The organism is Kitasatospora sp. NPDC001660 (genome assembly GCF_053596725.1).
In genome coordinates, this window is record NZ_JBSFGU010000028.1 from 1 (window position 1) to 54304 (window position 54304).

Here is a 54304-nt window from a genome sequence, read left to right on the forward strand (position 1 = left end):
ACCGGTACCCGGTCGGCGACGACACCGTGATCATCACGCGGGGCGACCGCGATCACTTCAGCCTGCTCGTCGTCCCCCCGCAGGCGAGCCAGGAGACGGCCCTGGCCGCGATGGCCCGCGCGGTCGAGGCCGGCGGAACCGACTCGGCACGGCAGATCCTCATCGCCACCGGCATCGGTCCCCAGCCGCCGGCCGAAGCGTCCTGAGGGACGGCCTCGTGGGCAGGGCTCCTCGGGCAGACAGGAAGGCAGGACGGAGAGATGTCCGTCTACGTGAAACTCTCGGCCGACGCCCGGGCGCCGGCGGAGCCGTCGAAGGGGCCGCTGGACCTGCAGTACGAGGACGGCACGGACGACGGCGTCACCTTCGAGTACGACCTGCATCCGAGTGGCGCGCTGCGCGTCCTGCGGGTCTTCGAGGACACGCCGCACCGGATCGAGGCGTGCTTCAGTGCCGGGGCGTGGCTCCAGGTCGTGGGCACCTACCTGCGAAGCGGCTCCGAGTACTGACGGCGATCCGCGGCTGCGGGCGAACCGAAGGCCCTCGGCGGCGGTTGCCCCGGTCGCTCAGCGGTGCGCGGACCGGCCTCCGTGCCGGAACCGGACGGCGGAGAGGGCCAGTGCGACGGCCAGTACGACGATGCCGATGAACAGCAGGTAGAGCAGGCCCTTGGCGACGACGCCGACCAGCCGAGCATGATCGCCACGATGATCAGGAAGAGCACGATCTTCTGCCGCCACAGCGCCATCTCCAGCGCGTCCAGCGGCGGGTCGGCGCGCATGTGGGTGGCAATCTGCCAGCCCACGATCCGGCGCGAGTACGCGTCCAGGGCGAACGCAACGTAGACCCAGCCCGACCAGGTCCGGATGTAGGTCAGGTCGGCCAGCAACAGCTGGTGCGGGCGCTCGGCGGCGAACCGCCGGTTGACCAGGTCCGGCGGGCGCGGGGCCGCCGGCTCGGGGACGGTGGTGCGGCGGCGCTGTCCGCGGCCGACGCCCTCGATGCCAATCTCGCGCACCAGCCGCTCGACGGCGCACCGCGCGACCTGGTGGCCGGCCCGGATCAGGGCGCGGGTGACGCGGCGGGCGCCGTAGGTGCGGCCGGAGTCCTCCCACGCCGCTGTGACCAGCGGGATCAGCTCCTCGTCGCGGAGCCGGCGGTGAGGCGGTCGTCCCGCCCTCCGGCGTCGGCCTCGGCCTCGGCCTGGCGGGCCCAGGGCCGCAGAGCATCGTTGTGGATGCCGAGGTCACGGGCCACGTGAGCGACAGGCCGGCCGGTCGGCCGGACCCGCACACGGCACGCTCACGGAGCCCATCCGGGTACATACGTGGTGCCGGCACTGCTCGTGGTTCTCCCTACGCCTGGATCGCAACAAACCCAGACATCAGGGACTCCATGAAAGCCAGAGCAGCTCAGCCCGGATGCCGCGCATGAACTCCATCATGGAGCGCTGGATACAGACCTGCCGGCGCGAACTGCTGGACAGCGCCCTCATCCGGGACCAGCGCCACCTGCTCCACACCCTGCGCAAGTTCGAGTCCTTCTACAACGGGCACCGACCGCACCGGGCCCTGAGCCAAACCGCCCCGCCCCCATCCACCACCCGAACCCATCACCGAAGCGGGGCAGATCAGACACCTGGAGATCCACCGACGAGACCGACTCGGCGGCACCCTCCACAAGTATCAACATGCAGCCTGAGCTGGGAGGGTGATCAATCGACACCCACAGCCTCATCACCGCCCGACTCATCCGGTGTTTGAGCAGCCGCAGGATCTGTCGGCGCGCACTTGATCGATGGCAAAAGCGTCAAATGCAAACCCACCAGCCAAAATCTGCGATCCCGGCGAACAACCATTGAACCCCTGCAGTGATCGACAGATCGGACATATATGCAGGACGGGCGCATAAAGCCACCAGCCCACGACGCCGATCAGCCTCCGGCCACGGCGTCGAACCACGAAACCGTGAGACGAATGTGAGAGGCAGGTCCGGAGCACGCCGAAGGCCGCTTCCTCGTGAACGAGAAAACGGCCTCTGACCTACGACTTTGGAGCGAACTCCAGTCGGGACGACAGGATTTGAACCTGCGACCCCTTGACCCCCAGCAGGAAGGGTTCTCCTTTTCCTGCCTGAAATGCGCTCGCACGCACGTCGTGCGTGTGCAGATTAGTGCGTTTCGCGCACCTCACGCGCCAGCGCGCATGACGCGTGGCCCCCAGCTGGTCCCCAGGTCAGGGGCTTGACGGAGGGTCCGAGTGGCGTTCATGTCTCCAGAGTAGCGCCACTCCGAGCGAGGATCCAGCGATTCCCGAGATCGCCCAGAACTCATCGAACAGGGGCCCTGAACTGCCGGGAGAAATCAATCCGATCCGGGCCGAACGCCAGCCAGAAATTAGCCACCGAAAATCCCGGACTCACCCATTCCCTGCGGGCTCGCGGAATTCTCGGCGTTGCGTATTCCGGGGACCGGTCCGAGGCTCGGCGCCATCACACCGCGCCTGCTCCGGGTTGTACGAGCCCAACAACCCACGGCCGACGGGCAGACGCCTTCTCCCGGCACGCGGCCACTCTTCCGAGCAGCGACCCCGTGCGGGCCGATGCTGCGCGATCAAGCTGCCCTACCCACCGAACGTGCGCCGTGATCACCCTCGCGGCGTGTCGCCAGCGCGTGTCCCGGCCAGTCGATCTTGCCTGTGCTCCACGCCCCGCCCCGCGCGCTCTGCCGCCACACCCACCGCTACCGCAACTCTGGAAACGCCATCACCACTTGGTTCAAGGAGGAGCCCATGGCGCAGCGTCCCAAGCGAGGCAGGGTGTACCGGCGGTGCGGGTGCAAGGACGGCAACAGCGGGAAGCAGTTGGGTTCGTGGTGCCCGCGGCTGGCCGCCGACACCACGCATGGCCGGTGGACGTACGCGGTGGACCTGGCGCTGCAGGACGGCAAGCGCAGAACCCGGCGGCGGGGCGGGTTCGCCAGCCGGGCGGAGGCGGCCCGGGAGATGGCGCGGGTGCTGGATGCCGAGTACCGGGGCGTGTACGAGGACCGCACGCTGCGCGTCGGGCTGTTCCTGTACGAGTGGCTGGAAGCGAAGCGCCCGGCGCTGGCCCCGAACACCTGGGCGGGCTACCGGGCGTGCATCGAGCGCGACCTGGTCCCCGCGTTCGGCGGCATGCTGCTCGTCGACCTGCGGCCCAAGCACATCGACGCCTGGGTGAGTACGCAGCTCGCCGCCGGCCGCGGGCGCACCACCGTTCACCACGCGGTGGCCATGCTGCGCAACGCCCTGAACCACGCGGTGCGCACGTGGCGGCTGCGCTACAACCCGGCCAAACACTCCGTACCGCCCAAGCCCCGCGCCGCCGAGCGCACCTGCTGGACCCCCGATGAGGCCGCGGCCTTCCTGCGGCACAACACTGAGCACTACGCCGACCGGCTCACCGACCTGTTCGAGGTCATGCTCGGCACCGGCATGCGCCGCGGTGAGATCCTCGCCCTGCACTGGTCCGACGTCCATCTCATGGACCGCCAGCTCTACGTCCGCTGGACCCTGACGGCCGTGAACAACGGGAAGATCCACCTCGGCGAACCCAAGACCGAAGCCAGCCGCGCCTGGGTGAGCCTCTCCCCCAGAGCCATGGCAGCCCTCCACCGCCAGGCCGCCCTCCAGATTGCCGCCCACCCCGACGACCGCCTCGAAGGCCTGGTCTTCGCCCGCCCGGACGGCGAGCCCCTTCGGCCCCAGTGGGTCCTCGACCAACTCCGCAAACGCACCGCCGAACTCGACCTGCCGAAGATCGGTCTGCACGACCTGCGCCACACTGCGGCCAGCATCATGATCGCCGCGGGCATCCCCCTCGCCGTCGTCTCCAAGACCCTCCGTCACTCCAACCTCGCCATCACCGTCGACCTCTACGGCCACCTCCTCAAGGACTCCGCCGACGCCGCCGTCAAGGCACTCGCCTCCGCACTCGACCAGGCAGACGCCGAGGTGGCCGGAAAGACCGATCCCGCTGTCGATCACGGCTTCGGACAGGCGGCGTGAGCGGGCCGATCCTTCTCGCATCAGGCAGCAACTGAGCCGTCCATCGGCACCTGGCGCTGGTGGGTCGTGCGTCCGGTCTGGTTCGCCGTCCTGACCGCGGTACTCGTTGCACCGACACTGTCCGCGCAGTGGGCGCGGCGACCGCTGTCAGGGGGGCGCAGTCGCGGCAGACCAACCCGCCCTGGCTGTCTGTGTGGGCGATCTGGCTGCGGTGGTGGACCATGTAGCAGGTCGCGCAGACGAACTCGTCCGGCTGCTCCGGCAGGACCTTGATGGTCAGATCCTCCCCGGAGAGGTCGGCTCCGGGGAGCTCCACGGTCTCGACCTCTTCGGTCCCGTCCAGGCCGGCCGCGCCGGGTCGCCGCTCCTCACGGCGGGACTTCAGCTCTTCGAGGCTCTCCTCGTTGTCGTCCTCGGTGCGCCGTGGGGCGTCGTAGTCCGTTGCCATAGTGATCGCTCCTCGCGTGGGTCGCAGAAGTCACCCGGTGAGGCCGGGTCGGCAGGGGCTCAAGCGGATGGGGCGCGGTCGGAGCCGTCATCCCGCGCGTCGGCGGCGATGGCGGGCCGCGCCGACGATCGTCGATGCCCGGTGCCCCGGGCGGGGGGTGTCGACGGGAGGATTGCTCCCGTCGAGCCTGGTGACGGTGGTGTCGCAGACCGGGCAGGCGTGTCGGTGCCAGCGCGGCGGCCACCAGGAGTCCCCCGATGCGTCGGGGTGTTGTGAGTCGGGTTGCGTGCCGCGGGTCGACAGCCCGCAGAGGGTGAACTGCGCCGGGGCGGGCGTACGGGCGGCGGCGTGGACCCGGACGACGGGTGCCTTCGGCCTGGCGGGCTGCTTGTCGGCTGTGAGGAGCCGTATGTTCGCCGACCCGTCCAGCTCCAGCAGTGCGATGAGATCCATATCCCCACCGTGACCCGCCCGGGCACCGTGTGCATCCGGTCGTTGGCGCGCGGGAGCACTGGGTAGGCGTGAGCATGCCAGGCTCGACCCCGCCGAAGCCGCCGAGCGCGCAGCTCCTGCCGGTCCTGGTGCCAGGGGACGTGGGTCAGGCCGCCGTTGCCCTCTGCGCCACCCATCGGCCCCAGCGCTCCAGCCCGGACGGGCCACCTGGACCACGCCGATGTCAGCTCACCCTACGAATCTCCGGGTACGGCCACCAAGGAAGGTACGACTCGCGCGGCGGAGACAAAGAGGTGCCCCGCACACGGATCCGTGCGGGGCACCCGCTCATGTCTGGAGGTCAGGCGGGGCGGATGTGCTCCGCCTGCGGGCCCTTCTGGCCCTGCACGACGTCGAAGGTCACCTTCTGGCCCTCCTGGAGCTCACGGAAGCCCTGAGCGTCGATGTTGGAGTAGTGGGCGAACACGTCGGGGCCGCCGCCGTCCTGCTCGATGAAGCCGAAGCCCTTCTCGGCGTTGAACCACTTCACGGTGCCGGTCGCCATGCGCTTGCCCTTCGTGGGAACTGGTCGCGCCCACTGGTGCGGGCCCGGAGGTGATCGCCGTGGTCCGGAGAGGCGTCGAACAGCAAGAACGCCCACGGCATGTGACCGCGGGCGAGATCTTCGGAACCACGACTGCTTGATCGAAACGTTACACCGCGGGGGGTTCCGCGGCCAGGGAGGCGAGCCGGACACCGAGCGGCGTGGCTGCGGCACCCGTAGGCGCCTCGGTCGGTGCCGAGCCGCCGGCGGGCACGAACGGGGGCGAGACCACCGCGCCGAACAGGTGCGGGAGGCCTGGCGCCGGCAGACCCTGGGAGAGGGGCCGACCTCGAAGGAGTGCGATGACCGGTACCAGTGCCTCACGGGAACCGAGCGCCATGGTGCACATGTCGATCTCCGGTGCGCCACGTGCGGCGAACGTGATCGCCGACACGGTGGCGCAGTCATTCAAGGTGATCACTGTCCCTGGTCCTGGCACAGCGAGGGACTACGTCTCACCCGCCGATCAGGTGGCCCACACTCGCTGGCAGGTCGACACGTCAGCGCCGATCGCAGAAGCCGCCGCACGGCCGGTTGCCCGCGCAGGTACCGGTGCCGGCCCGGTGAAAGTGGAACTCGGCGGCCGAGCCGATGCCGTGGCCGAGGTCGATGCACTGATCCGCAACCGATTCCGCGCTGGACCGCCGGCGGGGTTCTCCCAGGCGTTCGAAGTGTGGCCGGAGAGTCCGCCGGACGCCACAGTCCAGCCATGACCGACGTGGCATGCGTCTGGCGCGGCCGACGAATTGCGCACGATCGGCATGGTCTGGGAGCGCGAGCTGATCCGCTTCGCGCGCAACCACGCGGATCCTCTCCAGCTTCGTGCAGCCGATCGTCTTTCTGTCCGTCCTCGGCTACGGCATGTCCTCGCTGATCGGCACGCCCCGCGGCTTCGACCGCGGCGTGCTGGTGATCGTACGGCGGCCGCCTGTCATCACCGTCCTCCAGCAGCGGCTGCCCTCCCCGTGGCGCGGGCTCGTCCCGCAGCGCGGCGATGTCCGCGCGACCGGGTAGCCGGTAGACCTGCTCGGCGCCGAGCACGCTCACCTTCGCCACGGACAGCCTCATCGCCGGTCGGCCGTCGTAGGCGACCATCTTGTACGCCGAGTCCAGGTACGGGGCGTCTGCCGACACCCCGACCAGGGCGCCCACCGCGAACACGTCGTCGGCCAGCACGGTCCGCCCCTCCGGCACCACCCGCACCCCGCCAGGAGCCGCGAACTGCGCAGCAGGTCGACCGCACCCGCCACTTCGCGTGCCTCAGCACGTGTGGCCCGGTCGGCCTCCGCAGCAAGGGGTGGCCGGCCACTTCCCTACCGCGCCTGTGAGCAGTGCCATGGAAAGCGCTGGGGGACGTCCGTGTGCTGCCCAGAGCCTGTCGACCCACTCAACTCGGCGAGGCAGTGCCCCTCCCAGGGAGCACGATGGCGCCTCTCCCCCCAGCGGCCCGCTACTGCGGCCACCCAGCATGCCCCTCGGGGCGCCCCTGTCCGTCCGGCTCCCAGACATCGGCAACAACACGCACGGCACGCGTCGGCCCCGCATCTTCCTGGCCTTGCTTCAGAGCCCTGCCGACCAGGAAGTCGGCGTACTCCTGAGCGGACCCATCGAAATGGTCCGTGTACGGCAGAGCCGGCTGCGTGACCGTTTCGTTGCCCTCTGCCGAGAGCACGCGCACTCGCCATCTGTATCTCGCCATGGCGGCCTCCGTCGGATTCATGCCTCATCTCGACCGTATGACAATCGCGCCGAGGTGGCTCGGCGGGTGCCGGCGATGGCAGGTGCCCACCAATCCCCCACCATGCCGCCTCGTAAGGGCGCCAGCGGGGTGAAGTAGTCGACCTCCGGTTTCGAGCCGGTCCAGCAACGAATCGGGGGCCTTCGGCAGCTTGCCGCTCCCAACGGCCCCGTTCAGTGCCTCTCCGAAAACGTGCGTGCCCGGGCGGCCCCTGAGCATCATCCGCATCGCGCTCCCTCAGCCCGGTGAAGCACGTACAGCCAGCACTTCGTCCCCTCGCCGCCGGCCCATCCCGAGGATGTCGCGGTGCCCCTCGACGGTCACGGCCATCACGACGTAGACCGGCCGGCCGGCGACCTGCCCGTCACAGATCTTGACGTTGACAGCGTCCGCGAACACCAGCCGGAGCGCAGATCGAGTTCGCCACGTCGAATGTGGACGCTGCGAGGGCGGGTTCCGCAGCGAGCCAGCGACAGTCGAATACGCAGCCACCAGCCCCAAGGCACAGCCGACGCCCGACGGTGAGCCTCATCACCTGACACGTGGTCCAGGGTTCGCGGCAACGCTGCCCGCCCTGGTACGCGATGGGATGACAGGCCGGCGATCACGATGCAGCCGCCGAAGCGCAGTGGTATGACGGAGCCGAGCTGGAGGTTCTCTGCCATGACCCGCTACTGCGTCGACCCCGCCTGCCGTGAACTCATCGCCACCTGGGGGACCGGCGAGGGCGACCTCGCCACCCGGATCGCCACCGCCCCGGCAGACACCGACCCTGCCGCGCTGTCACGCCTGGCCCGCGCGCTCACCCAGCTGTCCACGGCAGCCTGGCGCACCTACACCCACCCGGCCAGTGCCGCCGACTCCCTCGAGGTGAACAGCGAGGGCTGGCGGTGGGAGCAGGAACGCGAGGCGTTCGAGGAGGTCGCAGGTGCCGTGGCAGCGCCGAACCTCCCCGAAGGCGGCATGCTCACCGTGTCCTACACCCCGGTGCTGGAATCCGCTCACCGCGTCGGACGCGCCCTGCACGCCCTGAACAACCCCGACCTAACACAAGCCGTCCGCACCGAAACCGCCACGGAGCTGGCCGCGGTCGAGAGCGCCGAACTCGGCGACCTCACCGACCGGGCCCAGCAGGCCGTGCTGCTCAGCCGCGAGGACGCCTCCCCAGTGCAGGTCGCCGCCGCCGACCGGCTGTTCGAGGAGGATCCGTTCGGCTCGCCCGCCCTGTTCACCGATGTCGATCCGACCGCCGCAGCGGTGGCCGCGGCGCACTGGCTGCACGCCGCGGCCGAAGTCGCCTCCGCAGCCTCCGGCGCCACGCTCACCACAGTGGTCCAAGCCGCCGACGACATCGAGGCGCTCGCCCACGAGACGCCCACGATCGTCCTGGAACTGCTCGACGAGGGCGCCTCCCCACACGAGGCCGTCACCTCCCTGGTACGCGACGCCCTGCAGGTGGCGGACGGCATCCTGCCCGAACCCGACACCTTCCGCGAACAGCTCGACCAGACACAGGAAATGCTCACCGAGTACGGCGACGATGCCGAGCTGGAACTGTCCGGGCTGCGCTTGACACCGCTGGACCCGCAGCGGCCAGCCCTCGACCTCCTCGAAGACCTGGTGGCCGGCATCCACGGCTGCTGGCTCATCCACGACGAATACACCGAGACCGCCGACCACGAGGGCGACGACCTGGCGGCCCCCAGCGACAAGGAGTGGGACGAGGAGGCCGCCGAGGAACTGCACCGCCAACGCAGCCGCGGGCAGTTCGCCACCCTCGTCCGCGCCACCGCCGTACGCAACCACGACCGCCTCACCTGACCGATCGCCCCTCACCTCGAACGACAGTCCGCACCGAGCCGGCCACGACCCCAGCCCCCTCCGGAACGGGAAGCGGCCAGCGCCGCAGTGGCCGTCCGTTCCTCTCCTCATCTCCAGGCTGCGCTTCGACCCCACCCGCGATTAACTACACAGCGTGACAAATGGGCTCTGGGTCTCGCGATCAACCAGCAGAGCCCAGCCGCATCAAACGATCACCGCGAGGATCCGAGAACCGCCCAACCCTCCCGCCTACGACCACATGAGCCCGATCACCGTGGCTCACCTCGGAGCACCGTTCGGCCTCCCCACGGCTCGGCCTGCCGGACGTAAGCGCGGCTGGCGCGACCGCCCGCGCCACACCCTCTACAGGACGCCGCTGCGCGGGGGGCAGCAGTATCGATCACCGGCCGGCACCCGGCGAACCCCTACTGAACCCGAGCCGGCCCGTTCCGTGACCTCCTCGCCGGCATCCACGGCTGCTGGCCCCTCCACGACGAGTACACCGAGCCCGACGACCAGGACGACGAAGAGACGACCGAACGGCACCAGCACCACAGCCGCGCGCAGTTCGCTGCGACCGTCCGCACCACCGCCGCACAGAACCGCGACCGGCTCATGCAACAGTCTCCGGCCCCGGATCCGCCCACAGAACACGCGCCCCTCACGCCCGCACCTTGTCGTCACTCACCGCCCGCCCCCGGAAATTCTCCGGGTAACTCCCGGTGATCACTTCCCGCCGTGGCGCGCAGCAGTCGAAAACTCCAGCCGCCAGTCCAGTCCTCAACCATCCGACATGCAGATGAAAATGAAAAATGGTCACAAGCTGTCGTCTCCCTGCTTTTCGCCCTAATTCCTTCGCCGCCCCCAGATTCGACACTCCGCACCTCCGATAATCACCCCCGAATGGCCGCTACCGACCCCTTGTGCACTTTCCAAGGGGATCACCACAGCTCACAGGCCCAGATGGTCGCCCGATTCGCCTCCCCCACGCCATGATCCGCCCCCTGCCACGCCAGGCCGCTCCGCTGTGAAGCTGGGCTCAGCCCGATCGCACAAGGAGTCGAATCCCATGAACCTGACCGATCCTCAGCGCGGACGCGTCTACCGGCGCTGCGGCTGCCGTGACACCGCCGGCCGCCAGTACGGCGCCCGCTGCCCGAAACTGAACACCCAACCAGGCCACGGCAGCTGGGCCTACGCCGTGGATCTGCCCTCCCTGTCCGGCAGGCGTGAGACCCGACGCCGCGGTGGCTTCCCCGACCAGAGCGCGGCCCTCGCCGCCCTGCAGAACCTCCTGCTGACCGAGCGCACCGGCATCACGGTGGACGAGACCCTGACCGTCGCCGACTACCTGGCCGAATGGCTGCTCTCCAAGCGGGAGATCCTCAAGGCCACGACCTACGCCGGCTATCACCGCCACGTCCACCACGACCTCATACCGGCCTTCGGTCCGCTCCCGCTGACCGACCTCCGCGACCGGCACGTCACCGCCTGGTCCCGCCGCCAACTGGCCGCTGGCCGCGGACGGCCCACGGTCCACCGCTGCTGCTCCATCCTCTCCAGCGCCATGAACACCGCCGTCAGTGCCGACGTACTGGCCCGCAATCCCGCCCGCAACGCCGCGCTCAAGCGCCCCGCCGCACCCGAGCGGCTGTGCTGGACCCCGCAACAGGCCTCCGCCTTCCTGCACCACAACGCCGAAACCTACAACGACGTCTACGCCGACATCTTCGAGGTCATCCTCGGCACCGGCATGCGCCGCGGCGAGGCCCTGGGCCTGCACTGGCCTGACATCCACTTCCAGCAACGCGTCCTGTTCGTGCGCTGGACCCTGGCCTCGCTGAACAACGCCCGCCTGCACCTGCAAGCACCCAAGACCCGCGCCAGCCGCAACTGGGTCAGCCTCTCCCCCCGCGTCAGCGCCGCACTACGCCGCCAAGCCGCCCGCCACCGCGGCACCCACCCCGACCAACCCCGCCTCCAAGGCATGGTCTTCACCCGCCCCGACGGCAAACCCATCAACCCCGAGCGCCTCCTGCACACCCTGCGCCAGCGCTCAGCTGAGATCGGCCTACCCAAGATCGGCCTTCACGACCTCAGACACACCGCCGCCACCATCATGATCAGCTCCCAGGTGCCACTCGCCGTCGTCTCCAAGACCCTGCGGCACTCCACCTTGGCCACCACCGTCAACATCTACGGCCACCTGCTCCCCCAAGCCGCCCGCGAAGCCGTCACCGCCCTCGCCGACGCACTCGACCACGCAGACCTCCCCCGCGAGATCAACTGACAGGGCATCAGGTGGTGCGATCACCTCGCGCCCACCCCGCCCGCAAACTGCCAGGTCAGAGCGCCGGACGCGACCACCCTGCGACCACACGCCCTCCGGAAACGAGCGAGAGCGGGCACCTGGATTCCCAAGTACCCGCTCTCACAACCGACTTCACAGTCGGGACGACAGGATTTGAACCTGCGACCCCTTGACCCCCAGAAATGCGCTCGCACGCACGTCGTGCGCGTGCAGATGAGTGCGTTTCGCGCACCTCGTGCGGCAGCGCGCATGACGTGTGGTCCCCAGCTGGTCCCCAGGTCAGGGGCTTGACGGAGGGTCCGGGTGGCGTTCATGTCTCCAGGGTAGCGCCACTCAGACCGTGGATCCAGCGATTCCCGCGGATCGCCCAGAAAGTCACCGGGCAGGGAGTCCGTCACCACCGAACGAAATCAATCCGACCTGACCGAAGGGCAGCCAGAGAATAGCCATCACAAATCCCGGCATCCCCCATTCCCTGCGGGCTCACGGAAATTCTCGGCGCTCACCGTGACGCATTCCAAAGACCGATCCGAGGCTCGCCACCACCGCACCGCGCATGCTCCGGGTTGTACGAGCCCAACAACCCACGGCCGACCGGCAGACGCCTTCTCCCCCTCCGCGGCCACTCTTCCGAGCAGCGAGCCCGTGCCGGCCGACGCTGCGCGATCAAGCTGCCCTACCCACCGAACGTGCCCCGTGATCACCCTCGCGGCGTGTCGCCAGCGCGTGTCCCGGCCAGTCGATCTTGCCGTGCTCCACGCCCCGCCCCGCACGCTCTGCCGCCACACCCACCACACCCGCAACTCTGAACACGCCATCACCACTTGGTTCAAGGAGGAGCCCATGGCGCAGCGTCCCAAGCGGGGCAGGGTGTATCGGCGGTGCGGGTGCAAGGACGGGAGCAGCGGGAAGCAGTTGGGTTCGTGGTGTCCGCGGTTGGCCGCCGACAGCACGCATGGCCGGTGGACGTATGCGGTGGATCTGGCCCGGGAGGAGGGCAAGCGCCGGACTCGGCGGCGGGGCGGGTTCGCCAGTCGGGCGGAGGCGGCCCGCGAGATGGCGCGGGTGCTGGATGCCGAGTGCCGGGGTGTGTACGAGGACCGCACGCTGCGCGTCGGGCTGTTCCTGTACGAGTGGCTGGAGGCGAAGCGGCCGGCGCTGGCCCCGAACACCTGGGCGGGTTATCGGGCGTGTATCGAGCGTGACCTGGTCCCGGCGTTCGGCGGCATGCTGCTCGTCGACCTGCGGCCCAAGCACATCGACGCCTGGGTGAGCGCTCAGCTCTCCGCCGGCCGGGGCCGTACCACCGTTCACCACGCGGTGGCCATGCTTCGCAACGCCCTGAACCACGCGGTCCGGACGTGGCGGCTGCGCTACAACCCCGCCAAGCACTCCGTACCCGCCAAGCCCCGCGCCGCCGTTCGCGTCTGCTGGACCCCTGACCAGGCTGCGGCGTTCCTGCGGCACAACACGGAGCACTACGCCGACCGGCTCACCGACCTGTTCGAGGTCATGCTCGGCACCGGCATGCGCCGCGGCGAGATCCTCGCCCTCCACTGGTCCGACGTCCACCTCATGGACCGCAAGCTCTACGTCCGCTGGACACTGACGGCCGTGAACAACGGGAAGATCCACCTCGGTGAGCCCAAGACCGAGACCAGCCGGGCCTGGGTCAGCCTCTCCCCCAGAGCCATGGCCGCCCTCCACCGCCAAGCCGCCCTCCAGATGGCCGCCCACCCCGACGGCCGCCTCGAAGGCCTCGTCTTCGCCCGCCCGGACGGCGAGCCCCTGCGCCCGCAGTGGGTCCTCGACCAACTCCGCAAGCGCACCGCCGAACTCGACCTGCCCAAGATCGGCCTGCATGACCTGCGCCACACCGCCGCCAGCATCATGATCGCCGCCGGCATCCCCCTCGCCATCGTCTCCAAAACCCTGCGCCACTCCCACCTCGCTATCACCGCCGACCTGTACGGCCACCTCCTCAAGAACTCCGCCGACGAAGCCGTCCTCGCCCTGGCCAAAGCCCTCGACCACGCAGACGCCCTCCACGCAGACAACACCTCTACGGTCATCCCGAACGCCTGCCTGGCCGCGTAGATCTGGCCACCAGGAACCCGGCAGCACAGAACGAAGGTCTTCAACCTCTTCCGCATCCGACCGACCTCGGGCCTGGCCCCGCATCCGGCCGCCAGGGCAGACAGATCGGCAGTACGTCCCCGCCCGCGCCGGGAGGATCTTTGTCAGTTATCAGGAAGGCCTTCGGGATCAGGGGCGACATCGCGGAAGAGGAACTTGGTCTCGCAGATGCGGCCCGGTGCTGCTCGACGAAGGTGGGTGGCGGCCACCCCGAAGGGCGACCGGCACCCGTCGTCCCCGAACCATCCTGCTACACCGGGGAGTTATGGTGCTCAGCCGCCCCGGGAGAGTGACCACTGCTCTCGTACCCACGCCCGGTCACACAGGCGTACCCGCTGTTGCGATCCTCAGCCGCCCCAGAGGGCAAGCGTCACGGAGCGCCTGGCGCCGGCGCTCGGGGTCGAGAGCGCGTTGCGATCCTCGGCCGGCTCGAGTTCGATGCGGGGACGGCGGCTCTTGCCTCCAACGTCAGGGGATTGGCTGGATCATCGTGATCCCGTGTAGCCCGGCTGCGGCGAGCCCGGCGCTCAGCATTCCGCTCGCGGCGGTGGGGGTCATCTGGATGATGTCGTAGCGGGCCGCACCGGCGCGGACGAAGGGATCGGTCCGGGTGATCTTCTTGATGGTGTCCAGATCGTCGCCGATCGCCAGGATCACGCCGCCGGTTCGGGGAACCTGCCGTCCGGAGAGCAGGAACGTGCCTTCGCGGTAGTGCCGTTCCAGGTATTGCCAGTGTTCTGGCATCAGATCGTCAATCTCGTCGAGGTCCTTGAGATAGGTGACAGTGAGGATGAACATGGTTGTCCTCGGGGGTGGTTGGCCATCGGTGAGAATGCGGGTCGCCTCGCCACGCCGATGGGAACCTGGCACGGGCCGCCGCCTCGGCCGTGATGGTTGGTACCGGTCGACCGGGTCGGGCTCTTCGCGCTTGGCTCGCCGTGTCGGGTGTGCCGGTGGCTGACGGCCGGCGCGTATCGGCGGGTAGCCATGGCCGGCGTCACTGCACGGTGGTCCGGAGGTAGCCGGCCGGGTTGCGCAGGAAGGCCAAGGTCCGGTTCCAGGCGTCACGACTGGCCTCGGCGTGCTTGTCGTCATGGCTGACGTCGAAGAAACTGTGCGGGGCGTCGGGGTAGCTGACCAGGTGGTGGGGTGTCCCGGAGGCGGTGAGAGCGCTGTCGAAGGCGCCCACTTCGCCCGGCGGGATGTACGGGTCGGCACCGCCGAAGATGCCCAGGATCGGGGCGGTCAGTTCGGAGGCCCGCTGGGTGGGCCCGGGCCCGTACGGTCCGGCGATGCCGGGGACGCCGTAGAACCCGACCGCGGCTGCCAGGCCGTGGGCAGGCGCTGCGGAGAGGAAGGCGTGGCGTCCGCCGAAGCAGAAGCCGACGGAGGCCACGCCGGCCATGGCCGGTCCGCCGAGGGTGCGCAGGTGGTCGGCCGCCGCGCGCAGGTCGGCCTGGACGGTGGCCTCGCTGGTGCGCACGGCATGGTCCATGAACGGGAAGTCGTCGCCGCGGGTGCCGATGCCGGCGGTCCTGCCGTAGTAGTCGATGACCGCGGACGGGTGTCCGTGGTGCGCCAGGGCGATGGCCAACTGCTGGTAGAACCCGTACAGGCCGCGGACGTCCGGCAGCACCACTACCCCCAGGGCGTCGGTGGGCCTTGCTCGGAGGTTGCCGGGCTGGCGGTGAAGGCGGCGAATCGAGTCCCGTCGGCTGATGTCAGGGCGGTGAGTTCGGTGAGGATCTCGGTGTCTGTGGGGCAGTCCGCGAGGACGGGCGGCATGGAGTCGGGTTCGAAGCACATGAGGCGGATTTCCTTGTTTCGTCCGGGGATCGGGGCACGCGCACGCATGCGGCGAGCGCTGATTTCGTCTGCGCTGACGGGGATCGGATCTCCGGTGGGAGCGAGGCAGTGGCCGCGCCGAAGGTTCACCTCGGGCGGGTAACCGGGTGGAGGCTGGTCGGCTCGCCTTGGCGCGGTCCGGCGGGCCTGCGGGCCTGCGGGCCGGCCGACCGTGAACGTCCCCGCAGGCCTGCGCTCGTCGCGCAGCAGGCTGGGAAGCGGCCGGTCCGCCAGGCGTGCCTTGTCCGGCGGTTCAGCGAGGGGGTGTGGAGGAGTCGTTGCTCGCAGGACTGTCCGGCCCGGTCAGTGGTCCTGCCCCAGCAGGCGGTATGCCACCCGGGGGTAGTGGTCGTAGCGGACGGCGATCTCTCGGGACAGCAGGGTCATGCGCTCGATCACCCGGTTGTTGCGCAGCGCGCCGCCGTCCAGGACCCGGAACGGCAGAGGGTCGAGCAGTTGCATGACGGCGGCCTTGGCCGCTTCGTCGTCGCCGGTGACCAGGAGGTCGCTGAGGCCCTCGGGGAACTGTGGCTGGTCGAAGACCACCCAGAAGATGTTCTTGAACGCGCCGACGACGTGGGCCGTGGGGGTCAGCTCGGCGAGCTGTTCCGCGGCCGAGGTGTCGTAGGCGGTGGTGAAGTCGGTGAAGTCCGGTGTGAAGGGATTCGCGAGCTGGACGAGGATCTTGCCGTCGAGGAGTCCGCGATGGCGGTCGACCAGTTCCTTCTCGTCCTGGTGCCATATCGCCAGGAAGATGATGTCGGCCTGCTTGATGGCATCTGCGTGGTCTGCCGGTTGGACGCGGTCGTCAAGACCGAGGCGTCGGATGGCGTCGGCCGCGCGGCGCTCGTCCCGACTCGCCCACAGGACGTCCCGGTGGTGGTGGGAGAGTGCGCCGGCAAGTGCCGTTCCCATACGGCCGGTTCCGATGACGGCGAGACGGGGTGAGGTGTTGGGGATGGACAAGGGGATCTCCGGTGCGAGGTGCTCGATGCTGGGCGTTCAGCGGACAAAGCCGGTGACCACGTCGGTGAATTCGACCTGCGGCTCACCGGCCAGGAGCTCCGGGAAGCGCGCCAGCAGACCGGTCACGTAGGAGGCGGCGAAGTGGACGTCGCACGCCGCGCGGTCGGCGTACCGCTCCGAGACCAGGAACCGGCCGCCCTCCTGGCGGCCGACCGTGTAGGCCACCGCCCCCTGCTCCTCCCGGGAGCGCTCCGCCACCTCTCGCAGGGCCGCCTCGAGGACGTCCTCCTGCCCGGGCCTGGCCTGCAGGATCGCCACCACCATGGTCATCGCAACTGCCCTTTCTCTCGGTCAGTGCCCAGCCTGACCGGGACCGCGCAGCCGCTCATAGTAGAAACGCGACAGGCCCTGGCCCAGCAGTGCGGTCGGGCGCTGGCCGGTGAAGTGTCGGAACTCACGGATGAAGTGGTTCTGGTCGTAGTAGCCCGCTTCCAACGCGCTCGGCAGGTACCGGCGTTGATCCGACAGCAGCAGGGTGCGGGTGAGCTTCTGGAACCTGGCCAGGCGCTGGAACCCTTTCGGGCCCACCCCCACCGCCGATGGGAACGCTCGCTGCAGCCGCCGGGGGCCGACCCCGAACTGCTCGGCGAGTGAGTCCACCCGGATGCCGCCGGGGCGGCGGTAGACGAGGCGCACTGCGGCGTCCATCCATGGGTCGGCCCGGTGGTGGCCGGCGAGCAGCCCGGTGAGGAACCTGTTGAGGACGTCCGTGCGCGCGCCCGGATCGGTGGCCAGGCGCACTTCTTCGGTCATCCGCCGGCCGTCCGGGCCCCACAGGTCTGTGGCGCTCACCACCTGGTCGGCCACGTCGTCGACCCCTCTCGTGAGGAAGTGGCGCAAGGCACCGGCCCGGAACCGCACGGCCACGAAGCCGACCGGCGCTCGCGAGGTCAGTGACCAGCGCGTCTGCCGTAGGCAGACCAGGTGCGCGGCGGGCAGCGGCTTCGACGGCAGCCCGTTCGCTCCGCACAGGTCAACCCCACCCGTCCAGTGGATCCACAGTTCGGCGCCCGTCCCAGGCAGCAGCTGCGGCAGGTCGCCGGCGTCCCCCTCACACCACCAACACCGTTCGACGAAGGCTCGCAGAGCCGGCTCCGGTGACGCGTACTCGATCCGCATGATGCCTCCCGTTGTTGGTACGACCCGTGACCGTCCGGCCTGGATCGACGATCGTCTCAGTGGCCCCATTCCGGGAGAGTCGTGCCGGAGCGGCCCACCCGCAGCCGGCCCAGCCTCGCCCACATCTTCTCCGCACTCGCCTGCGGCGCGTGCAGCCGGCGCAACTGCTCGACGGTAGCCAGGCGGAACTGGAACAACGACGCCGGCACCGCCCAGTCGATCTCCATCGCCCTGGCCGGCAGCCGAGCACCCCGTTTCAGCCCCCGACCGGCCCCCAACAACCACCGGTCCCCGGCCAGCGCCCTGCTCCGGACCATCTGACGAACGCACACCGAGAAAAACGGTAGGGAGCGCTCTACCGGGTGCCGTAGAGTAAAGGCCACCGACGCGGGGTGGAGCAGCTCGGTAGCTCGCTGGGCTCATAACCCAGAGGTCGCAGGTTCAAATCCTGTCCCCGCTACGAACGTGAAGGCCCGGCTTCCGCCGGGCCTTCACTGTGTCCGGAGCCGTGCGGCTCGCCCCCTTCACCAGCCCCCGCCACCAGGCCTGCCCGCCCATCGGCCCCGCCGGAAGCTGGGCACCGCGCTTCGACCCCCGGCCCGCGTCGGTTTCCGGCCGGTCACCGCCGCCCTGCTGATCGCCGAGCCGGTCTGACGCGACCGGTCGGCGCTCACCGGCGGCGGCCCGTGAGCCGTCTGCCGGTTTTGGGGCCGGTGGCGTCAGGGCTTCCCCTTGGAGACGAAGAGGGTGACGGCGGTGCCCGGGGCGACGGCGGTGCCGGGCCTGGGGTCGCTGCTGATCACCGCGCCGGCCGGGGTCTTCCAGTCGGTGAAGTTCTGGATGCGGTCGATCTTCAGTCCGGCTTCCGTGAGGACCTTCTGGGCCTGGGCCTGGGGCATGTTGAGGACTGGGGGGACGGTGACGGAGGGGTCGCCGGGCGCCGGTTCGGTGCGAGTGCCGGGTGAAGGCATGGCGCTTCCCATCGGAGACTCGGGGGAAGCGGTAGCAGAGGTGTCTGGGGCGGGGGAAGCGGTGGGGGTCGGCTCCGGCGGCTCGGGCGAGGGTGTCCCGGAGGCTACGGGCGGGGCGGAGGCAGGCCGGACCGGGGACTGGTCGGAGCCGTGCAGGGCGAAGGCGGTGCCCGCGGTCAGGACGATGGCGGCCGCCGATGCCGTGACCGCGAGCAGTGCGCGCCGACGGCGGGTGCGGCGCAGGATGGCGGTGCCGTCGAACGCGGGGGGGTGCGTGTCGTTCGCGAAGTTGTCCATGGCCTGGATCAGTGCCTCTCTCAGGTCCGGGTCCGGGGTGGAGCCGAGGTGGTTGTCGGGCGGGAACGGGGTCATCACGCACCTTCGAACTGGGGCAGAGGAGTGGGCCGGTCGTCGTCTGGTGCGGGCGGGGGCGGTTCGGACCGGGGCGCCGTGGTGCGCAGTTTGGCCAGCCCGCGGGCGAGTTGCGAGCGCACGGCGGAGGGTGAGATCCGGAGTGTCTCGGCGATCTCCTGGTCGCCCATGTCGTGCAGGTAGTGCAGCACCACGACGGTGCGCATCCCGATCGGCAGGGCGTGAAGCGCCTGGACCAGTTCGTCGCGAAGGTCCACGAGCCGGTACGGGTCACGAGGGTCGGCGTGGTCCGCGAGGTCCGGGCGTTCACCGGCCCGGCGGAGTCTGCGCCACTGGTCGTTGGCCAGGTTGACCACGATCCGGCGTACGTAGGCCTCCGGCGAGTCCGCGACGGCCACCCGGTTCCAGTGCCGGCAAGCCTTCTCCAGCGCCTCCTGCAGCAGGTCCTCCGCACTGTCCTGACTTCCGGTCAGGACGTAGGCGGTCCGGAACAGTGCTGCGGAGCGCTGCTGGACGAACTCGACGAAGTCGATCCGCCGCGTGTCCCTACCGCGCCGGCCCAGCCTCACCAGCCACCCGCCGATGCACTCATGTTCTCTCCTTCAACGTTCCCGCACCCATGACGGCCCCGCGCAGCGCCCTGCTGCACCAAAGCCCCCGAAGTGACGCGCATCACACTGGTGGGCGGCCCGGAACGGGCCGGGAACGCCCGACGCCCCACCGACGGCCCGTAACGGTCGGCTGGGGCATCGGCCCGCCGGGTGGGTCGGGGAAGGGCGACGGTGGGCACCCGGCTGCTCCTGGGTATCGCCGTCGGTGTCCAGGAGGCGGGTGGCACGGTCGTGCAGGCGATCTCGAACGCCGCAGAGTCCTCCGCACCCGCGTCCTCGGCGGCGTCATCAACGAGTACCGATATGCGGCTTGACCAGCAGCGATGACTTTCCGAGCCCCACAGGTGACAGCCGCTGTACCGCTCTCCCGACCTCTGTCCCGTCGCGCCGAACCTTGAGTGGATCTCACCGAAGCCTGACGGATTGCCGTTCGTCTCATCGAAGATTGAGTGCGTAGGTCAGGACGCTGCCGCAGCTGGCAGAGCACATGTCTGCTCACCATGCCCTTGATCGGCTGAACACCGGAGCGTCCCGCCGGTCTGGGACCGTTATGCCTCTGACCTGTGGCGTAGCCGGTGCTCAGACTTCGATGAGGCTGCTCAAGGTTCGATGCGACAGGACAACCTCGCTGTCCCGTGACAGAGAAGTTTGAGTAGTGTCAGCGAAGTTTGAGTGGCGCCGGTCACTTCGCCATGCGGCTGAGCGTGAAGGTCCTCGGTCTTCGCCGATGGGGATATCCGCCTGAGGGCTGCCGCCGGTGCGCGGCTGCTCGGCGGGTTCAGCTTGGCATCAGGGCGGGGGCGAGGAGGCGGAGGTCTTGCAGTTGCTGCTGCAGGGTGTCGGCGATGGGCTGCACGGCGACATGGTCGGCACCGGCCTGGTAGTGCTCCCGGATGCGCTCGGCCAGCGTCTCTGGGGCACCCCAGGGCACGACCGCGTCGATGAGTTTGTCGCTGCCTCCGTCGTCGAAGTCGGCCTCTGTGAAGCCCAGTTCGCGCAGGCTGTTGAGGTAGTTGGGCAGGCGCAGGTAGACGGCCGCGTAAGCGCGGGCGGTGGCGCGCGCCTGCTCGGGGTCAGTGTCGACCACCACGGCCTGCTCGGGCGCGAGCAGCAGGTCGGGGCCGAGCGTTGCGCGGGCCCGGCGGGTGTGTTCGGGTGTGACGAAGTACGGGTGAACGCCCTGGGCCCGGGTGGCGGCGAGCTTGAGCATCTTCGGGCGCAGCGCGGCGAGCACGCGGGGCACCGGCTCGGGGTTCGGCGCGTAAAAGAGCGTGGCGTCCATCGCGTCCAGGTAGGCCCGCATGTCGGACAGCGGTGTGCTGGAGTCGTGTCCGCGGGCGCTAACGAGAGGCCGGTGGCTGACGCCGAGGCCGAGCACGAAACGGCCCTGCCATGCCTCGTGCAGGGTTCTGGCGCCGTTGGCCGCCGCCGTCGCGTCGCGTCCGTAGATGGTGGCGATCCCGGTGGCGACCATCAGGCGCCGGCTTGCGGACAGCAGCAGGGCCGCATGGGTCAGCGCCTCCTTCCCGGCGGGGGGCTCGTCGATCCACAGCGTCCCGTAGCCGAGGTCCTCGATGACGGCGACGGCACGCCGCTCCTCGTCCGCCGTCACCGCGGACAACGACGCGAGCCATACCCCGGTGCGGCCCAGGCGCTGTTTGAACGCGGGCAGGTCCGTGGGCAAGGTGGTGACGCGTTCAGTCATGGTGCGCTCCGCACTGTTCCTGGGCTTGGGTACAGCAGCCTGGCACTTCCTCGATTCACGGCGAGATTAACCTAATTCTGCAGATATGTGACGCAGTGCCAGTGTTGTCGCCTGCGGCAACCACCGGGGGTGTCCTGTGTGCATGCGTGGTCAGTTCCGGCAGGCCGACACCCCGAGACCGGCACCCCTCAGACTTCGCTGACACTGCTCAAACTTCTCTGTCACGGGACACCCAGGGATCACCCAGTCCGAGAGAGCGGAACTGTCCGTTCTCATCGAAGCCAGTCACCGTCTCATCCAATCCAGTCGAGCTATTGCCGGTCAGGCGTGCGGTGACAGGCCGTCGTCCATGGGGACGTTCTGGGCTTCCCGCGTGATGTCGGAGTTCCTGGCCTGCTCAAGGATCAAGGCGGCGAAGTCCTCCCCGATGTGCCCTACTCCGATGGCACCCGTGACGAGCTGAGCGGCGGCGGTGAGCGGCATTGGGACTTCCAACTCGCTGGCCTCGGACAGCCCCAGGTCGAAGTCCTTGCGCAGCAGCGGCATGGTGAACGTCGGCTTGAAGCCCAGGTTGACCAGCGGGTGCGACTTGTAGCGGGTGTAGACGGAACCCGTCACGGAGTCGCAAGTGGATGTCGTCGTTCCGATCTTGAGGGGTGCCGGTCGAACGGGCGTCTCGATCGGGTGGGTGCTGCGACCGCCGCCTGGCCGAGAACCTGGCCACCGCTACCGTGCGGCTCGAGGACGAGGCCCGCCACTTCCCGGCGGGCCAACTCGCCTGATCCGCCGCCGGTCGGCCGTCGCTCGGGTCAGCCGGTGGCCGACGAGCCTCGGAACGCCCCGGCCAGCACCGGTACCAGCCAGCGCTCGATCTGCCCTGGGGGCTCGGCGGCCAGTTCGGCACCGACCGGCGCCAGCGCGAGCCAGTTCAGCAGGCCGGCCGCGCACCGGATCCGGAAGTTCAGCTCCTGATTGCCGACGCCGGGGAGCATCGGCGAGAGCTCTTGGACGATGTCCCGCCGTGACTGCTGGAACTTCGCTGTCAGCCGGTCCCAGCCCTTGGGTGGGTCGATCCCGACCCGCGCCACCGTGCGCATGACTGCCAGCTCCCGTCCACCGGCCGCCAGTGCGCGCATCATCGGCCCGGCGAAGGCGGCGGCCAGCTCCTCGATGTCCGAATCGGCTTCGAGCGCGTCGACCGCCGCCATCTGGGCGTCCAGGTGCCGCTCCAGCGCGTCCTCTATCGCTGTGTCGCACAGCGCTTTCAGCGATCCGAAGTGGTAGCTCACCGCGGCCACGTTGGCCTCGGCGCGGTCGGTGACCTCACGCAGGGTCACGCCCTCCTGGCCGCGCTGCGCGAGCACCTCCACCACTGCGGACAGCAGGCGGTCTCGCGTGCGCTGGCCGGCCTCGCGGCGTTGATCTGTCCTTTCCCTCACCATGGAAGAAGTCAAACAGCTGCTTGATTTTGCTGTCAAGCAGCCGTCCCGCCTGGGGCGCAGTGCTCGCCCAGCGACTCAATCAAGCATTCGATTGACAGGCTTGACGGCTCACTCCTACAGTTCAAGCGATCGATTGATTTGTTAGGTGCCACCCGGCGCCGACCGATTCAGCGTGCCTCGGATCCCGAAGGCCGACCTGGAGGAGCAGGACATGAAGTCGCTCAGCTGGAAGACGATCATCGCCACCACTGCGGCCGTGAGCCTGGGCAGTCTCGCCCTCGCCGTCGCACCGTCCCAGGCCGCCAGCCCCGCTGGCGGCAGCGCGCAGGTGCGCTCCGTCAGCGGCGCGGCGGACCACGCGGACCTGACCCCCGGCCAGTTGGCGGCGCTGCCGCTGACCAACCGTCACCTGACCCGGCACGAGATAGCCAACCTGGCGGTCGTGCTGAACGCGTACCACGTGGCGGAGGGCCACAGCCTGGATGTCGACGCGTTCATCAACAGCTTCACCGCGGACGGCGTCTTCAACGACAAGGTCGCCGGTCAGAGCTACCAGGGCCAGGCGCTCGGCGACGTGCTGACCCGGATGGCCGGCATCTTCCCCGACGTCCACCGTGACCTGAAGAGCATCACCGTGAACGGCGACGTGATCAGCCTCGAACTGTCCATCCAGGGCACCTTCGAGGGACCGGTGCCGACGCCGGCGGGCACCCTCAAGCCGACCGGCGCGAAGATCGACGCGCCGACCGCCGACTTCTGGCACCTGCAGGACGGCAAGATCAAGAAGTTCGACTGCTTCGTCGGATACACCGTCATGTACGCCCAGATGGGCGTGAACCTCGACTGGGCCGGGGCGGTCGCCACGGGGTGAACCACCGCTCGGCGGCTTCCGATGATCCGTCAGGGGCTGTCCGGCCGCGGGCCGGGCAGCCCCTCCCCTGGGTCAGAAGGACGGGTCCTGCCAGCGGCGATCAGGTCGAGGCCGGACCGCGGCTTGAGGAGGTCCTGCGGCGGTACGGACCGGATCACGTGGTGCACCGCGCCGTTTCGGAGGCCCGGCCGGCCCTGCTCGCGATGGCTGACCAAGTCGAGCAGTGTCTCGCCGGGTGCCCGACCTGAGTGGCTATTGTTGTTGTGATCTCGAGGGTGGACACCGTGGAGCTGTTGACCAGCACCCTTGGTGCGGCATCCGTCGAGTTCAGCACGCTGGCAGGGCCCGTGGTGACCGCCTCCAGGCCGGGCAAGACGGAGACCATGGTGAACCGTCCCGGCCGCCGCCCCTCGGCCATACGGGTCGTTGAGTGCCGCCGTTCGATGGATGCGGCGGTCGGGTCCGATGCGGCTGTCGCCCGGCTGAGACACCTTCCTTGTGGGCTTAGCGGGGGATACGCCCCAGCCTGTAGAGGAACCCGGTGTCGTGGGGTTTCGAACCGCTTGCCCATCGTTCATCTGGGTAGTTGCAGGAAGGACTCTCGACGTGTCTGATCCCGTCGTCCTCATCACGGGTGCGCTCACCGGTATCGGCCGTGCCACCGCCTTCGCTTACGCCCGTCAAGGCGCGAACCTCGTGGTCTCCGGCCGCCACGAGGACGTGGGTGAGCAGCTCGCCAGGGAACTGGCCGACCTCGGCGCCCCGGCCGAGTTCGTGCGTGCCGACGTCCGCTTCGACGCCGATGTGAAGGACCTCGTCGACCGCGCGGTCGCGCGGTTCGGGCGGATCGATGTCGCCTTCAACAACGCCGGCACCGAGGGAACACCCGGCCCTGTCACCGAGGTGACCGACGAGGCATACCAGGCCATCTTCGACACCAACGTCAAGGGAACGCTGCTCTGTCTGAAGCACGAGTTCCGGGTCATGAGGGAACAGGGCGCAGGCAGCATCGTCAACGTCAGCTCTGTCTTCGGCTTGATGGGCTACCCCGGGGCGGCCTTGTACGTCGGGAGCAAGCACGCCGTCGTCGGCATCACCAAGGCGGCCGCGCTCGAAGGCGCCGCTCACGGTATCCGGGTCAACGCGGTCGCGCCCGGCTTCACGCGGACCCCCATGTACGAGCGGTTCACCGGCGACAACACGGTACGTGCCGCGGTCGATTCGGTGCTGCCCATGCACCGGGCGGGTACCCCGGAGGAGATCGCCGGGGCCGTCCAGTACCTGGGTTCCGACAAGGCGAGCTACGTCACCGGGCACATCCTCCTTGCCGACGGAGGCCTCATGGCGGGCGGCCCCCTGTTCCCGAGCACGTGAACCGCGAGGCCGGCCACGGCGTGCGTGCGGCCATCAGGGGCACGGACGGCCGCTCCTGGCTCCTCCTGCAGCCAAGGTCTGACGTTGGGCGAATGCGCTGTGCCCGGAGGCTTCGGAGTCAATGCTTCTCAGGTGTCTGAAGCGACGCGCGGCGCGGGCGAGTGGTCCTCGCCTCGTCCTCGCCGGAGCGTCTCGCCTGGCCCGAGATGGACGGGATGCGATGAATGAGCGCGCGACCGATCGGTGACCACGCCCTGCTCTCCGACTGCCGTTCGGCCGCCCTCGTCACCTCCGACGGCTCAGTGGACTGGCTGTGCCTTCCCCGGTTCGACAGCCCGGCGATCTTCGCCCGACTCCTCGACGAGAGCGCCGGCCACTGGTCCATCCGCCCCACCGAACCTGCCGACACCAGCCGCCGCTACCTCGAAGACACCCTCGTCCTGGAAACGACCTTCCGCACGGACGACGGCACGGTGGTGCTGTGCGACGCCCTCGCCCTGGGACGGCGTGAACGCGGCCACGCACTCGGCAGCGCCTCCCCGGGAGTGCTCCTGCGACAGATCACCTGCACCGAAGGACAGGTGACCATCGAGATCGCCTACGCGCCGCGCCCGGAGTTCGGACTCGTCCACCCGCTCCTGACACCCCTGCGGGGCGGACTCGCCGCGCACGGAGGCGCCCACATCCTGCTCCTGTCGAGCCCCGTGGACTTGCGGGTGAGCGGCTCCACGGCGCACGGCCGGATCCCGCTGCGGGCAGGGCAGCGCCTGGGATTCGCCCTGCACGTCGAGCCGGCCTGGGAGCGCGAGCCGATGCGCTGGCGTGCCGGGCGCATCCGACGCCGCCTCGGCGACACCATCAACGGCTGGCGCTCGTGGTCGCGGCTCCACCGCGCGTATGCCGGCCCCTGGCAGGACGAGGTGGGCCACAGTGGACGGGTGCTACGCGCCCTGACCTTCGCGCCGACCGGCGCCATCGTCGCGGCGGCCACCACCTCCCTGCCCGAGCGAGTGGGCGGAACCCGCAACTGGGACTACCGGTACACCTGGGTCCGCGACGCGAGCTTCACCCTTCAGGCGCTGGCCACGGCCGCCTGCCACAAGGAGAAGGAGAAGTTCTTCGACTTCCTCGCCCGAGCCGCGGTGAACCAGCTCGACCGCGGCGTCGACCTGCAGATCATGTACGGCATCGGCGGGGAACGCGATCTCAGCGAGCGGCTCCTGCCCCACCTGACCGGCTGGCGCGACAGCAGCCCCGTTCGGAGCGGCAACGACGCCTGGCGCCAACGTCAACTCGACGTCTACGGCGAACTCCTCGACGCCGCGCACGAGACCCTCCCGCCCGGCGAACGTCTGGACCCGGTCACCCGCACCTTCCTGGTCCAGGCGGCGGAGACAGCCGCCCGGCGGTGGTCCCAGCCGGATCAGGGCATCTGGGAGCGACGCGGGCCCAGCAGACACTTCCTGCACTCGAAACTGATGTGCTGGGTCGCCCTGGACCGTGCCATCGCCATGGCACCCACCCTCCAGGCCGAAGCCCGCCTACCCCACTGGCGGCACGAGCGCGACCGGATCCGCGAAGCCATCGAAGAGCGCGGCTGGAGTCCCCGCCTGGGCGCCTTCACCCAAGCATTCGGCAGTGAGGAACTCGACGCCTCGACGCTGATGCTACCCATCGTCGGCTTCCTGCCGCCCGACGACCCCCGCGTCCAGTCCACCGTGCTGGCCATCGCCACCCACCTGACCCACCGCGACGGCCTGGTCCGCCGCTACCTCAGCGACGAGCTGCCCGAAGACGAAGGCGCCTTCCTGCTGTGCACCTTCTGGCTCGCCCATGCCCTCGCCCTCACCGGCGACACCACCCGCGCACGGCACGTCTTCCAGACCGCCCTCGCGCATGCCAACGACGTCGGGCTGCTGGCCGAGGAGACCGACGCCACCACAGGGGAGGCCCTCGGCAACTTCCCACAAGCCTTCAGCCACATCGGCCTGATCAACGCCGCCCGCGCCATCCGCGATGCCGAGAGGCAACCCACGCAAATGCAGCCCCGATCAACCGGCTGACGGCCCTTGCCCCGGCCACCGACGGTTGCCCGACCGGGCGGGACGGCCCCGTGGCACCGCCCGTCGTATCCCGTGCCACGCCGTCAGCCGACCTCAGCACGGATAGCCCGAGGATGGGCCCTGGCAACCGAGGGCGAGGAAGCATCGGTGGCCGCTCTGCCACTGGTCGATAACGCTGAGGGCCAAGTCCCGGGCGATCCTGCGGAGCGCCCGCGCTCCCAGCCGCGCCCAGGGAAACAACGGCCCCCTGTGGCCGTGGACGTTTTCGAACCAGGCGGCGCAGAGCTCCTCGACGTCATGAGGACCGACCTCGACGAGAAGGACACCCGTCGGGCTGACGAGCTGGACACATCGGCGCAGCAGGGCATGCGGGTCGCCGCCGATACCGATGTTGCCGTCGATGAGCAGGACGGTCTGCCAGCCGCCCTCGGCCGGTAGCCGGTCGAAGACCGATCGGCACAGTGCTCTGCCGCCGAGAGCGACGGTATAGGCCACCGCGAGGGGAGCCACATCGACGCCGAGCGCGGGGAACCCGCGGCCCAGGAGCGCTCTGCAGAGCCGCCCCGGTCCACAGCCGACGTCGAGAACGGGCCCGACGCAGCGCTTGAGCACGGATTCGTCGGCCACGGTGGGCTGCGCGTACCAGCGATGCACCGGCATCCGGATCCGGCGCCCGTCCGTCAGCCGCAGGTACACCGGTCCGTGGCCGCTGCGCAGCACGTGCGCGTAGGGGTCCGCGCCGGCGTGGGACGGCGCTTCCTCATCGGTCGTCACGGTGCGTCGTTACCTGGTGCGGGTCGTTCCTCGTCTACTCGGGCGGCCCGCCGGACGCGGCGAAGCTTGAGAGCGAAGGCGATCGCTGCCGCGCCGAACAGCACGGCGGTGATCGCCAGCCATCGGCCAAGGTAGATGTCTTCCGGCAGCCGCGTGTCGCCCTGGTAGGGGATCGACAGATTGAGGATCAGGGGAAACCACACGAGCAGCAGAACACCGGACAGGAAGGCGGGCACGCGCAGATAGTTGATCCACGGCACCGCAGGAGTACGTTCCGGGCGGTGGCGCAGCACGGACTGGGCCGAGAGGTCCGCGAGTGAGTACAGGGGCAGCAGGATCAGGTCGTGGCCGATGGCCGCGCCGACGAACCAGATCGCCACCCCGAGCGGGCGCTCGGCGAACAGGCGCACCAGGGCGTAGCCGGTGAGAGCGAACGAGGCGATCAGGACGAGGAGGTGCAGGGGTCCGGAGCCGTACCAGCGGACGAAGCGTGCCATGGTCAGGTCCTGAAGGTGAGTCGGTGCACCCATTTGGTGTTGTTCACGCCGGGGTTGGCCGGGACGATGATGCGGGCCGGGTAGCCGTGGTCGAGTGAGAGGTCCACGCCGTTGACGTGCAGGGCGAGCAGTGATCGGGGGTCGTGGATCTGGTTGCCCCGCAGTACCACCGAGCTGTAGGGGCCGGGTGGTTGGACGGATTCCACCAGGACGCTTGCAGCGGCCGGCAGGCCCGCCAGAGCAGCCAGGTCGGCCAGCCGCAGGCCGCTCCAGTGCTGGTCGGGGGTGGACCATCCCTCCACGCAGGCGATCGGCAGTGCGGCGGCATGCTGGGGCAGCGCGAGGAGCTGCGCACGGGTGAAGACCAGAGCCAGGCCAGGGCCGTGGACCTCCAACCGCCAGTCCGGGCCGACATGCGCCGGGTTGACGCCGACGGACGCCGCCGTCTTGTTGATCTGGAAGCCGTTCGGGCCGCTGCCCGGTTCGCGGTTGTGCGGCGCGAGCAGGGCCGTGCCGCGCAGCCAACCGCCGATGCTCTGTCCGGCGGTGACCACGAGAAGCAGCAGGGAGCCCGCCCCCACCATGCCCACTGCTCCGCGGCGGGTCATCGTCGGCGGCGCGGGGGCGGTCGGCACCAGGCCGTCGGGGTCGGGTGGCTCGGGCCGGGTGTGGGCGAGGTCGGTGCGCAGTTCGGCGGCCAGGCCGCGGGAGCGCAGTGCGCGGGTCATCCGGCCGAGTTTGAGGGATACGTGGACGACGAAGGCGGCGATGAACACCCAGGCGCCGTAGAAGTGGAGGGTGTAGAAGGAGCCGGGGAAGACGTAGTAGAGCTGGATGTTGAGGATGCCGGTGACGAATTCGAAGACGACCCCGCCCACCAGCGCCAGCAGCGACGACCGCTCCAGCGCGTGGGCGGCGCTGCGGGTCGGCGGCCACTCGAACAGCTTCGGGATCACCGACCACAGTTTGGCCAGCACCACCGGCACCAGGACCACGCCGAGCGTCACGTGCACGCCCTGGGTCAGCCGGTACAGCCAGTACGGATGTGTGGGCCAGTCGAAGAGGTAGAAGCCCAACAGGCCCTTGTCCGGGGTCTGGTCGTTGAGTACGCCGAGGCCGGGGTTGTAGGCGGCGTAGGACAGTGCACCGGTCACGAAGAGCAGCGGAATACCGACGAGCAGCACCAGGCCGAACACGGAGGTCAGCCAGGGCCCGCGGATCGGGCTGCGCCAGAAGCCGGACCGGAACGGCCCCGGGGGCGGAGGAATCTCCTCGACCCGCCGCACCAGGGCCCGGGTACGAGCGACCGCCTTGGCGGCTCGCGCCGCTGCGGCGGCGCGAACGCGTTCGAGGCGCCCCCGCGCCTTCCCCTCGTCCGATCCCGGTCGCTGCGGGCCGCCGGAGCCCGGGGCCGGCGGCCGTCCACCACTGCCCATCGGCCACTTCCTTCGTACCCAGGCTGACTCGCAGCGGGGTGAGTCGAATCCCACGCGTCGGCCGCGCTGGTCAAGTCGTCAGCTACAAACTGACACGAACCGGGTCAGCTATCCGTTTCAGGCATGCACGCGGGTGTCCGTCGCCAGCCGAACGGCCGAACCGGCACTCCGCACAACTCGCCGGATCCCCGCACGGTGACCTCATGCCGGTGGGGTGCAACGCCTCAGCGCACGGCGCAGCGCCCCTACCCGGCCCGACCGCACCGCGCTGACCAGGGAAGTGTTCCGGTTCGCCGTGATCGGCGTCGCCTCCACGGCGATCAGGGCACGCCGTAACCCGTGCCGGTGCGAGCGAACCACCGCTAGCCGTTCGCGCGGAAGATGGGCCAGCCGACCTCGGTGACCCAGTCGTGCTCGTTGGCCGCGTCGAGGGGGCTGCGCAGGTAGAACTCGCGCAGCGGGCCGTCGACGCCGATCTCGTGGCGTGCAGCGTAGGTGCCCAGGTCACCGTAGGTGAGATCGATGGTCTGCAGGGGCCCGTGGTGGACGGCGACCGCGAGTTCCGCACCGGGCACGACCACTGCCCCGATCCGGCCGACCGGGCGCGCATCGCCGTCGACGGGGACGAACACGAGCGCCTCACCGCGCTCGTCCTGGAGCAGCTCGCCCGCGAACAGACCACCGACCGGGCCGGTCTTTTGCAGGCGTCGCGCGGTGGTGAAGCCGTGCAGTTCGCCGAGCGCGCCCTGCCACCAGCTCACCAGGTCGCGTCGGTCGACGACCTCGCGAATCCCGAACGCTGGCTGCTCGCGGACCGTGCGGTACTCGATGGCCGCCCCGTGTGCCGGACGGGACAGCAGCTCGCGCAGCGACTCGACGGCGCTCTGTGCCTGGGCGAGCCGATCTTCCAGCCGCGCGAGATGCGCGCTGATCAACTCGTTGCGGGTGCTCACGTCCTCGGCTGCGAGCACGGCCTTCACTCCCGCCACGGGCATCTCCAGGTTGCGCAGGATCACCTGCGCCGTGGGCACCTGGTCCAAGGAGTAGTAGCGGTAGCCGGTGCCCGGGTCGACGTCGGCCGGCGCGAGCAGCCCGACGTCGTGGTAGTGCCGCAACATCTTGATGCTCAAATGCGTCACCCGGGAGAACTCGCCGACCGTCAGGCCTTTGTGCATGGCGCCAGTATCAACCCTCCCCCTACCGGAGGGTCCAGCAGAAGATCCTCGGTTGACCCTCCTGTCAGGGCAGGGCCCAACGTGGGCAGTAGGCACCGCACAGTGCCAAGGTCATCGAAGGAGCCCCCCATGAACAGCAACGCCCAGGCCGCAGAGCTGCCCGACGTCGTCGCGGCTTACATCGAGGCAGTCAACGCCTTCGACGTGGACGCGATCATGGCGACCCTCTCCGACGACGCCCTGGTCAACGACGTGCGCCGCGAATTCGCCGACACCACCTCGATCCGCGCCTGGGCGCACCGTGAGATCGTCGGCGACAAGGTCACCATGGACGTGACCGAAGTTGTGAACCACCGCGCCCTGACGATCGTGCGGGCCCGCTACGACGGCGAGTACGACAAGACGAACCTGCCCGACGAGCTGGTGCTCACCAGCTACCTCACCGTCGCCGACGGCAAGATCACCTCCCTGATCATCGTCCACAACCAGCCGTCCCCCTACTGACGGCTCCAGACGGCAGCCGACTGCACCGCCCCGCCCGCGAAGCCCTGCCCGGCCGCTCCCTGGTGGCGGGCGGCATCGACACCGGACCCGGAAGGAACATCCCCTTGAGCGCACTGGTCACTGCTGAGTTCTTCGGCCGGCCCGGCCGCGGCGACGACTCCCGCCCCAGCCGGATTCTCACGGCTGCCGTAGGCAGCGTGTTCGCCGGCCTCATCCCTGCTTGAGGGCGGTGCGGTGGACGACGAGGGCGGCCACGTCGTCGTCCAACGTTCCCGCCGTGTAGGCCAGCAGATCGGTGCGCAGATGCTCGATCAGGGCCTCAGGGGATGTGCCGCGCTGCCCCTCGACGCGTTCGGTCAGCGGGTAGAAGTCCCCCGCGAGGTCACGGCCCTCGCTCACCCCGTCGGTGTAGAGCAGCAGGCTGTCGCCCGGCCGGAAGGGCGAGACGTCCACGGTGTACTGGGCCTCCAGGAGCATGGCGAGGTTGAGTGGCGGGGAGGGCATGCTGGACTCCAGCACGTGGACCCGTCCCTCGCTCAGCAGCAGCGGCGGCGGGTGGCCGCAGCTGAGGGTGCGGACCACGGATTCGTTCTCGGGCACCTCGAGGAACAGGGCGGTGGCGAAGCGCTCCTCGGCGTCCGGGGCAGGGACCTGGAGGGAGAAGCGGTGCACGCTGGTCTCCAGGCGGGCGGCCAGCGCGGGCAGGTCCGGCGCCTCGGGCGCCGCTTCCCGGAACGCGCCCATCACCACGGCCGCCACCTGGACGGCGGGCAGGCCCTTGCCGCGCACATCGCCGATCAGCAGCCGGATGCCGTAGGGCGTGTACTGGGCTTCGTAGAAGTCGCCGCCGATCCGCGCGCGGGCCGCCGCGGCCAGATAGAGCGCCTCCATCCGCAACGGTCCCAGGCGGCGCGGCAGCGGCCTGAGCAGCGCTTGTTGGGCGGCCTCGGCGACGGACAGGACGTCGGCGAGGGCACGCTCGCGCTGCTGGCGCACCTTGCTGACGTACATGGCGGCCAGCGTGACCACGGCGATCACGATCAGGGTCAGCCATGACCCTCGCTGACCGAACAGGCCGTAGCCGAGCGCCAGGGCAACATCGGTGCCGAGGGCGGCCAGCCCGATCAGGCCGGTGCCGATCACGTTCCAGCTGGCCGCCGCCAGTGCGGGTGCTGCCACGAACAGCCGGTTCAGCAGCAGAGCGGTGGGGTTCACCAGATCGAGGAGGGTGATCAGCGGAATCAGTGCCAAGGGCGCCAGATGCACCACGACGGTAGCGGCGCCGCTGGTGCGTGCTCGCTGCCTGAGACTGGTCACCCGCTGGACGGCAAAGCGTTGGAGCTGGAACACAAGAGCCTGACTCCCTCGAGTCCGGGCGCATCTTCGTCTCCATCGTCCGCCATCCACCGGCCAGCGGCCAGCGTCATCGGACGCGGCCGAGGTGGCGGGCGCGGCGCCGGGACCGAGGTTCGCCGCCCGCTGGGAGCGCTACCGTCGCGACGTGCCCTCCCGGGCCGGACACACGTCGCTGATCTCGCAGCGGTCGCGCTGAGGAAAGCGAGCTGTGGGCAGCGCAGGCTATCGCGGCTCACTGTGGCCACCGGCGCGGCTGAGCCGGGGCGGAGTATGAGAGTCGATGAGTTCGGGGTGCCATTCGACGAGCAGGATGGCGGCGTCATCACCGAGGTCGCTGCCCTGGTGTTCGAGGATCGCGTGGATGAGCAGTCGCAGGACCTCGGAGGGCTGCTGGCCGGCCGCGGAGGAGCGGATGATGAAGTCGGTGAACCGGTCCCGGCCGAACGCCTCGCCGCGCTCGCTGCGGGCCTCGGTGACGCCGTCGGTGTAGAGCAGCACCCGGTCGCCGGGTTCCAGCATCGTCTCGTGCACCTCGCGGTGGGTGGGCGCGAGCCGGAACGGCAGGCCCATCGGCGGCTGAGGGGGGCTTTCCAGGGCGTGCTCCAGCACGCGTTCGTCGCGGATCAGCAGGGGCGACGGGTGACCGCAGTTGCACCACTGCAGCACGCCGGTGTCCACGTCCAGCCGGCACAGCACGCCGGTGCAGGACTGTTCGGGGAGCCACTGGGCGAGCGCCTGGTCCACCGCCTCGATCGTGTTCAGCAGGTCGGCACGGGAGCGGCGGGCGTTGCGGCAGCCGGCCATCACCATCGCGGTGGTCAGCCCCGAGGCGAGGTCGTGGCCCGTCGCGTCGAAGATGCTGGCGTGCAGGATGTTCCTGGTCACCGAGTGGTCGAAGGCGTCACCGCCGAGCGCGTAGGCGGGCTCCAGCACGGCGGTGGAGATCAGCCGGCGCGGCCGATGCTGTGCGGTGGCAGGAAGGCGCGCAGCACCTCGGTGGGCAGCTGCATGCGCTGCGTGCGGGAACGGGCAACGAGCCAGTCGCTGTAGGTGCGCTTGGAGCTGACCATCATGGCCAGTAGCCGAGCCAGTAGCCGGCAGCGGCGCAGCCGCACCCCGTCCAGGACGCCGGCCCGTACGCCCAGCACGCCGAGCCGATCCGCGCCGTCCACCATCGGTAGCCACGCCGTCACGCCGTCCTGGGACTCGTGGACGCGCAGCGACAGTGTGCGGTAGGCCCAGCCTGCCTCGCTGGAGTCCACGGGCAGCCGGTCGGTCTGTTCGTCGAGGGGGATGAGCAGGTGCTGCTGGAGGTCGGCGAGGTAGACCGTGGCGCTGTCCAGGCCGAGTGCCCAGGCGGCGCGGTTCGCCAGTGCGGGCAGACGGTGGGGGGCGATCGCGTTGGCCTCGGCGAGCAGTTGTTCCAGCAGCCGCTCGTGCGCCACGGTGGCGGGCGCCCGGTCGTCCTCGTCGGCCATGACACCACCTCCGCCTTCTCAGTCTTGCACCCATCCGTTCGGGTCTCATTCCGGCTGCGATAAAAGATCGCGACCGACGTGCAGGCGCCCCGCTCCTGCATGATCACCCTGAGTGTGGACTGCTGGCCCCGGCGGGAAGCACCGCATCCTGGCGCAAGTCCCCTACCGCGAAGCCGTCGACCGATTCCGCACCTGGCTGGCCGAGACAGCCCCGGCGGTGGCCGCCGCTGCGGGGCCCGGCCGCCATGACACCGTCCCCGCGCAGTTCCGGCCCGTCGTTCCGGGCACCAGCAGCGAGGGCCTGGCACTGTTCTGAACGAAGTCGGGGGCGTGTTCGCACGCCCTGCAGATAGAGGCAGGGCTCCGAAGCCGCATGTCGTGCGCGGCGCCGAATATAGGCAGGCAACCTGCTAATCTTTTTGTCAGGCAGCCTGCTTACTTTCTTGGCGAGGCGTCTCCTGGAGAGCCGGCCGCCCGGACACACGGAGGAGTCGCGTATGAATGTCACAGGCAGTGCCGACGCGGTAGACCGGCGCCCGGCAAGTGACGCGAGCCGGAAGCCTTTTGGTGCACGCTTCGTGACACCGCTGTATGTGGGCGCCGCACTGAACCCGGTGAACAGTTCGATGATCGCGACGGCGCTGGTGCCCATCGCGGCCGCGATGCACATAGCCGTCGGCCAGACCGCGGTGCTGATCTCGACCCTGTACCTGACCAGCGCGATAGCGCAGCCCGCCGCCGGACGGCTCGCTGAGGAGTTCGGCGCGCGGCGGGTGTTCCTGGCCGGCACCCTCACCGTGCTCGTGGCGGGATTCCTCGGCGGCTTCGCATGGGGCATGACCCCTTTGATCGTCGCCCGCGTTCTGATCGGCGCCGGCACGTCCGCCTGCTACCCCTCGGCGATGCTGCTGATCCGCCGGCGTGCCGCGACAGCGGGACTGCATGAGCCGCCCAGCAGCGTTCTCGGCGGCCTGGCGGTCGCCGGTGCGGCCACCGTGGCGATCGGTCCGGCAGTAGGCGGCCTCCTCGTCGGATGGTTCGGCTGGCGGACCGCGTTCCTGATCAACGTCCCCGCCACGCTGCTGGCGTTGGTGATGGCTCTGGCGTGGATCAGCAAGGACCCCGCCCGTGAACGGAGGCGTTCCCCGCGCACGATCGCCCAGCGCCTCGACCTGCCAGGCGTGATCGTCTTCGCCGGCACCCTGATCACACTCCTGCTCTTCCTCAACGACCTGCAGCAGCCCGACTGGGTCCTCCTGGTCGCGACCGTCGTGCTGACGGGTGTGCTCGTCGCCTGGGAGCTCAGGGCGGCCAATCCGTTCCTGGACGTCCGCCTGCTGGCCTCGAACCCCGCTTTGACCAGCACCTACCTGCGCAACGGCCTGACCCTGCTGGGTACGTACGTGATCCTCTACGGGCTGACCCAGTGGCTCGAGGCCGCTCGCGGCCTGCCCAGCTTCCAGGCGGGTCTGATCCTCATCCCGATGGGCGCCCTGTCGGCCGTCACGGCACGGATCGCCTCCCGCTGCAGCGGGGTCCGGGCCTGGCTCATCGCTTCCGCGGCTCTGCTGCTGGTGGGAGCCGTCGCCACCTTGCCTCTGACCACCGGGACGCCGATCATCGCCCTGGTTGCCGTCACCGCGCTGTTCGGCCTCACGTCAGGGGCCAGCACCGTGGCGAACCAGACCGTCCTGTACCGGGAGGCCCCGGCCGAGAGCATCGGCACCGCCTCAGGGCTGCTGCGCACCTTCGGGTACGTCGGCTCCATCGCCTCGGCGGCCATCACCGGCATGGCCTTCCACAGCCGGGTCGACGACACCGGCCTGCACCACATCTCATGGGCCCTCGTCGTCATCGGCGCCGTCGTCCTCCTCATGACGGCCTTCGACCGACGTCTGGCCGACACCGCCCGTAAAGAACCCGCCGGCCAGGAGCCGCAACGGCTCACGACCACCGCTGCCGACGCCTCCTAGAACACAGGAAGACAGAAGGACATGACCGCACCCATCCCGCCCATCATCCCCTCCCGTACCGCCCTGCTGCTGACGGACTTTCAGCCTGCGGTCCTGGCCGCCGTGCCCGACAGCGAGAACGTGCTCTCGCGCGCGCAGGCGGGCCTTGCCTGGGCCCGCTCGCACGACGTCCGCGTCGTCTACGTCCGGGTCGCCTTCGCGCCGGAGGACTTCGCGGCCGTGCCCGGGCGCAACAAGACATTCGCCGCTGTCGCGCAGCACGGCTTCCTGGCCGACGGAAGTCCCGAGACCGACCTGCACGACTGCCTCGATGTGCGGGACGGCGACATCGTGGTGCGCAAGACCCGCATCGGCGCGTTCTCCGACGCCACCGGTCTCCACGAGAGCCTGCAAGCCCAGGGCATCGACACGCTCGTGCTCGCCGGACTCTCCACCTCAGGCGTCGTCCTGACAACTCTCCGGCATGCCGCCGACGAGGACTACCGGCTCTACGTGCTCAAAGACGCGACCGCCGACCCCGATCCGGAGGTCCACCGGGTCCTGATCGAGAAGGTGTTCCCGCAGCAGGCAGAGATCATGGACACCGACGACCTGTGGACGCTCGGCAAGGCTGTCTGAGTTCCGTTCCGGCGGGAACGGGCGACCCATTCCCGCCGGAACGACGCCGACGCCTGCGGCCGGTCAGCGCTGGCCCGTCACGAGGCGCCGTCGGCGAGCCGGTTCATGAGTGCGGCGGCCTTCAACAGGGTCTTGCGCTCATCCGCCCTGAGCTGGGTTCTCAGTGCCACCTCGAGCCAGGCTTCACGGGCCGCCGGCATCGTCTCGACCAGCGCCCGCCCCTCGGCCGTCGCGTGGATGAGCGCCTTGCGCCGGTCGGTGGGATCCTCGCTGGCAGTCACCAGGCCATCGGCGCGCAGGGTCGAGAGCGTCTCAGCCATCGACTGGCGACGTACGTGCTCCGCTGCTGCCAGCGCACTTGCCGTGGTCGGACCTTCGGCGACCACTCGCGCCAAGGTGTTGACCTGCGACCAGGTCCATCGCATTTCCTCAGGTGCCGATTCGGTACGCAGCCGGGCACGCAGGCGAGTCATCGCCTTCATCAACTCGGCGGCGATCTCTGCTTCCGGTGTTGCTGCGCTCCCCACCCGGCAAGACTAGCCGGTGAGCAGGCCGCCTGCCATTTCACCGGTATCGCGTCCAGGTCAGGCCCTTCTCGTGGCGGTCATCGGGTGGGGCGGGTGCGGAAGATCGGCCAGCCCACCTCGGTTCGCCACAGGCTGTCGTCCGCCGTGTCGGTCGGGCCGACCAGGTAGTACTCCCGGATCGGTCCTTCCACCGCCAGGGCGTGGCGGGTGACATACGCGCCGAGCGCGCCGTAAGCCCGGTCGATGTCTGCATGGGAGCCGGCGTGGACAACGGTGGCCAGCTCCACGGACGGGACGGCCAGCGGTGCGACCCGGCCCATGAGCCTGGGGGAAGGGTCACAAGGCAGGAAGACCGTGGCCTGGCCGCGGTCGTCGGCGAACAGCTCGTTGGAGAAGATCCCTCCAGCCGGGCCCGTCGGGGCGATCCCCTGGGCCGTGACCGTGGCTTTCAGCTCGCCGAGCGCCCCCTGGTACCAGGTCAGGGCGTCGCCGACGTCGACCGTGTCGGTGATCGCCGCAGCGAGGGTGACCGGCACGTAGCGGTGCTGTACCGGTCCCTCGGCTGCCGCCGGATGGTCCAGCAGGTTCCGCAGCGACGACACCGCCTCCTCGGTGCGGGCCAGGTTGGCCTCCAGACGGGCCAGGTGGCCGGAGATGAGCCGGTTGCGGGCTTCCACGTCCGGGGCGGTCAGGACCTTGTGGATCTCGTCCAACGGCATGTCCAGGTCCCGGAACCGGCGGATGATCTGAGCCGTGGAGATCTGATCGGAACCGTAGCGACGGTAACCCGTGTCCGGATCCACCGCGACCGGCTCCAACAAACCGATCTCGTGGTAGTGGCGCAGCATCTTGACGCTCAGATGCGTCGCCCGTGAGAAGTCACCGATGGCCAGCGTGGAGATCACCCTCCCAGTTTGAAGCCTCCCACGGTGGGAGGGTCAATCGGCGAAGCGGCCCTTGCCCCTCCCACCGGGGGATCCCGGAACCTGGGCGCAGACACCACGAGGGACCGAGAGAGGACCGAGCCCGTGCCCAGCCAGCCATCCCCGAGCGAGATCATCACCGAGCTGCCCCCGATCGTCGCCGAACACATCGCCGCCGTGAACGCCTTCGACACCGACCGCATCGTCGGCACCTTCGCCCCCGGCGCCTACGTCAACGACAACCGGCGCGAGATCTGGGGTGCCGACGCCATCCGGACGTTCATGGACAAGGAGTTCGTCGGGGACCACGTGACCATGGAAGTCCGAGAGATCTTCGACCACTACGGCGACCTCATCGTCCGGGCCAAGTACGACGGCACCTACGACAAGACCAACCTCCCCGAGGAGCTGGTCATGACCAGCTACTTCGCCATCCGCGACGGCAAGATCGTGAGCCTGACCGTCATCCACAACCAGCCCTCGCCCTACTGAGCCGGAGCCGATCCATGAGCACACTGGTCATCACCGAGCTCTTCTCCCAGCCCGGCCGCGGCGACGACGTCGCGAACCTGCTGCTGGACATCCTGGGAGAGAGCCTCAAGCACGAGGGCTGCGAAGACATCCGCATCCTGCGCGACCAGAACGACGCCGACCATGTCGCGGGCCTGACCCAGTGGACCGAGGCACACAACTACACCGACTACCTCGCCTGGCGCACCGAACACGGCTTCACCGCCACCTTCGAGGCCATGCTCACCCGCCCCCTGGTGATCCACTACTACGACGAGATCTACCACGGCAAGGGCATCGCAGCGCGCACGGAGGAGGTCTGACAGCCGGACCGCGCAGAGGATTCGGGCACCGCACCCGCCGAGTCGAAGTCCTCACCCGGGCGGACGCCCGGCAAGGCTGTCCGAGTTCCGTTCCGGCGGGAACGAGCGACCCGTTCCCGCCGGGTCGGCGCCGACTGCCTCCGGCGGTCAGCGCCGACCCCTCACGAGGCGCCCGCAGCGAGCCGGTTCATGAGTGCGGCGGCCTGCAACAGGGTCTTGCGCGGCGTCGTTCGTCTTCAACTCGCGGCCGGTGGAAGGGATGCAGGTAGCTTTCCGTGCCGCACGGTGAGGTATCCGGCTGCGAGGAGCGCCAGCACGGTCGCGCATTCGGTGACGATGCTGATGAGTGCCTGCGGCGCGGGTTGCAGGCCGTGCTCGATGAATCCGAAGACCCCTGTGGTGCGTGAGGCCGCGAATCCGGCGAGCGCGCCGAGAGCGGTGCCGGCTGCGGCGAGTCGGATGAGCGCGGGCGGCCGGAGGAGGGCTCCGGCCAGCAGCAGCGGGCCGAAGCCAAAGGAGGCCGCGGCTTGGAGCAGGAACAGCATGCCGACGGCGTGCAGGTAGCGGTAGCCATCGAGGTAGAGCTGAGCGTGGACGACGCCGCTGGCGATGAGCGCGGCCCCGGCGGCCACGGTGAGCGCTCTCGCCGCTGCGGGCGGGCGGGCTGCGGTCATCGCGAGGATGCGCCTGGATACAAACGCGGGGGTGTCGTTCATGTCAGTTCCTGATCGGTGATCGCCAGTGAGGTGGTGCCCTCTCGGTATTCGACGCTGCGGATGCCGAGGGCGGTGTGCAGTTGCCGGGCCGGCAGCACCTGCGGGGTCGGCGCGGGGGCCTGGCCGGGCTTGGGCAGCGGGTAGGCGGTCGTGGTGGCCGAGTGGAAGGTGACGTTGCCTTCGACTCGGCTGAACAGCTGGTGGACGTGCCCGTTGAGTGCGGTGACGGAGGAGAACCGCTTGAGCAGGTTCAGCACCTGCAGCGAGTCGTCGGTGGACCACCCCCACTGCGGGTACATGGCGAACAGCGGGATGTGGCTGAACACGACGATCGGGGTGTCGGAGGACAGGCCGGCGACGTCGCGGCGCACGAAGTCGATCTGATCGGCGCCGAGGTGTCCGAGCTTCTCCAGGCTGAGGGTGTTGACGAGCGCGATGAAGTGCACGCCGTGCGTGTCGAAGCTGTACCAGCCGTCGCCTTCGGTGCCGCGCCCGAAGGCCTGCTGGTAGGCGCGGCCGTGGTCGTCCACGGAGTCGTGCTCGCCGGGGACCGTGAAGACGCGATCGGTGCGCAGCCCGCTCATCATCTGCTTGACCTGGTCGAACTGTGCCGGGGTGGACAGGTGGGTCAGGTCGCCGGTGTGCAGGACGAAGTCCGGCCGGAATCCCAGGTTGTTGACCTGGTCGATGGCGTGGGTGAAGGAGCCGGTGACATCCGTGTTGGCGGGCCCGGTGAAGCCGATGTGGCTGTCGGAGATCTGCACGAAGCGCAGGGTGTCGGCATCGCCGGTCGCCGCGGAGGCGATGCTGTCGCGCGTGTTGGCGATGTGGCTGATGACCTCGCCACCGGTGACGCTCAGCACCACGGCGGCGCCGAACCAGCCGGCGTGCCGTGCGAGCTGGCGTCGGGTCATGGGGGCGGTCACTGGGTCACCGTCACCGTGGCCGTCATGAACGGGTGGATGGTGCACAGGTAGCCGTAGGTGCCCGGGGTGGTGAAGGTGTACGAGTAGCTCTGCCCGGTGTTGAGCGCCTGCGAGTTCAACGCTCCCGCCTTGTTCTGGCTGGTGACGGTGTGCGCGTCGGTGTCCTGGTTGGTCCAGGTCACCGTGGTGCCGGCCTTCACCGTGATGGCGGCGGGCGCGAAGGCGAAGTTCTTGATGGCCACGCTGTCGGTGGCGGCCGGTGCCCCGGCCGGCGTCTGCGCGGCCGCGCTCGCCGGCATCGTCATCGGCGGCATGGAAGCGGTTGCGGTCGGCGCCGTGGACGGCTGCGCGGCGCCGGTTCCGGTGGCGCCGGGCATCCCGGCGAGGCTCGACTGGCCGGAGCCGGCCGTGATGGCGGTGGCCGTGGCCGACGCGGTGCCCTGCGTGGGGCTGGAGCATGCGGCCAGGGTCAGGCCGGCCGCCGCGAGCAGCGCGGCCGCGGCGCCGGCCCGGCGCCGGGGGAAGGACTTGTCCATGGTTCGGCTTTCTGATCGGCCCTGGACGGGCGCGGATGAAGACCTCGAGCTGGATTCGGCGGGCGTGGACCAGGCGATGCGCCACGGCCCGCCGCCGTCGCAAGGGGATACGGACGGGGGTTACACCCGCACCGCTTTCGCAAAGGGGATACGGACGGGGGTTACACCGGCACCGCGCACCGCTGTAACCCCGGCCCGTATCTCTGGGCGAGAAGAATCGACGAAGGGTCTATCGATGCCGAGGCAACGGGTCTGGTGTACGCCGCGCTCTATGATGAGTTGTGGCCGGTCGCGACAGGTTCGCAGCGCTCAGACGGGTCGGCCTGGGCATGGCCAGGCGGGCTGACACCGCGGTGCCGACGACTCGCCCCCCGGTGGTGCTGCCGTCGGCGACGTATCCCGACTGGGACGCGATCTACACCGACAACGTGGGGCGGATCTACCGGTTGATGTTCGCGAAGGTCGGCAACCGTCCCGACGCCGAAGACCTGACCTCGCAGGTGTTCACGGCCGCGTTCGGGCCGTTGCACGCCGGCGCCGAGATCGGCCAGGTACGCGCCTACCTGACGGCGACCGCGCGCACCGTGCTCGCCGAGCACTGGCGGCGCACGCTGGGCCACCAGGTCACCGAGATCGACCCCGACGCCACCGACCTGGCCGATCAAGCGCCCGGCGCCGAGGAGGCCGACAACGAGGCCGCCGGCGCGCGTGCCCAGCAAATCCTGGACGCGCTACCTGAACGGTCCCGGCAGATCCTCGTGCTGAGATTCCTGCGCGGGTACACCATCCGGCAGGCCGCGGCGGAACTCGGGGTCACCGTCGCGAACGCGAAGGTCATCCAGCACCGCGCCTTGCGCGCGGCCGCCGACGTGGAGAAGAAGGCCGAGATGGAAGGGGAAGCGCCATGAGGCGGCAGGCGGTAGACCGCTACGTGGAACGGCTGCTCGGCCGGCGCCGCCCCAAGCCGTTCGCGGCCACCGAGGAAGAGCTCGCCGTCGTGCGCACCGCCATCGATCTGGCGGCCGCCGGACCGGACGCCCAGGGCCCCTCCCCAGCGTTCGTCGACCGGCTGCGCCAGCAGTTGCGCGAACAGGAGCAGGCGCAGGCTGCCACGCCCGCACCGCAGCCGGCGTGGCGCACCCCGCCGCGTCGCCGGGTGTTGGCCGCGGGCGCGCTCACCGCCACCGGCGCCGTGGCCGGCATGGCCGCGGAAAAGCTCCTGGTAGGGCCCGACGCGGGCGCGCAGGCACAGCAGCCCGGCTCGTCCGAGGAAATCGTCCCGGACATCGGCAGCTGGCAGCCGGTCGCCCGCACCGCCGAGGTTGCCGAGGGCGCCGTCGTCGCCTTCGACCTGGGCACGGTGACCGGATTCGTCCGGCGCACCGACGGGCGCGTCCGGGCCGTCTCGGGCATCTGCACCCATCAGGGTTGCCGGCTCGGCCTCGACAGCGCACGCGACCGACTCGCCTGCCCGTGCCACGGCGCGACCTTCAGCCTCGCCGGGGTGAACCTGACGCGTCCGCACCAGGCCGGGGAGCCCCTGCCCACGCTGCCGCGACTCCCCGTGCGCGAACTCGACGGCACCATCCAGATCTACGCCCCGGCGATCAGCCAGTCCCAGTCCCCGCAGTCCAGCGCGTGACGTCCGGCAGGAGACCGGCTGTGAAGGGAGCCATGCGCTGCGCAGCTGGGTCAGACCGTGCGCTGACTGGGGGCTGCTACTGGTGTGCCGCCCGTGGCTCGGTCATCCGGCGGGCGGCCTCGACGACTGCCGAGCGGTGCAGGGCCTGCAGCTCGGGTGACCATGCCTGGCCGCCCTCCCCCGCGTCGCGGCCTTCGGCGGCGAAGAACCATGCCTGGGCCACGGCGAGCACCATGGTCAGCAGATCGTCGGGCACCAGCTCCCGGGCGAGGTCACCACGCTGCTGCGCTTCGGCCACTTCGGCGGCCTTGCGCCGGAAAGCGTCGGGCTCGAGTCCGGTGGCGGAGGGGCGCTCCAGCAGTTTCCATAGCCGTAGGCGCATGAGGTCCGGCCGGGCGACGAGGTGGTCGAAGATCGCGCCTGCGTACCCGGGCAGGTCGTCGACGTCGAAGGGCACCGACTCGGCCCCCTCCGTGAGCGCCCGTCGCAGGACCTCGTCGAACAGCTCCTCCTTGTTGCCAAAGTAGACGTAGATCAGCCGCTTGTTCGCCCCTGCGGTCTCGGCGATCCGGTCCACCCGGGCCCCGGCGATGCCGTAGGCGGCGAACTCGGTGAAGGCGGCATCGAGCAGCCGGGCCCTGGTGGCTTGGGAGTCGCGTGGCATGGCCACCACCCTACCAAGTAACTATCTAGTTATTGACATTGGTGGATCAGAGCCATACGGTCATGTATCTATCCAGTTAGTTATGGAGGAATCCCATGGAACGCCACACACTCGGCCGCCAGGGTCTGACCGTCAGCGCCCAGGGCCTGGGCTGCATGGGGATGAGCGCCTTCTACGGCGCCACCGATGAAGTCGAATCGCTCGCCACCATCGACCGTGCGCTGGAGCTGGGCATCACCCTGCTGGACACCGCCGAGAGCTACGGCCCATTCGTCAACGAGCAGCTCCTCGGCAAGGCGCTGGCCGGGCGCCGGGATGCAGCCGTGGTCGCCACCAAGACCGGCGTGGAGATCACCGACGACGGCCGCGTGCTCGGCCTGAACGGCCGGCCCGAGTACGTGCGCCGGGCGCTCGAACGCTCACTGCGGCACCTGGGCGCCGACCACGTCGACCTGTACTACCTGCACCGCATCGACCCCAAGGTGCCGATCGAGGAGACCGTCGGCGCGCTGGCCGAGCTGGTAACCGAAGGCAAGGTCCGCCACATCGGCGTATGCGAGGCGTCCGCGCAGACCATCCGACGCGCCCACGCGGTCCACCCGCTGACCGCCGTGCAGACCGAGTACTCGCTCTTCGAGCGCGGCATCGAACACGACGGGGTGCGCGACACCCTGGAGGAGCTGGGAATCGGCCTGGTGGCGTACTCCCCGCTGGGGCGCGGCTTCCTGTCCGGTGCCATCACCAGCCCGGACGACTTCGCCGAGGACGACTGGCGCCGTACCGACCCCCGCTTCCAGGGCGAGAACTTCGACCGCAACCTCGCGGTTGTCCGCGAGGTCCACCGTCTCGCCGCCGACAAGGACGTCACCCCCTCCCAGCTGGCGCTCGCCTGGGTGCAGCACCAGGGCGCCGTCGCCATCCCCGGCACCAAGCGCCGCCGCTACCTGGAAGAGAACACCGCCGCGACCGAGGTGACCCTCACCGACCGGGACATCGCCGCGATCGAGGCGGTCGCCCCGCACGGCGTGGTCACCGGCGAGCGCTACGCGCCCGAGCTGATGCGAACGCTCAACGGTTGAGTTCACGCAAGCGCGCGGCGGTGGGCAGCCGACACCTCACACCAGTGCATCACGAAAGGACATTCCCATGCCCCGAACGGCCGATCGGATCACCATCGGCGAGACGTCGATCACCTATCTCCTGGACGGACACGGTGTACACAATCCGGACACCATGATGCCGGGGGTGGACTGGTCGGCACACCCCGGCTCGCTCGAAGGCGGCCAGCTCGTCCTCACGTTCGGAGCTTTCCTCATCCGCGCCGGGGACCAGAAGATCCTCGTGGATCTCGGTCTCGGCGAGATGGACGTGAATCTTCCCGGACTCGCCCATGTGCAGGGCGGCCGGCTCCTGCAGAGCCTCGCCGCCGAAGGACTGTCCCCCGACGACATCGACACGGTGGTGTACACCCATCTGCATCTCGACCACATCGGCTGGACCAGCGATGTCGCGCCGGTTCCGAGCGCACCCGAGCCGAAAACGCCGAGCGGCCTCACCTTCGCCCGGGCACGGCATCTCATGGCGGAAGCCGAGTGGCGGCACTGGACAACTGAGGCGGCAGGCGAGCTGGGCGGGCCGGACGCCGAGGCCACGATCAAGCCACTCAAGGGTGTCGTCGAGTTCATCGGGAACGGCGACACCATCGCACCCGGCCTCGCTGTCGAGGACACGTCCGGTCACACCCCCGGTCACCTGGCGGTCGTCGTGCGGGACCCGTCGGGCGCCAGCACCGAATCGGTGTTCATCGCGGGAGACATCTTTCATGCTCCGGTAGAAATGGCCGACCCGGCCTGCGTGTTCTCTTCGGACGTCAATCCGGACCAGGCCCGAGCGGTGCGCAACCGCGTGCTCCGGCGACCGGACACCGTGATCGCCGCCGGCCACTTCACCAACGGCGTGTTCGGTCGGGTCACGCCGACCGGCGGCACGTACACCTGGACCCCCGTGGGCCACACGCCGGCGTCCCGCTAAGCACACCCGTGACGCCGGGGAGAGCGACCACCATCGGCACGTGAACGGCACGTTCGGACACCCGGCGCCCGCAGATCAGGAGCCCCTCATGTCAGTACCTCAGACGCCCCGCACATTCGGGGCGAGCACCACCGCCGCCGAGGTGATCGACGGCGTGGACCTGCACGGCCGTCGGGCCGTGGTGACCGGTGCCAGTTCCGGGATCGGAGTGGAGACGGCCCGGGCGCTCGCCGCGGCCGGAGCCGACGTCACCCTGGCCGTGCGGAACACCGACGCCGGTGCGCGCGTGACGGCCCGCTTGGAGGCCGAACTGCCGACCTCATCAGGCACATTGACCGTGGCACGCCTCGACCTGGCCGACCGGTCCACGGTCGAGGCGTTCGTGGCCGCCTGGGACGGCCCGTTGCACATCCTGGTCAACAACGCCGGGGTGATGGCCCTTCCGGAGCTCACCCGCACCCCTGACGGCCGGGAAGCTCAGTTCGCCGTCAACCACCTCGGGCACTTCACGCTCGCCGTCGGCCTGCGCCCGGCACTCGCGGCGGCGCAGGGCGCGCGGATCGTCTCGGTCAGCTCGATCGGCCACCTCTTCTCACCGGTCGTCTTCGACGACCTGGACTACCGCTTCCGCCCGTACGACCCCTGGACCGCCTACGGGCAGTCGAAGACCGCCAACGTCCTGTTCGCCGTCGGGGCCGCCGAGCGGTGGGCCGACGACGGCATCACCGCCAACGCACTGATGCCGGGCAACATCGCCGACACGTCGCTGGCCCGGTACATGGGCGCGGAGCAACTGGCCGGCTTCATCGACACGACCGGACTCGCACTGCCCCCTCAGAAGACCGTCGAGCAAGGCGCCGCGACTACGGCGCTGCTGGCCGCCTCGCCGACGGTGGAGGGCCTCACCGGCCGCTACTTCGAGGACTGCGCACAGGCACAGACGGTCACCGAACGAGCCGGTGCCATCGCGGGCGTGGCGCCCTACGCCCTGGACCGGGAGAACGCCACCCGACTGTGGGCCGTGTCCGAAGCCCTCGTCCACTAGCCAGGCCCCAGGTACGCGCGTATCGGCGGCCGGCTGTACCCGACGTGTCGGGTACAACCGGCTCCTGGTCGCGGCGCCCTGACGCCGCGCAGGTGCGGGCGGTCAGAGGTGGTGCGCCACGAAATCGGCCACCTGCGTGCCGAGTTGCTGACCGGCCTGGTTGTCGATGGCGGTGTGCTGGCCGGACCAGATCCGGCTGAGCCACGCTTCGGTGGCGGCGTCCTGGAAGCCGGCGAAGGTCCGCGTGACACCTTTCGACGTCACCGTGATCTGGTGGTGCGTGCCGTAGAACCCGGCGAGCGTCGTCGCCGCAGCTTGGCTGAGCGCGCCGTGAGCGCCGGGGTATGACGGATCCGGGGCGGTCGGCAGCAGCGGGGTCCAGCTGGGATCGCCGACGATGCCCCGGTTGTAGTGCGTGTCGCCGAGCCGGATCGCGGTCACCGGCCGCCACACGTGGTAGGCGTACTTGGCGTCGTACATCGCGATCGCGGTGTCGGCGAGCGACAGGTCGAGCCGGGCGAAGACCTTCACCGCCTGCTGCAGGCTTGCGTTTTGGGAGGTGACGAGGCCCTGCGCGACCTGGTTCCACACGTTCCAGACGGACGCCGCCGCCCAGAACTTCGCGGCCGCGGTCTGATCGTGCGTGCGGGTGGTACTGGTCTTGCTGCCCAGGCCCTTGACCTCGTTCAGGGCACTCGCGTACGCGGCGCTGCTCACGGCCGGCGGCGCTGCCGGGCGGAACTGGCTCCCGCTGGTCAGCACGAACGGCTTGACCGCACCCCAGTCGCTGAACACCGGCATGGGGAAGGCGGGCGGCGTGGGCCGGTAGTCGCCGGGCAGGCTGCCGGGAGTGAACTGCGGCGGCTTGGTTGAGGACCCGTCAGTGGACCGCAGGCTGATCAGCTGGCGCGCGACCGCTGCTCCCACGCCGATGCCTGCCTGCTTGCCGGCGCTGTTGGCGATCGCGGACAACTGGCCGCTCAGCTGCTGGTCCACGCTTGCGCGCTTGGTGGGGTACAGGGCGGCCAGCACATCGTGAGCTGCCTGGTCCGCCGCGACGTCCGCACGTGCACCCTGAGGTGCCGGCACCGAGAACGCGTACACGGGGTCCGCGTGGGTGATCGAGGCCACCGCGTCGTACTCGGCGGCCTGGAGCAGCGCGAAGCTACGCGTGGGCTGGACGGTGGCCGGTTGGGCCTTGGGATCGCTCAGGATGCCGATGAGCTCGCGGTTCCACGCCACGACCGACCTGCCGGACCCCGCAGCGGCGGTGCTCGTGGTCGGCGACTGGGCGACGGCGGCGGTGGCCCCGAAAGCCGGGCTGGTGAGTCCGGCTGCCAGCACCGTTCCGATCAGGACGGCGAGTGTCTTCTGCTTTCCACTCATTTCGGTGGCTCCTTCTCGCTGGTGGCGGGTCGCGGCAACAGGCGGCAACGCTCGGACCACTCGGGTGCATCACGTGGGCCGCTGCGGACCAGGGAGTCCAGGTACATGGGTGTGTGCTCTCTACTGATCAGCCCGCGAGGCGGGCCGGGTGGGGGTCGGTCATTCGGTTGGTGTTTTCCGTGCCGGGCCCCGGCCTTGAAGACGTGCACAGCTTCCGGGTCAGCGCGGACGTCGTACTGCCGTACGCGGGTGGGCCGGACGTGGGGTGTCGGCTGAACAACGGGTCGGTGGCGTAGCGGAGCCCGGTGAACGGGACGTGCGCCGGTAGCTGGACGCGGGCGGGATCGGCCGCGCGGCGGGGAAGGCCCTGAGGGGCGGCGGAACCATCTCGGTCATCTCGGCTCACTCCTTGCCGGATGGAGGGAAGGAGGGGATCCCGGGGATCGGGTGCTCGTCAGATTCCACGGTTCCGGGGTCCGTGCGGTTCGGCCCGTAAGCACCTTTTGCGAGATTTCATTGATTTGTGGCATATGCGATGAGCGGCCGGGAACGCAGAGACCCGGGTGCTCCGACAGCAACTCGCTCGACCAGGTCCGCAGGCGCAGCGCCGAGACGAGCTCCACCTGCCCGAGATCGGCCTTCACGGCCTGAGGCGCACCGCTGCCACCAGCGTGATCGCCCCGCGCCATCTCCCGAACTGCCCGGACGCCTCGTGGGCACACATCGACCCTTGAGGTCGCCGCAGGTCACGGCTCCGCTGAGCGCAGTGTGCCCACCAACTGGCGAACTCTGGAGACACGAACGGGCCGAACCACATGGCGCCTGTCGCACGTGAAAGTAGACAAGCGCTGGTATTCACGAGATCTCCTCCCCATCCCCCGTCCCATCCGCAAGGAGTGAGCTGAGATGACCCAGCTACTCCCCACGAACTCCCGCCGCCGCCGCAACGCTCGGCTCCACGCCACGCGCCGAAGCCCGCAGCGTCCCCGGTTCGCATCCATCACGGGTGTGCTGCCTGCGCGAGGTTGCTGCCGCCGCCAGGCGCTGCTCACCTTGCCGGCGCAGGAAGCACTCGTCTCCGCCGCCCGTCACTTCACGGCGGAGCTGCTGGAAAGCTGGAGCATTCCCCAGGACGAGCGGGACTCCGCCGTTCTCATCGTCGACGAACTCGCCGCCAATGCCGCCCGGTACGGCCACGAGTGCATGACGCTGCAGCTGGTCCTCGACCACCACGTGCTGCACATCGTGGTCGTCGACTCCGGAGCTGACGTAGGCCGCCCCAGCCATCACATCGCCCCTGACGAACACGGTCGTGGCAACGGCATCGTCGAGTTCCTCTCACAATCGACCGAGGTCCGCCAAGCTCCGGAGGGTCGCGAAGTCCACGCCTGCCTTCAGTGGTCAGCGTGACCGCACCCGGTGAGGCTTTGGTCGCCAGGTGAGCGCGTCGCTCACCTGGCGACCGCGATGAGCATGGCATGGCCTTCGGTCTCCGGCGCGGTCGGCGATGGGGGGCGGGGATGACCGCCGTCGCCCGAACCCGCTTCCCCCGTCCCGCGGTGAACGTCGTGCCACGCGGCGTGACCTGTGCCCCGCCTGTCCGGCCGGCCCGTGCCGGCTTTGGAGGGCTGCCGGCCATGAGGCGCCCGACCTGGCCGGGGCGTCACGCCGGGATGGTGAGCAGCTTCTGGCCGTTGCCGGCGTAGATGTCGAAGTGACTGATCGTTCCTGGGGACATGGGTACGGTCCCGGAGATCTTGGCGCCACGCGGGTACTCGCCGGCCTGCCAGGTGGCGGCGGTCGCCGCGGTGCCCGTGATCCCGACCGCTTGCAGGCTGCATGTGATCCCGGGGGGTGCTCCCTTCGCCGAGACCTGCAGGGCGGTGCCCCAGGCCGCGGGCGAGACCTCGACCGTGGCGGACACGCCGGTGGTGGGGTCGGTTCCGGAGAAAGTATGGACCGGGGCCGGTGACGTCGGTGCGGGCTGCGCGACCTGGCTGCTCGTGGACACGACGGCAGCCAGCCACGTACCGCCCGACGCTGCCGCGGCGATGAGCGTCGTGGCGGCTGCGACCGCTACCAGTTGCCTCCGCACGGCGTTACGGCGTCGGGACGCTGCCTGCTGGAGCAGCCGGTCGAGCCGGCTTCGCTCGGTTTGCTGCGGTACGCCCGGCCCGGCAGCGGCCGCAGGCTGCGGCTCTGGCTGCGCTCGCGCGCGTGCGGCGGCCCGCTGTACCAATCGGTCGGCCAGCTCCTCGCCGGGCGCGGGCGCTGCCTCGCCTGCGGCCTCGGCCTCGCTGACCTTCGCGAGTAGCGCGGGCATTCCCGCCAGTTCGGCATGCTCGGCCTGACACTCGGCGCATTCCGCGAGGTGGGCGCGGACCTGCTCCGTCTCCGCCGGGGACAGCGTTCCCAGCACGTATCCGCCCAGGGAGAACCGGACGGCGTCACGGTCGCCGTTCATGGCCCGCACCTCCTCCACTCCGCTGTCACGGCTCGATACCCCGTTCCTGCAGCGCCAGCCGCAGCGCCTTCAAGGCGTAGTACGTGCGCGACTTCACGGTGCCCACCGGAATGCCGAGCACCTGCGCGGCCTCGACCATCGTCCGGCCCCTGTAGTACGTCTCCAGCAGCACGGCCCGGTGTTCCGGGGAGAGGGTCCGGATGGCCTCGGTCACCGCCCAGCTCTGCAGTGCTTGCTCGATCTCGTCTTCTCCGGGCGTCTGCGCCGCGACCCGTCCCAGCGCCTCTCCATCGACCTCGGTCGGTCTGGCCCGGCGGGCCCGGCGGGCGTCGATGACCAGGTTCCGGGCGACCGTGCACAGCCACGCCCGGGCCGGTCCGCGCTCGGGGTCGAACGCCGCCGGGTGCTGCCAGGCCCGCAGCAGTGTCTCCTGCACGACATCCTCGGCCCATTGCCAGTCTCCTGAGGTCAGTCGCAGGACGAAGTGAAGCAGCGGCCCGGCGTGCTCCGCGTACAGCGTGCGGAGCAGTTCCTCGTCCGCGCGGGAAATGGTCCCCGCACCAGAGACACGGTCCCCGGAGCGATCCGGCTCACTCCCTGGACCGCGTTTCCGAAGACTCCACGGCATAAGTCGATCATCGCATATGCCTCAAATCACTGAAATCTCGCAAAAGGTGCCTACACACCGAACCGCACGACGCCCGGCACCCGTGGAACCTGACGAGCACCGATCCCCGGGCCCCTCCCCCCGTCCCACAAGGAGTGAGCCGAGATGACCCAGATGGTTCCGCCGCCCCTCGGGGCCTCCCCCACCGCGCGGCCGGCGACGCGACGCGACCAGGTGCTGCGGCTCCACGACGCGCTCCGCGAGCGCAGCGGATTTCCGCCCGTGTCCCGCCCGGCGCGCCCGCCATCACGCACGGCGACTGGACCGTCACGGTCGGCGTCACCCGCCTCCAGCTACCGGCGCACGTCCCCGTTCGCCGTGCTCCGCCACGCCACCTACCCGGCTTACCGGCACCCCCACCTCCGGGCCGGCCGCGCACGGCAGCACGGTGGCAGCGTTGACCCGGAAGCCGTGTACGTCCTCGACGCCGGGTCTCGGCGCGGAACACCGACCGGACGACCGACCCCCGCCCGCCCCCATCGCGGGCTGATCAGTAGAGAGCAACACGCCATGCACCCGAAGTCCCTTCCATCACTCCGACGGCCCCTGGTGGCGGCCGGCCTGGCCGTTGCCACTGCGGGCACTCTGGTGCTGCTCAGCGCCTGCGGCGGATCGCCGCAGTCCTCCTCCACCGGTTCCGGCGGTGCCCCAAGCTCCGCCCCGAGCGCCCCGGCAATGCCCGGCATGAGCACGCCGGCAAGCCCTCCGGCCACAACGGCACCGGCGACCGGGAACGCGGTGACGATCCAGAACTTCGCGTTCTCACCAGCCCGCCTGACGGTCAAGGCGGGCACGACGGTGACCTGGACCAACAAGGACACCGACCCCCACACCGTGACCAGCAAGCAAGGATCGGGCGGGCCCCTGAACTCGGCGTCGCTGACGACCGGCGCCACCTACCAATTCACGTTCACCCAACCCGGCACCTATGCCTACTTCTGCACCATCCATCCCTTCATGACCGCGACCGTGGTGGTGACCCCATGAACCAGTGCCCGGACGCGCGCGGCAGGGCGCCAGGCGCCGACCTTGACAATCCAGCCGGCGGACACGCCATGACATGGCATCAACTCGGAGGAGTGATCCGCATGAACGCCAGGAAGGGACCCGGCTCCGCTATGCGTCCGGCCTTCGCGACACGCCTGGCCGTCGCCGGCACGCTCGCCGGCAGCGGCTACCTCCACGCTCAGCTCTACCTCGACGGATACCGCTTCATCCACGTCGTCGGCGCCCTGTTCCTGCTCCAGGCGATCGCCGCCTTCGCGGTTGCCGCTCTGATGCTGTTCACGGCACCGGTGCTGCTCAGGGCCGCAGCTGCCGGCGTCGCGCTCGGTGCTCTCGCCGGGTTCGCCGCCTCCCGCACGATCGGCGTGTTCGGCTTCACCGAACGCGGCCTGCAGCCCGCCCCCGAAGCCCTGCTCAGCCTCCTGCTGGAGGGCGGCACACTGCTGATCCTCGCAGCCTGGCAGGCAATCGCCTGGGCCCGTCGCCCTCGTAGCCCCCAACATCCCGTAGATCCCAACGAAAGGGCCCTCGCTCGTCGAGGCTGAGGCCCTGCCAGGAGCGCCAACGAGAGAGCTGTCACTGTCACTGGAGCACTTCGCACAGCCGCGGCCACCGTCCCTGCCACAGTCGCGCTCGGACACGCAACCACCTGGCTATGCCGGTGTTGTTGGCCCCACCCAGTGACGGCTCGAGGCGTTCCACTGCCCGCCGCCAGGGTGAAACAACGAGACTCCGCTGTTCGGTGCACGGAATGTACTGTCCGCTCACATACAGTAACCAATCGGGTTGCACCCCTCCAGGATCCCCCGGCGGGTGCAACGCGGTCGTCTGTCTGCCCGAGAAGACGGTATCCGGCTTGGTCCTGGATCACACCCGCCCGTGCGGCTGGGGACGCGTAGAAGGAACGATGGCCATGAATGCGAACTCCGCTCCACCGGTCCGACGGTCGCCTACGGTGTGCCTGGTCGCCGTCGCCGTTGCCGGAGCAGTGGGGCTGGTCAGCGCGTGCGGCGGATCGTCATCCAAACCCTCCGGCGCACTGAGTCCCGGACCCGGTCAGACGAGCCTGGCGGGATTCCCCGGCGCCTCCGGAACGAGCGGTACGGTCACGGCCAGCCCACCACCAAGCACGCCCCCGACCTCACCTACCAGCGGGCAGCCGTCCGCCACCAGCGGCCAGCCCTCGGCCGCCAGCAGCCAGGCGTCCGCTCCAGCGGCCGCCAACGCAGTGACGATCAAGAACTTCGCGTTCAACCCGGCCACCCTGACGGTCAAGGTGGGCACGAAGGTGACCTGGACCAACACCGACCCCGACGCCCACACCGTCACCAGCAAGCAAGGATCGGGCGGGCCACTGCAGTCGGCGGCCCTGGCCACCAACGACACCTACAGCTACACGTTCACCACCCCCGGCAGCTACCCGTACTTCTGCTCCATCCACCCGTTCATGACCGCGACCGTGGTGGTGACCCCGTGACCGAGGACAGCCACGACTCCAACGGCGGCGGCGAGCACGACATGACCCGCCGCCAGCTCATGCGGCACTCCGCCTGGTTCGGTGGCGCCGTGGTCCTGACCGTCGTCGCGGGAGAGGTGATCAGTCACATCCCCGGTTCGACGAGCGCAGCCCCAGCGAGCAGCGCCGACCTGCGGTTCGTGCAGATCTCCGACAGCCACATCGGCTTCCAGGGCCCGGCCAACATGGACGTCACCGCGACGTTCGCCGCAGCGATCAACCAGGTCAACTCCCTGGGCTACAGGCCTGACTTCGTGATGCACAGCGGTGACCTGACGCACCTGTCCACCCCCGACGAGTTCGACCAGGTCAAGCAGATGATGTCGCAGCTGGACACGGACCGGGTCTTCACCGTGCCGGGCGAGCACGACTCGATCGGAGACAACGGACCACGCGCCTACCGACAGGCTTTCGGCCAGAACACCCTGGGCGACGGCTGGTACAGCTTCGACACCCACGGTGTGCACTTCATCGCGCTGGTCAACACGCTGCACCTGGAGCAGCTCGGCCACCTGGGCAACGACCAGATCGACTTCGTGCGCAAGGACATCGCCGGCCTGTCCTCGGACACCCCCATCGTCATCTTCAGTCACATCCCGTTGTTCGCGATGTATCCGACGTGGGGCTGGGGCACCGACGACGCGGTGCAGCTGCTGTCGATGTTCCGCCGCTTCTCC

The 54304-nt window shown here is 69.7% G+C and carries 57 protein-coding genes, 1 tRNA gene and 5 pseudogenes (1 of these 63 cut by a window edge); 30 read left to right on the forward strand and 33 right to left on the reverse strand.

The window, feature by feature from the left end; translation table 11 throughout:
• On the forward strand, positions 1-206 hold a 206-nt coding region (locus tag ACWCXH_RS26100; protein ID WP_449803912.1), incomplete at its 5' end, for a DUF5994 family protein.
• Between the two features lie 54 nt (positions 207-260).
• Positions 261-509 (forward strand): hypothetical protein, encoded by a 249-nt coding sequence (locus ACWCXH_RS26105; protein WP_449783924.1) that lies wholly within the window; start codon positions 261-263, stop codon positions 507-509.
• On the opposite strand, the gene ACWCXH_RS26110 is transcribed toward ACWCXH_RS26105, so the two are convergent.
• From ACWCXH_RS26110 to ACWCXH_RS26120, 3 genes and pseudogenes are all read right to left on the reverse strand, one after another.
• Positions 482-1018: a DDE-type integrase/transposase/recombinase gene (locus ACWCXH_RS26110; RefSeq protein WP_449803913.1), complete on the reverse strand. Its 537-nt coding sequence runs from the start codon at positions 1016-1018 to the stop codon at positions 482-484. The two genes, ACWCXH_RS26105 and ACWCXH_RS26110, sit on opposite strands and share 28 nt — an antisense overlap.
• Positions 1019-1039: 21 nt before the next feature.
• A pseudogene (locus ACWCXH_RS26115) lies at positions 1040-1138 on the reverse strand (IS3 family transposase); the annotation flags it as partial.
• Positions 1135-1257, reverse strand: coding sequence for a hypothetical protein (locus ACWCXH_RS26120; protein WP_449783926.1), 123 nt, complete (start codon positions 1255-1257; stop codon positions 1135-1137). The gene ACWCXH_RS26120 and the pseudogene ACWCXH_RS26115, both read right to left, overlap by 4 nt.
• A gap of 161 nt (positions 1258-1418) precedes the next feature.
• On the opposite strand from ACWCXH_RS26120, the pseudogene ACWCXH_RS26125 reads away from it, so the two are divergent.
• Together ACWCXH_RS26125 and ACWCXH_RS26130 are read left to right on the forward strand one after the other, a co-directional pair.
• Positions 1419-1701, forward strand: a pseudogene (locus tag ACWCXH_RS26125) (integrase core domain-containing protein); the annotation flags it as partial.
• A gap of 1088 nt (positions 1702-2789) precedes the next feature.
• On the forward strand, positions 2790-4046 hold the full coding sequence (locus ACWCXH_RS26130) for a tyrosine-type recombinase/integrase (protein WP_449803914.1): 1257 nt from the start codon (positions 2790-2792) through the stop codon (positions 4044-4046).
• Between the two features lie 157 nt (positions 4047-4203).
• On the opposite strand, the pseudogene ACWCXH_RS26135 reads toward ACWCXH_RS26130, so the two are convergent.
• The 3 genes and pseudogenes from ACWCXH_RS26135 to ACWCXH_RS26145 all read right to left on the reverse strand — a co-directional run.
• Positions 4204-4494 (reverse strand): annotated as a pseudogene (locus tag ACWCXH_RS26135) (DUF4193 domain-containing protein); the annotation flags it as partial.
• Positions 4495-4581: 87 nt separating this feature from the next.
• Positions 4582-4947, reverse strand: a complete 366-nt coding sequence (locus tag ACWCXH_RS26140; RefSeq protein ID WP_449803915.1) for a hypothetical protein — start codon at positions 4945-4947, stop codon at positions 4582-4584.
• 340 nt (positions 4948-5287) lie between these two features.
• Positions 5288-5491, reverse strand: coding sequence for a cold-shock protein (locus tag ACWCXH_RS26145; RefSeq protein ID WP_224277403.1), 204 nt, complete (start codon positions 5489-5491; stop codon positions 5288-5290).
• Between the two features lie 341 nt (positions 5492-5832).
• On the opposite strand from ACWCXH_RS26145, the gene ACWCXH_RS26150 reads away from it, so the two are divergent.
• Positions 5833-6243 (forward strand): hypothetical protein, encoded by a 411-nt coding sequence (locus ACWCXH_RS26150; protein ID WP_449783929.1) that lies wholly within the window; start codon positions 5833-5835, stop codon positions 6241-6243.
• A gap of 109 nt (positions 6244-6352) precedes the next feature.
• Positions 6353-6544 (forward strand): hypothetical protein, encoded by a 192-nt coding sequence (locus ACWCXH_RS26155; protein WP_449783931.1) that lies wholly within the window; start codon positions 6353-6355, stop codon positions 6542-6544.
• 941 nt (positions 6545-7485) lie between these two features.
• Here the strand turns inward: ACWCXH_RS26155 and ACWCXH_RS26160 are convergent.
• Positions 7486-7670, reverse strand: a pseudogene (locus tag ACWCXH_RS26160) (transposase); the annotation flags it as partial.
• Positions 7671-7931: 261 nt separating this feature from the next.
• On the opposite strand from ACWCXH_RS26160, the gene ACWCXH_RS26165 reads away from it, so the two are divergent.
• From ACWCXH_RS26165 to ACWCXH_RS26175, 3 genes are all read left to right on the forward strand, one after another.
• Positions 7932-9089: a hypothetical protein gene (locus ACWCXH_RS26165; RefSeq protein WP_449803916.1), complete on the forward strand. Its 1158-nt coding sequence runs from the start codon at positions 7932-7934 to the stop codon at positions 9087-9089.
• A 1069-nt stretch (positions 9090-10158) separates the two neighbouring features.
• Positions 10159-11379 carry a tyrosine-type recombinase/integrase gene (locus tag ACWCXH_RS26170; protein WP_449803917.1) on the forward strand — a complete coding sequence of 407 codons (1221 nt, stop codon included), beginning with the start codon at positions 10159-10161 and terminating at the stop codon, positions 11377-11379.
• Between the two features lie 996 nt (positions 11380-12375).
• Positions 12376-13497: a tyrosine-type recombinase/integrase gene (locus ACWCXH_RS26175; RefSeq protein WP_449803918.1), complete on the forward strand. Its 1122-nt coding sequence runs from the start codon at positions 12376-12378 to the stop codon at positions 13495-13497.
• A gap of 507 nt (positions 13498-14004) precedes the next feature.
• Here the strand turns inward: ACWCXH_RS26175 and ACWCXH_RS26180 are convergent.
• The 5 genes from ACWCXH_RS26180 to ACWCXH_RS26200 all read right to left on the reverse strand — a co-directional run bounded on the left by ACWCXH_RS26180 (position 14005) and on the right by ACWCXH_RS26200 (position 17526).
• Positions 14005-14334, reverse strand: coding sequence for a YciI family protein (locus tag ACWCXH_RS26180; RefSeq protein ID WP_449803919.1), 330 nt, complete (start codon positions 14332-14334; stop codon positions 14005-14007).
• A gap of 199 nt (positions 14335-14533) precedes the next feature.
• A complete protein-coding gene (locus ACWCXH_RS26185; protein WP_449803920.1) occupies positions 14534-15340 on the reverse strand; it encodes a dienelactone hydrolase family protein in 807 nt (268 codons plus the stop codon).
• A 344-nt stretch (positions 15341-15684) separates the two neighbouring features.
• Positions 15685-16347 carry an NADPH-dependent F420 reductase gene (locus ACWCXH_RS26190; RefSeq protein ID WP_449803921.1) on the reverse strand — a complete coding sequence of 221 codons (663 nt, stop codon included), beginning with the start codon at positions 16345-16347 and terminating at the stop codon, positions 15685-15687.
• Positions 16348-16383: 36 nt separating this feature from the next.
• Positions 16384-16677 carry a putative quinol monooxygenase gene (locus ACWCXH_RS26195; RefSeq protein WP_449803922.1) on the reverse strand — a complete coding sequence of 98 codons (294 nt, stop codon included), beginning with the start codon at positions 16675-16677 and terminating at the stop codon, positions 16384-16386.
• A 21-nt stretch (positions 16678-16698) separates the two neighbouring features.
• The gene (locus ACWCXH_RS26200) at positions 16699-17526 is read right to left on the reverse strand and encodes a helix-turn-helix domain-containing protein (RefSeq protein WP_449803923.1); all 828 of its coding nucleotides are present in this window, start codon (positions 17524-17526) and stop codon (positions 16699-16701) included.
• A gap of 81 nt (positions 17527-17607) precedes the next feature.
• Here ACWCXH_RS26200 and ACWCXH_RS26205 point away from each other — a divergent pair, with 81 nt between their 5' ends.
• Positions 17608-17847: a hypothetical protein gene (locus ACWCXH_RS26205; protein WP_449803924.1), complete on the forward strand. Its 240-nt coding sequence runs from the start codon at positions 17608-17610 to the stop codon at positions 17845-17847.
• A 65-nt stretch (positions 17848-17912) separates the two neighbouring features.
• Positions 17913-17986 (forward strand) — tRNA-Met (locus ACWCXH_RS26210).
• A 259-nt stretch (positions 17987-18245) separates the two neighbouring features.
• Here ACWCXH_RS26210 and ACWCXH_RS26215 read toward each other — a convergent pair.
• From ACWCXH_RS26215 to ACWCXH_RS26235, 5 genes are all read right to left on the reverse strand, one after another.
• Positions 18246-18869 (reverse strand): PASTA domain-containing protein, encoded by a 624-nt coding sequence (locus tag ACWCXH_RS26215; protein WP_449803925.1) that lies wholly within the window; start codon positions 18867-18869, stop codon positions 18246-18248.
• Positions 18869-19402: a SigE family RNA polymerase sigma factor gene (locus ACWCXH_RS26220; protein ID WP_449803988.1), complete on the reverse strand. Its 534-nt coding sequence runs from the start codon at positions 19400-19402 to the stop codon at positions 18869-18871. The genes ACWCXH_RS26215 and ACWCXH_RS26220 overlap by 1 nt, the downstream gene beginning before the upstream one ends.
• Before the next feature lie 856 nt (positions 19403-20258).
• Positions 20259-21185, reverse strand: a complete 927-nt coding sequence (locus ACWCXH_RS26225) for a TIGR03620 family F420-dependent LLM class oxidoreductase (RefSeq protein ID WP_449803926.1) — start codon at positions 21183-21185, stop codon at positions 20259-20261.
• Between the two features lie 321 nt (positions 21186-21506).
• On the reverse strand, positions 21507-21803 hold the full coding sequence (locus tag ACWCXH_RS26230; RefSeq protein WP_449803927.1) for an NAD-binding protein: 297 nt from the start codon (positions 21801-21803) through the stop codon (positions 21507-21509).
• A gap of 191 nt (positions 21804-21994) precedes the next feature.
• Positions 21995-22558 carry a TetR family transcriptional regulator gene (locus ACWCXH_RS26235; RefSeq protein WP_449803928.1) on the reverse strand — a complete coding sequence of 188 codons (564 nt, stop codon included), beginning with the start codon at positions 22556-22558 and terminating at the stop codon, positions 21995-21997.
• A 241-nt stretch (positions 22559-22799) separates the two neighbouring features.
• Between ACWCXH_RS26235 and ACWCXH_RS26240 the strand changes: the two genes are divergently transcribed.
• From ACWCXH_RS26240 to ACWCXH_RS26250, 3 genes are all read left to right on the forward strand, one after another.
• Positions 22800-23498, forward strand: coding sequence for a nuclear transport factor 2 family protein (locus ACWCXH_RS26240; protein WP_449803929.1), 699 nt, complete (start codon positions 22800-22802; stop codon positions 23496-23498).
• A 546-nt stretch (positions 23499-24044) separates the two neighbouring features.
• A complete protein-coding gene (locus tag ACWCXH_RS26245; protein WP_449803930.1) occupies positions 24045-24872 on the forward strand; it encodes an SDR family NAD(P)-dependent oxidoreductase in 828 nt (275 codons plus the stop codon).
• Between the two features lie 224 nt (positions 24873-25096).
• Positions 25097-26935, forward strand: coding sequence for a glycoside hydrolase family 15 protein (locus ACWCXH_RS26250; RefSeq protein WP_449803931.1), 1839 nt, complete (start codon positions 25097-25099; stop codon positions 26933-26935).
• Positions 26936-27028: 93 nt separating this feature from the next.
• Here ACWCXH_RS26250 and ACWCXH_RS26255 read toward each other — a convergent pair whose 3' ends face one another.
• From ACWCXH_RS26255 to ACWCXH_RS26270, 4 genes are all read right to left on the reverse strand, one after another.
• Positions 27029-27709, reverse strand: coding sequence for a class I SAM-dependent methyltransferase (locus tag ACWCXH_RS26255; RefSeq protein ID WP_449803932.1), 681 nt, complete (start codon positions 27707-27709; stop codon positions 27029-27031).
• Positions 27706-28206 (reverse strand): hypothetical protein, encoded by a 501-nt coding sequence (locus tag ACWCXH_RS26260; RefSeq protein WP_449803933.1) that lies wholly within the window; start codon positions 28204-28206, stop codon positions 27706-27708. Before ACWCXH_RS26260 ends, ACWCXH_RS26255 begins: the two co-directional genes overlap by 4 nt.
• Before the next feature lie 2 nt (positions 28207-28208).
• Positions 28209-29642: a molybdopterin-dependent oxidoreductase gene (locus tag ACWCXH_RS26265; RefSeq protein WP_449803934.1), complete on the reverse strand. Its 1434-nt coding sequence runs from the start codon at positions 29640-29642 to the stop codon at positions 28209-28211.
• Positions 29643-30004: 362 nt separating this feature from the next.
• Positions 30005-30817, reverse strand: a complete 813-nt coding sequence (locus ACWCXH_RS26270) for a MerR family transcriptional regulator (protein WP_449803935.1) — start codon at positions 30815-30817, stop codon at positions 30005-30007.
• A gap of 129 nt (positions 30818-30946) precedes the next feature.
• Here ACWCXH_RS26270 and ACWCXH_RS26275 point away from each other — a divergent pair, with 129 nt between their 5' ends.
• Entirely contained in the window at positions 30947-31321 is a 375-nt protein-coding gene (locus ACWCXH_RS26275; RefSeq protein ID WP_449803936.1) for a nuclear transport factor 2 family protein, read from the forward strand.
• Positions 31322-31531: 210 nt separating this feature from the next.
• Here the strand turns inward: ACWCXH_RS26275 and ACWCXH_RS26280 are convergent, their stop codons facing one another.
• Together ACWCXH_RS26280 and ACWCXH_RS26285 are read right to left on the reverse strand one after the other, a co-directional pair.
• Positions 31532-32572, reverse strand: a complete 1041-nt coding sequence (locus ACWCXH_RS26280) for a PP2C family protein-serine/threonine phosphatase (RefSeq protein ID WP_449803937.1) — start codon at positions 32570-32572, stop codon at positions 31532-31534.
• Positions 32573-32899: 327 nt separating this feature from the next.
• Positions 32900-34155 (reverse strand): annotated as a pseudogene (locus tag ACWCXH_RS26285) (PP2C family protein-serine/threonine phosphatase).
• Between the two features lie 112 nt (positions 34156-34267).
• Here ACWCXH_RS26285 and ACWCXH_RS26290 point away from each other — a divergent pair.
• From ACWCXH_RS26290 to ACWCXH_RS26300, 3 genes are all read left to right on the forward strand, one after another.
• Positions 34268-34471, forward strand: a complete 204-nt coding sequence (locus ACWCXH_RS26290; RefSeq protein ID WP_449803938.1) for a hypothetical protein — start codon at positions 34268-34270, stop codon at positions 34469-34471.
• A 262-nt stretch (positions 34472-34733) separates the two neighbouring features.
• The gene (locus ACWCXH_RS26295) at positions 34734-36128 is read left to right on the forward strand and encodes an MFS transporter (protein WP_449803939.1); all 1395 of its coding nucleotides are present in this window, start codon (positions 34734-34736) and stop codon (positions 36126-36128) included.
• Positions 36129-36149: 21 nt separating this feature from the next.
• Positions 36150-36746 carry a cysteine hydrolase family protein gene (locus tag ACWCXH_RS26300; RefSeq protein WP_449803940.1) on the forward strand — a complete coding sequence of 199 codons (597 nt, stop codon included), beginning with the start codon at positions 36150-36152 and terminating at the stop codon, positions 36744-36746.
• A gap of 77 nt (positions 36747-36823) precedes the next feature.
• Here the strand turns inward: ACWCXH_RS26300 and ACWCXH_RS26305 are convergent, their stop codons facing one another.
• Both ACWCXH_RS26305 and ACWCXH_RS26310 read right to left on the reverse strand, forming a co-directional pair.
• The gene (locus ACWCXH_RS26305; protein ID WP_387630563.1) at positions 36824-37273 is read right to left on the reverse strand and encodes a MarR family winged helix-turn-helix transcriptional regulator; all 450 of its coding nucleotides are present in this window, start codon (positions 37271-37273) and stop codon (positions 36824-36826) included.
• 77 nt (positions 37274-37350) lie between these two features.
• A complete protein-coding gene (locus ACWCXH_RS26310; RefSeq protein ID WP_449803941.1) occupies positions 37351-38178 on the reverse strand; it encodes a MerR family transcriptional regulator in 828 nt (275 codons plus the stop codon).
• 123 nt (positions 38179-38301) lie between these two features.
• Here ACWCXH_RS26310 and ACWCXH_RS26315 point away from each other — a divergent pair, with 123 nt between their 5' ends.
• Together ACWCXH_RS26315 and ACWCXH_RS26320 are read left to right on the forward strand one after the other, a co-directional pair.
• Positions 38302-38688 carry a nuclear transport factor 2 family protein gene (locus ACWCXH_RS26315; protein ID WP_387630566.1) on the forward strand — a complete coding sequence of 129 codons (387 nt, stop codon included), beginning with the start codon at positions 38302-38304 and terminating at the stop codon, positions 38686-38688.
• A 14-nt stretch (positions 38689-38702) separates the two neighbouring features.
• A complete protein-coding gene (locus ACWCXH_RS26320; RefSeq protein ID WP_387630568.1) occupies positions 38703-39029 on the forward strand; it encodes a putative quinol monooxygenase in 327 nt (108 codons plus the stop codon).
• A 236-nt stretch (positions 39030-39265) separates the two neighbouring features.
• On the opposite strand, the gene ACWCXH_RS26325 is transcribed toward ACWCXH_RS26320, so the two are convergent.
• The 3 genes from ACWCXH_RS26325 to ACWCXH_RS26335 are packed head-to-tail and all read right to left on the reverse strand — an operon-like array spanning position 39266 to position 41207.
• On the reverse strand, positions 39266-39745 hold the full coding sequence (locus ACWCXH_RS26325) for a hypothetical protein (RefSeq protein WP_449803942.1): 480 nt from the start codon (positions 39743-39745) through the stop codon (positions 39266-39268).
• Entirely contained in the window at positions 39742-40659 is a 918-nt protein-coding gene (locus ACWCXH_RS26330) for a metallophosphoesterase family protein (protein WP_449803943.1), read from the reverse strand. Before ACWCXH_RS26330 ends, ACWCXH_RS26325 begins: the two co-directional genes overlap by 4 nt.
• A gap of 8 nt (positions 40660-40667) precedes the next feature.
• A complete protein-coding gene (locus ACWCXH_RS26335) occupies positions 40668-41207 on the reverse strand; it encodes a plastocyanin/azurin family copper-binding protein (protein ID WP_449803944.1) in 540 nt (179 codons plus the stop codon).
• A gap of 281 nt (positions 41208-41488) precedes the next feature.
• Between ACWCXH_RS26335 and ACWCXH_RS26340 the strand changes: the two genes are divergently transcribed.
• A complete protein-coding gene (locus ACWCXH_RS26340) occupies positions 41489-42115 on the forward strand; it encodes an RNA polymerase sigma factor (RefSeq protein WP_449803945.1) in 627 nt (208 codons plus the stop codon).
• The gene (locus tag ACWCXH_RS26345; protein ID WP_387630579.1) at positions 42112-42849 is read left to right on the forward strand and encodes a Rieske (2Fe-2S) protein; all 738 of its coding nucleotides are present in this window, start codon (positions 42112-42114) and stop codon (positions 42847-42849) included. The genes ACWCXH_RS26340 and ACWCXH_RS26345 overlap by 4 nt, the downstream gene beginning before the upstream one ends.
• Positions 42850-42925: 76 nt before the next feature.
• On the opposite strand, the gene ACWCXH_RS26350 is transcribed toward ACWCXH_RS26345, so the two are convergent.
• A complete protein-coding gene (locus tag ACWCXH_RS26350; RefSeq protein ID WP_427393501.1) occupies positions 42926-43513 on the reverse strand; it encodes a TetR family transcriptional regulator in 588 nt (195 codons plus the stop codon).
• Positions 43514-43608: 95 nt separating this feature from the next.
• Here ACWCXH_RS26350 and ACWCXH_RS26355 point away from each other — a divergent pair, with 95 nt between their 5' ends.
• The 3 genes from ACWCXH_RS26355 to ACWCXH_RS26365 all read left to right on the forward strand — a co-directional run bounded on the left by ACWCXH_RS26355 (position 43609) and on the right by ACWCXH_RS26365 (position 46589).
• Positions 43609-44592, forward strand: coding sequence for an aldo/keto reductase (locus ACWCXH_RS26355; RefSeq protein ID WP_449803946.1), 984 nt, complete (start codon positions 43609-43611; stop codon positions 44590-44592).
• Positions 44593-44659: 67 nt separating this feature from the next.
• A complete protein-coding gene (locus ACWCXH_RS26360; RefSeq protein WP_449803947.1) occupies positions 44660-45544 on the forward strand; it encodes an MBL fold metallo-hydrolase in 885 nt (294 codons plus the stop codon).
• Between the two features lie 88 nt (positions 45545-45632).
• Positions 45633-46589 (forward strand): SDR family NAD(P)-dependent oxidoreductase, encoded by a 957-nt coding sequence (locus tag ACWCXH_RS26365; protein ID WP_449803948.1) that lies wholly within the window; start codon positions 45633-45635, stop codon positions 46587-46589.
• Between the two features lie 102 nt (positions 46590-46691).
• Here the strand turns inward: ACWCXH_RS26365 and ACWCXH_RS26370 are convergent, their stop codons facing one another.
• A complete protein-coding gene (locus ACWCXH_RS26370) occupies positions 46692-47975 on the reverse strand; it encodes a vanadium-dependent haloperoxidase (RefSeq protein ID WP_449803949.1) in 1284 nt (427 codons plus the stop codon).
• 906 nt (positions 47976-48881) lie between these two features.
• Between ACWCXH_RS26370 and ACWCXH_RS26375 the strand changes: the two genes are divergently transcribed.
• Positions 48882-49385, forward strand: a complete 504-nt coding sequence (locus ACWCXH_RS26375) for an ATP-binding protein (protein ID WP_387625590.1) — start codon at positions 48882-48884, stop codon at positions 49383-49385.
• 253 nt (positions 49386-49638) lie between these two features.
• Here ACWCXH_RS26375 and ACWCXH_RS26380 read toward each other — a convergent pair whose 3' ends face one another.
• Together ACWCXH_RS26380 and ACWCXH_RS26385 are read right to left on the reverse strand one after the other, a co-directional pair.
• Entirely contained in the window at positions 49639-50439 is an 801-nt protein-coding gene (locus ACWCXH_RS26380; RefSeq protein ID WP_427393496.1) for an anti-sigma factor family protein, read from the reverse strand.
• Positions 50440-50464: 25 nt separating this feature from the next.
• Positions 50465-51067: a sigma-70 family RNA polymerase sigma factor gene (locus ACWCXH_RS26385; protein ID WP_449803950.1), complete on the reverse strand. Its 603-nt coding sequence runs from the start codon at positions 51065-51067 to the stop codon at positions 50465-50467.
• Between the two features lie 723 nt (positions 51068-51790).
• Here ACWCXH_RS26385 and ACWCXH_RS26390 point away from each other — a divergent pair.
• The gene (locus ACWCXH_RS26390) at positions 51791-52093 is read left to right on the forward strand and encodes a cupredoxin domain-containing protein (RefSeq protein ID WP_449803951.1); all 303 of its coding nucleotides are present in this window, start codon (positions 51791-51793) and stop codon (positions 52091-52093) included.
• Positions 52094-52194: 101 nt separating this feature from the next.
• Positions 52195-52656, forward strand: coding sequence for a hypothetical protein (locus ACWCXH_RS26395; RefSeq protein ID WP_427393494.1), 462 nt, complete (start codon positions 52195-52197; stop codon positions 52654-52656).
• A gap of 511 nt (positions 52657-53167) precedes the next feature.
• On the opposite strand, the gene ACWCXH_RS26400 is transcribed toward ACWCXH_RS26395, so the two are convergent.
• Positions 53168-53335 carry a hypothetical protein gene (locus tag ACWCXH_RS26400; protein WP_449803952.1) on the reverse strand — a complete coding sequence of 56 codons (168 nt, stop codon included), beginning with the start codon at positions 53333-53335 and terminating at the stop codon, positions 53168-53170.
• A gap of 4 nt (positions 53336-53339) precedes the next feature.
• Between ACWCXH_RS26400 and ACWCXH_RS26405 the strand changes: the two genes are divergently transcribed.
• Positions 53340-53588 (forward strand): cupredoxin domain-containing protein, encoded by a 249-nt coding sequence (locus ACWCXH_RS26405; RefSeq protein ID WP_427393492.1) that lies wholly within the window; start codon positions 53340-53342, stop codon positions 53586-53588.
• Positions 53585-54304, forward strand: partial view of a metallophosphoesterase family protein gene (locus ACWCXH_RS26410; RefSeq protein ID WP_449803953.1) — the 5' portion only. The gene runs 234 nt beyond the window's last position; the window shows 720 of its 954 coding nt (coding positions 1-720); it begins with the start codon at positions 53585-53587; its stop codon lies off the right edge, out of view. The genes ACWCXH_RS26405 and ACWCXH_RS26410 overlap by 4 nt, the downstream gene beginning before the upstream one ends.

Bases quoted from the DNA above. Each gene is read 5' to 3' on its own strand.
- ACWCXH_RS26105 (WP_449783924.1), top strand. From the start codon at position 261: ATGTCCGTCTACGTGAAACTCTCGGCCGACGCCCGGGCGCCGGCGGAG.
- ACWCXH_RS26200 (WP_449803923.1), bottom strand. From the start codon at position 17,526: ATGCGGATCGAGTACGCGTCACCGGAGCCGGCTCTGCGAGCCTTCGTC.
- ACWCXH_RS26215 (WP_449803925.1), bottom strand. From the start codon at position 18,869: ATGACCCCGTTCCCGCCCGACAACCACCTCGGCTCCACCCCGGACCCG.
- ACWCXH_RS26265 (WP_449803934.1), bottom strand. From the start codon at position 29,642: ATGGGCAGTGGTGGACGGCCGCCGGCCCCGGGCTCCGGCGGCCCGCAG.
- ACWCXH_RS26335 (WP_449803944.1), bottom strand. From the start codon at position 41,207: ATGGACAAGTCCTTCCCCCGGCGCCGGGCCGGCGCCGCGGCCGCGCTG.
- ACWCXH_RS26360 (WP_449803947.1), top strand. From the start codon at position 44,660: ATGCCCCGAACGGCCGATCGGATCACCATCGGCGAGACGTCGATCACC.
- ACWCXH_RS26250 (WP_449803931.1), top strand. From the start codon at position 25,097: ATGAGCGCGCGACCGATCGGTGACCACGCCCTGCTCTCCGACTGCCGT.
- ACWCXH_RS26300 (WP_449803940.1), top strand. From the start codon at position 36,150: ATGACCGCACCCATCCCGCCCATCATCCCCTCCCGTACCGCCCTGCTG.
- ACWCXH_RS26355 (WP_449803946.1), top strand. From the start codon at position 43,609: ATGGAACGCCACACACTCGGCCGCCAGGGTCTGACCGTCAGCGCCCAG.
- ACWCXH_RS26320 (WP_387630568.1), top strand. From the start codon at position 38,703: ATGAGCACACTGGTCATCACCGAGCTCTTCTCCCAGCCCGGCCGCGGC.
- ACWCXH_RS26170 (WP_449803917.1), top strand. From the start codon at position 10,159: ATGAACCTGACCGATCCTCAGCGCGGACGCGTCTACCGGCGCTGCGGC.
- ACWCXH_RS26380 (WP_427393496.1), bottom strand. From the start codon at position 50,439: ATGAACGGCGACCGTGACGCCGTCCGGTTCTCCCTGGGCGGATACGTG.
- ACWCXH_RS26390 (WP_449803951.1), top strand. From the start codon at position 51,791: ATGAGCACGCCGGCAAGCCCTCCGGCCACAACGGCACCGGCGACCGGG.
- ACWCXH_RS26345 (WP_387630579.1), top strand. From the start codon at position 42,112: ATGAGGCGGCAGGCGGTAGACCGCTACGTGGAACGGCTGCTCGGCCGG.
- ACWCXH_RS26130 (WP_449803914.1), top strand. From the start codon at position 2,790: ATGGCGCAGCGTCCCAAGCGAGGCAGGGTGTACCGGCGGTGCGGGTGC.
- ACWCXH_RS26145 (WP_224277403.1), bottom strand. From the start codon at position 5,491: ATGGCGACCGGCACCGTGAAGTGGTTCAACGCCGAGAAGGGCTTCGGC.
- ACWCXH_RS26195 (WP_449803922.1), bottom strand. From the start codon at position 16,677: ATGACCATGGTGGTGGCGATCCTGCAGGCCAGGCCCGGGCAGGAGGAC.
- ACWCXH_RS26370 (WP_449803949.1), bottom strand. From the start codon at position 47,975: ATGAGTGGAAAGCAGAAGACACTCGCCGTCCTGATCGGAACGGTGCTG.
- ACWCXH_RS26260 (WP_449803933.1), bottom strand. From the start codon at position 28,206: ATGGCACGCTTCGTCCGCTGGTACGGCTCCGGACCCCTGCACCTCCTC.
- ACWCXH_RS26275 (WP_449803936.1), top strand. From the start codon at position 30,947: ATGAACAGCAACGCCCAGGCCGCAGAGCTGCCCGACGTCGTCGCGGCT.
- ACWCXH_RS26225 (WP_449803926.1), bottom strand. From the start codon at position 21,185: ATGACTGAACGCGTCACCACCTTGCCCACGGACCTGCCCGCGTTCAAA.
- ACWCXH_RS26165 (WP_449803916.1), top strand. From the start codon at position 7,932: ATGACCCGCTACTGCGTCGACCCCGCCTGCCGTGAACTCATCGCCACC.
- ACWCXH_RS26140 (WP_449803915.1), bottom strand. From the start codon at position 4,947: ATGGATCTCATCGCACTGCTGGAGCTGGACGGGTCGGCGAACATACGG.
- ACWCXH_RS26365 (WP_449803948.1), top strand. From the start codon at position 45,633: ATGTCAGTACCTCAGACGCCCCGCACATTCGGGGCGAGCACCACCGCC.
- ACWCXH_RS26375 (WP_387625590.1), top strand. From the start codon at position 48,882: ATGACCCAGCTACTCCCCACGAACTCCCGCCGCCGCCGCAACGCTCGG.
- ACWCXH_RS26325 (WP_449803942.1), bottom strand. From the start codon at position 39,745: ATGAACGACACCCCCGCGTTTGTATCCAGGCGCATCCTCGCGATGACC.
- ACWCXH_RS26270 (WP_449803935.1), bottom strand. From the start codon at position 30,817: ATGCACAAAGGCCTGACGGTCGGCGAGTTCTCCCGGGTGACGCATTTG.
- ACWCXH_RS26180 (WP_449803919.1), bottom strand. From the start codon at position 14,334: ATGTTCATCCTCACTGTCACCTATCTCAAGGACCTCGACGAGATTGAC.
- ACWCXH_RS26395 (WP_427393494.1), top strand. From the start codon at position 52,195: ATGAACGCCAGGAAGGGACCCGGCTCCGCTATGCGTCCGGCCTTCGCG.
- ACWCXH_RS26350 (WP_427393501.1), bottom strand. From the start codon at position 43,513: ATGCCACGCGACTCCCAAGCCACCAGGGCCCGGCTGCTCGATGCCGCC.
- ACWCXH_RS26385 (WP_449803950.1), bottom strand. From the start codon at position 51,067: ATGCCGTGGAGTCTTCGGAAACGCGGTCCAGGGAGTGAGCCGGATCGC.
- ACWCXH_RS26150 (WP_449783929.1), top strand. From the start codon at position 5,833: ATGACCGGTACCAGTGCCTCACGGGAACCGAGCGCCATGGTGCACATG.
- ACWCXH_RS26330 (WP_449803943.1), bottom strand. From the start codon at position 40,659: ATGACCCGACGCCAGCTCGCACGGCACGCCGGCTGGTTCGGCGCCGCC.